The 57,671-nt window shown below is 61.7% G+C and carries 49 protein-coding genes and 1 pseudogene (2 of these 50 running past the window's edge); 20 read left to right on the forward strand and 30 right to left on the reverse strand.

The genetic code is table 11. From position 1 onward, the window contains the following. The 3 genes from ilvD to E3374_RS07950 all read right to left on the reverse strand — a co-directional run. A protein-coding gene (gene ilvD, locus E3374_RS07940; RefSeq protein ID WP_136688540.1) for a dihydroxy-acid dehydratase crosses the window boundary here: on the reverse strand, positions 1 to 1,520 show its 5' portion. The gene continues 220 nt to the left of window position 1, outside the view; only the first 1,520 of its 1,740 coding nucleotides appear in the window; the start codon lies at positions 1,518 to 1,520; its stop codon lies off the left edge, out of view. Positions 1,521 to 1,733: 213 nt separating this feature from the next. After that, the gene (locus tag E3374_RS07945) at positions 1,734 to 1,952 is read right to left on the reverse strand and encodes a hypothetical protein (protein WP_136688541.1); all 219 of its coding nucleotides are present in this window, start codon (positions 1,950 to 1,952) and stop codon (positions 1,734 to 1,736) included. A gap of 257 nt (positions 1,953 to 2,209) precedes the next feature. Continuing rightward, positions 2,210 to 2,965, reverse strand: a complete 756-nt coding sequence (locus E3374_RS07950; protein WP_136688542.1) for a DICT sensory domain-containing protein — start codon at positions 2,963 to 2,965, stop codon at positions 2,210 to 2,212. 104 nt (positions 2,966 to 3,069) lie between these two features. Between E3374_RS07950 and E3374_RS07955 the strand changes: the two genes are divergently transcribed. Next, entirely contained in the window at positions 3,070 to 4,035 is a 966-nt protein-coding gene (locus E3374_RS07955) for a beta-ribofuranosylaminobenzene 5'-phosphate synthase family protein (protein WP_136688543.1), read from the forward strand. Positions 4,036 to 4,062: 27 nt separating this feature from the next. Here the strand turns inward: E3374_RS07955 and E3374_RS07960 are convergent, their stop codons facing one another. The 4 genes from E3374_RS07960 to E3374_RS07975 form a co-directional block, all read right to left on the reverse strand. Further along, positions 4,063 to 4,266 carry a dodecin gene (locus E3374_RS07960; RefSeq protein WP_136688544.1) on the reverse strand — a complete coding sequence of 68 codons (204 nt, stop codon included), beginning with the start codon at positions 4,264 to 4,266 and terminating at the stop codon, positions 4,063 to 4,065. A gap of 104 nt (positions 4,267 to 4,370) precedes the next feature. Further along, positions 4,371 to 6,437 carry an excinuclease ABC subunit UvrB gene (uvrB, locus tag E3374_RS07965; RefSeq protein ID WP_136688545.1) on the reverse strand — a complete coding sequence of 689 codons (2,067 nt, stop codon included), beginning with the start codon at positions 6,435 to 6,437 and terminating at the stop codon, positions 4,371 to 4,373. Positions 6,438 to 6,503: 66 nt separating this feature from the next. After that, entirely contained in the window at positions 6,504 to 8,183 is a 1,680-nt protein-coding gene (locus E3374_RS07970; protein ID WP_136688546.1) for a DUF3604 domain-containing protein, read from the reverse strand. 40 nt (positions 8,184 to 8,223) lie between these two features. Next, positions 8,224 to 8,853, reverse strand: a complete 630-nt coding sequence (locus E3374_RS07975) for a rubrerythrin family protein (RefSeq protein ID WP_136688547.1) — start codon at positions 8,851 to 8,853, stop codon at positions 8,224 to 8,226. Between the two features lie 105 nt (positions 8,854 to 8,958). Between E3374_RS07975 and E3374_RS07980 the strand changes: the two genes are divergently transcribed. The 3 genes from E3374_RS07980 (at position 8,959) to E3374_RS07990 (ending at position 11,480) form a co-directional block, all read left to right on the forward strand. After that, positions 8,959 to 9,795: an RAD55 family ATPase gene (locus E3374_RS07980; protein WP_136688548.1), complete on the forward strand. Its 837-nt coding sequence runs from the start codon at positions 8,959 to 8,961 to the stop codon at positions 9,793 to 9,795. Positions 9,796 to 9,882: 87 nt separating this feature from the next. Then, on the forward strand, positions 9,883 to 10,803 hold the full coding sequence (locus E3374_RS07985) for an Asp23/Gls24 family envelope stress response protein (protein WP_136688549.1): 921 nt from the start codon (positions 9,883 to 9,885) through the stop codon (positions 10,801 to 10,803). Next, positions 10,800 to 11,480 carry a hypothetical protein gene (locus E3374_RS07990; RefSeq protein WP_136688550.1) on the forward strand — a complete coding sequence of 227 codons (681 nt, stop codon included), beginning with the start codon at positions 10,800 to 10,802 and terminating at the stop codon, positions 11,478 to 11,480. The genes E3374_RS07985 and E3374_RS07990 overlap by 4 nt, the downstream gene beginning before the upstream one ends. 33 nt (positions 11,481 to 11,513) lie before the next feature. Here E3374_RS07990 and E3374_RS07995 read toward each other — a convergent pair whose 3' ends face one another. Continuing rightward, positions 11,514 to 12,536, reverse strand: coding sequence for an alcohol dehydrogenase catalytic domain-containing protein (locus E3374_RS07995; RefSeq protein WP_136688604.1), 1,023 nt, complete (start codon positions 12,534 to 12,536; stop codon positions 11,514 to 11,516). 126 nt (positions 12,537 to 12,662) lie between these two features. Between E3374_RS07995 and E3374_RS08000 the strand changes: the two genes are divergently transcribed. Continuing rightward, on the forward strand, positions 12,663 to 12,986 hold the full coding sequence (locus E3374_RS08000; protein WP_136688605.1) for a transcription factor S: 324 nt from the start codon (positions 12,663 to 12,665) through the stop codon (positions 12,984 to 12,986). Between the two features lie 90 nt (positions 12,987 to 13,076). Here the strand turns inward: E3374_RS08000 and E3374_RS08005 are convergent, their stop codons facing one another. Continuing rightward, complete coding sequence (locus E3374_RS08005; RefSeq protein ID WP_136688551.1) at positions 13,077 to 13,472, reverse strand: ArsR/SmtB family transcription factor; 396 nt, start codon at positions 13,470 to 13,472, stop codon at positions 13,077 to 13,079. Positions 13,473 to 13,681: 209 nt separating this feature from the next. Here E3374_RS08005 and E3374_RS08010 point away from each other — a divergent pair, with 209 nt between their 5' ends. Together E3374_RS08010 and E3374_RS08015 are read left to right on the forward strand one after the other, a co-directional pair. Then, positions 13,682 to 14,680 (forward strand): sensor histidine kinase, encoded by a 999-nt coding sequence (locus E3374_RS08010; RefSeq protein WP_136688552.1) that lies wholly within the window; start codon positions 13,682 to 13,684, stop codon positions 14,678 to 14,680. A gap of 132 nt (positions 14,681 to 14,812) precedes the next feature. Then, on the forward strand, positions 14,813 to 15,469 hold the full coding sequence (locus tag E3374_RS08015) for an AIM24 family protein (RefSeq protein ID WP_136688553.1): 657 nt from the start codon (positions 14,813 to 14,815) through the stop codon (positions 15,467 to 15,469). Between the two features lie 25 nt (positions 15,470 to 15,494). Here the strand turns inward: E3374_RS08015 and E3374_RS08020 are convergent, their stop codons facing one another. Both E3374_RS08020 and E3374_RS08025 read right to left on the reverse strand, forming a co-directional pair. Beyond that, positions 15,495 to 17,069 (reverse strand): bacterio-opsin activator domain-containing protein, encoded by a 1,575-nt coding sequence (locus E3374_RS08020; protein WP_136688554.1) that lies wholly within the window; start codon positions 17,067 to 17,069, stop codon positions 15,495 to 15,497. A 56-nt stretch (positions 17,070 to 17,125) separates the two neighbouring features. Further along, complete coding sequence (locus E3374_RS08025; protein WP_136688555.1) at positions 17,126 to 17,818, reverse strand: DUF5518 domain-containing protein; 693 nt, start codon at positions 17,816 to 17,818, stop codon at positions 17,126 to 17,128. Positions 17,819 to 17,923: 105 nt separating this feature from the next. Between E3374_RS08025 and E3374_RS08030 the strand changes: the two genes are divergently transcribed. Beyond that, positions 17,924 to 18,379 carry an RDD family protein gene (locus E3374_RS08030; protein WP_136688556.1) on the forward strand — a complete coding sequence of 152 codons (456 nt, stop codon included), beginning with the start codon at positions 17,924 to 17,926 and terminating at the stop codon, positions 18,377 to 18,379. Positions 18,380 to 18,403: 24 nt separating this feature from the next. On the opposite strand, the gene E3374_RS08035 is transcribed toward E3374_RS08030, so the two are convergent. The 4 genes from E3374_RS08035 to E3374_RS08050 form a co-directional block, all read right to left on the reverse strand. Next, a complete protein-coding gene (locus E3374_RS08035; protein WP_211194929.1) occupies positions 18,404 to 19,750 on the reverse strand; it encodes a hypothetical protein in 1,347 nt (448 codons plus the stop codon). Positions 19,751 to 19,832: 82 nt separating this feature from the next. Then, entirely contained in the window at positions 19,833 to 21,518 is a 1,686-nt protein-coding gene (locus E3374_RS08040) for a sensor histidine kinase (protein ID WP_136688558.1), read from the reverse strand. Beyond that, entirely contained in the window at positions 21,515 to 23,170 is a 1,656-nt protein-coding gene (locus E3374_RS08045) for a PAS domain-containing protein (RefSeq protein ID WP_136688559.1), read from the reverse strand. Before E3374_RS08045 ends, E3374_RS08040 begins: the two co-directional genes overlap by 4 nt. Positions 23,171 to 23,423: 253 nt before the next feature. After that, positions 23,424 to 23,852 (reverse strand): winged helix-turn-helix domain-containing protein, encoded by a 429-nt coding sequence (locus E3374_RS08050; protein WP_136688560.1) that lies wholly within the window; start codon positions 23,850 to 23,852, stop codon positions 23,424 to 23,426. A 206-nt stretch (positions 23,853 to 24,058) separates the two neighbouring features. Between E3374_RS08050 and E3374_RS08055 the strand changes: the two genes are divergently transcribed. Next, positions 24,059 to 24,634 (forward strand): response regulator, encoded by a 576-nt coding sequence (locus tag E3374_RS08055; protein ID WP_136688561.1) that lies wholly within the window; start codon positions 24,059 to 24,061, stop codon positions 24,632 to 24,634. A 329-nt stretch (positions 24,635 to 24,963) separates the two neighbouring features. Here the strand turns inward: E3374_RS08055 and E3374_RS08060 are convergent, their stop codons facing one another. Continuing rightward, positions 24,964 to 27,420 (reverse strand): DUF5059 domain-containing protein, encoded by a 2,457-nt coding sequence (locus E3374_RS08060; RefSeq protein WP_136688562.1) that lies wholly within the window; start codon positions 27,418 to 27,420, stop codon positions 24,964 to 24,966. 192 nt (positions 27,421 to 27,612) lie between these two features. Then, positions 27,613 to 28,482 carry a ZIP family metal transporter gene (locus E3374_RS08065; RefSeq protein ID WP_394347455.1) on the reverse strand — a complete coding sequence of 290 codons (870 nt, stop codon included), beginning with the start codon at positions 28,480 to 28,482 and terminating at the stop codon, positions 27,613 to 27,615. A 298-nt stretch (positions 28,483 to 28,780) separates the two neighbouring features. Between E3374_RS08065 and E3374_RS08070 the strand changes: the two genes are divergently transcribed. The 4 genes from E3374_RS08070 to E3374_RS08085 all read left to right on the forward strand — a co-directional run bounded on the left by E3374_RS08070 (position 28,781) and on the right by E3374_RS08085 (position 32,406). After that, positions 28,781 to 30,286: a phytoene desaturase family protein gene (locus E3374_RS08070; protein ID WP_136688563.1), complete on the forward strand. Its 1,506-nt coding sequence runs from the start codon at positions 28,781 to 28,783 to the stop codon at positions 30,284 to 30,286. Continuing rightward, positions 30,283 to 31,155, forward strand: a complete 873-nt coding sequence (locus tag E3374_RS08075) for a prenyltransferase (RefSeq protein WP_136688564.1) — start codon at positions 30,283 to 30,285, stop codon at positions 31,153 to 31,155. Before E3374_RS08070 ends, E3374_RS08075 begins: the two co-directional genes overlap by 4 nt. Next, the gene (gene cruF / locus E3374_RS08080) at positions 31,148 to 32,032 is read left to right on the forward strand and encodes a bisanhydrobacterioruberin hydratase (protein ID WP_136688565.1); all 885 of its coding nucleotides are present in this window, start codon (positions 31,148 to 31,150) and stop codon (positions 32,030 to 32,032) included. Before E3374_RS08075 ends, cruF begins: the two co-directional genes overlap by 8 nt. 107 nt (positions 32,033 to 32,139) lie before the next feature. Beyond that, positions 32,140 to 32,406: a DUF7553 family protein gene (locus E3374_RS08085; RefSeq protein ID WP_136688566.1), complete on the forward strand. Its 267-nt coding sequence runs from the start codon at positions 32,140 to 32,142 to the stop codon at positions 32,404 to 32,406. 24 nt (positions 32,407 to 32,430) lie between these two features. Here the strand turns inward: E3374_RS08085 and E3374_RS08090 are convergent, their stop codons facing one another. Further along, on the reverse strand, positions 32,431 to 32,823 hold the full coding sequence (locus tag E3374_RS08090) for a hypothetical protein (RefSeq protein ID WP_136688567.1): 393 nt from the start codon (positions 32,821 to 32,823) through the stop codon (positions 32,431 to 32,433). Positions 32,824 to 32,935: 112 nt separating this feature from the next. Here E3374_RS08090 and E3374_RS17590 point away from each other — a divergent pair, with 112 nt between their 5' ends. Then, positions 32,936 to 33,112, forward strand: a complete 177-nt coding sequence (locus tag E3374_RS17590; RefSeq protein WP_282568452.1) for an SOS response-associated peptidase family protein — start codon at positions 32,936 to 32,938, stop codon at positions 33,110 to 33,112. A 100-nt stretch (positions 33,113 to 33,212) separates the two neighbouring features. On the opposite strand, the gene dgoD is transcribed toward E3374_RS17590, so the two are convergent. The 3 genes and pseudogenes from dgoD to E3374_RS08110 all read right to left on the reverse strand — a co-directional run bounded on the left by dgoD (position 33,213) and on the right by E3374_RS08110 (position 36,224). After that, on the reverse strand, positions 33,213 to 34,364 hold the full coding sequence (dgoD, locus tag E3374_RS08100; RefSeq protein ID WP_136688569.1) for a galactonate dehydratase: 1,152 nt from the start codon (positions 34,362 to 34,364) through the stop codon (positions 33,213 to 33,215). Positions 34,365 to 34,860: 496 nt separating this feature from the next. Then, positions 34,861 to 35,310 carry a universal stress protein gene (locus E3374_RS08105; protein WP_136688570.1) on the reverse strand — a complete coding sequence of 150 codons (450 nt, stop codon included), beginning with the start codon at positions 35,308 to 35,310 and terminating at the stop codon, positions 34,861 to 34,863. A 266-nt stretch (positions 35,311 to 35,576) separates the two neighbouring features. Next, positions 35,577 to 36,224 (reverse strand): annotated as a pseudogene (locus E3374_RS08110) (IS6 family transposase). A gap of 185 nt (positions 36,225 to 36,409) precedes the next feature. Between E3374_RS08110 and E3374_RS08115 the strand changes: the two are divergent. Next, entirely contained in the window at positions 36,410 to 37,078 is a 669-nt protein-coding gene (locus E3374_RS08115; protein ID WP_136688571.1) for a hypothetical protein, read from the forward strand. 13 nt (positions 37,079 to 37,091) lie between these two features. Here E3374_RS08115 and E3374_RS08120 read toward each other — a convergent pair whose 3' ends face one another. The 6 genes from E3374_RS08120 to E3374_RS08145 form a co-directional block, all read right to left on the reverse strand. Then, positions 37,092 to 37,787, reverse strand: a complete 696-nt coding sequence (locus E3374_RS08120) for a hypothetical protein (RefSeq protein WP_136688572.1) — start codon at positions 37,785 to 37,787, stop codon at positions 37,092 to 37,094. A gap of 144 nt (positions 37,788 to 37,931) precedes the next feature. Beyond that, positions 37,932 to 38,813, reverse strand: a complete 882-nt coding sequence (locus tag E3374_RS08125) for a carbohydrate ABC transporter permease (RefSeq protein ID WP_136688573.1) — start codon at positions 38,811 to 38,813, stop codon at positions 37,932 to 37,934. A gap of 54 nt (positions 38,814 to 38,867) precedes the next feature. Continuing rightward, complete coding sequence (locus E3374_RS08130; RefSeq protein WP_136688574.1) at positions 38,868 to 39,836, reverse strand: carbohydrate ABC transporter permease; 969 nt, start codon at positions 39,834 to 39,836, stop codon at positions 38,868 to 38,870. A 70-nt stretch (positions 39,837 to 39,906) separates the two neighbouring features. After that, on the reverse strand, positions 39,907 to 41,565 hold the full coding sequence (locus tag E3374_RS08135; RefSeq protein WP_136688575.1) for an ABC transporter substrate-binding protein: 1,659 nt from the start codon (positions 41,563 to 41,565) through the stop codon (positions 39,907 to 39,909). 260 nt (positions 41,566 to 41,825) lie between these two features. After that, positions 41,826 to 42,992, reverse strand: coding sequence for an ABC transporter ATP-binding protein (locus E3374_RS08140; protein ID WP_136688576.1), 1,167 nt, complete (start codon positions 42,990 to 42,992; stop codon positions 41,826 to 41,828). 302 nt (positions 42,993 to 43,294) lie between these two features. After that, positions 43,295 to 43,942: a class II aldolase/adducin family protein gene (locus E3374_RS08145; protein ID WP_136688577.1), complete on the reverse strand. Its 648-nt coding sequence runs from the start codon at positions 43,940 to 43,942 to the stop codon at positions 43,295 to 43,297. A 284-nt stretch (positions 43,943 to 44,226) separates the two neighbouring features. On the opposite strand from E3374_RS08145, the gene aldA reads away from it, so the two are divergent. From aldA to E3374_RS08160, 3 genes are all read left to right on the forward strand, one after another. After that, positions 44,227 to 45,675 (forward strand): aldehyde dehydrogenase, encoded by a 1,449-nt coding sequence (gene aldA, locus E3374_RS08150; RefSeq protein ID WP_169051805.1) that lies wholly within the window; start codon positions 44,227 to 44,229, stop codon positions 45,673 to 45,675. 213 nt (positions 45,676 to 45,888) lie between these two features. Next, positions 45,889 to 47,031, forward strand: a complete 1,143-nt coding sequence (locus E3374_RS08155) for a TIM barrel protein (RefSeq protein ID WP_136688579.1) — start codon at positions 45,889 to 45,891, stop codon at positions 47,029 to 47,031. A gap of 3 nt (positions 47,032 to 47,034) precedes the next feature. Further along, positions 47,035 to 48,507 carry a rhamnulokinase gene (locus E3374_RS08160; protein WP_136688580.1) on the forward strand — a complete coding sequence of 491 codons (1,473 nt, stop codon included), beginning with the start codon at positions 47,035 to 47,037 and terminating at the stop codon, positions 48,505 to 48,507. A 186-nt stretch (positions 48,508 to 48,693) separates the two neighbouring features. Here E3374_RS08160 and E3374_RS08165 read toward each other — a convergent pair whose 3' ends face one another. Then, positions 48,694 to 51,918 (reverse strand): alpha-L-rhamnosidase, encoded by a 3,225-nt coding sequence (locus tag E3374_RS08165; protein WP_248299420.1) that lies wholly within the window; start codon positions 51,916 to 51,918, stop codon positions 48,694 to 48,696. 823 nt (positions 51,919 to 52,741) lie between these two features. On the opposite strand from E3374_RS08165, the gene E3374_RS08170 reads away from it, so the two are divergent. Further along, positions 52,742 to 53,506, forward strand: coding sequence for an IclR family transcriptional regulator (locus E3374_RS08170; RefSeq protein WP_136688582.1), 765 nt, complete (start codon positions 52,742 to 52,744; stop codon positions 53,504 to 53,506). A 343-nt stretch (positions 53,507 to 53,849) separates the two neighbouring features. Here E3374_RS08170 and E3374_RS08175 read toward each other — a convergent pair whose 3' ends face one another. Both E3374_RS08175 and E3374_RS08180 read right to left on the reverse strand, forming a co-directional pair. Further along, entirely contained in the window at positions 53,850 to 54,611 is a 762-nt protein-coding gene (locus E3374_RS08175; protein WP_136688583.1) for an IclR family transcriptional regulator, read from the reverse strand. Positions 54,612 to 54,861: 250 nt separating this feature from the next. Beyond that, positions 54,862 to 55,878, reverse strand: a complete 1,017-nt coding sequence (locus E3374_RS08180; RefSeq protein ID WP_136688584.1) for an alcohol dehydrogenase catalytic domain-containing protein — start codon at positions 55,876 to 55,878, stop codon at positions 54,862 to 54,864. Positions 55,879 to 56,273: 395 nt separating this feature from the next. On the opposite strand from E3374_RS08180, the gene E3374_RS08185 reads away from it, so the two are divergent. Beyond that, positions 56,274 to 57,671 carry the 5' portion of an extracellular solute-binding protein gene (locus E3374_RS08185; RefSeq protein ID WP_136688585.1) on the forward strand. Its footprint extends 63 nt past the window's final position, so the window shows 1,398 of its 1,461 coding nt (coding positions 1-1,398); the start codon lies at positions 56,274 to 56,276; the stop codon falls past the right edge of the window.

The following is a 57,671-nucleotide window of genomic DNA, read 5'->3' on the forward strand; positions in this document are numbered from 1 at the left end:
CCGACGAAGCTCTCGGGGGCGACGTGTCCGATCATGGGCCCACGGGTCCCGCCGGAGAACCGGCCGTCAGTGAGGAGCGCGACATCGTCCTCGTGGCCCTGACCGACGACGGCGGCGGTAACGCCGAGCATCTCGCGCATGCCGGGGCCACCTTTGGGCCCTTCACCCCGAATCACGATCACGTCGCCCGACTCGATGTGGTCCTCCTGGACGTACTCCATGGCGTCCTCCTCGTTCTCGAAGATCCGGGCCGGGCCCTGGTGGTGGAACTCGTCGTTGCCCGTGGCCTTCAGGACCGCGCCATCCGGCGCGAGGTTACCCGTGAGGATCTTGATCGCACCCTCGGGTTCCTTCGGTTCGTCGATGGTATAGAGGAAGTCCGCATCGATCTCGTTCTCTGGCGGGAGGCGACCCTGCTCCTCTAGGTATTCGATCTCCTCGGCCAGCGTCCGGCCGGTGATCGTCATCGCGTCGCCGTGCAGGAGGTCGGCCTCCAGCAGGCGGCGGAGGACGACCGGCACGCCGCCGATCTCGTGAAGATCGTTCATTACCTTCTCGCCGCCAGGCTGGAGGTCGGCAATTTTGGGTGTCCGCCGGCTGATCTCGTCGAAATCCTCGATCGAGAGATCGACGCCGGCCTCGGCGGCCATCGCCAACAGGTGCAGAACGGCGTTGGTCGATCCGCCGATGGCGGTCTGCAGCGCGATGGCGTTCTCGAAGGACTCCCGCGTGAGGATCTCGGAGGGTCGACGACGCTCCTCGATGACCTCGACGACCAACTCGCCGGTCTCGCGGGCGACGTCGTACCGGCTCTCCTCCTCGGCGGGCGGGGAGGCACTGCCGAGCGGTGCGAGGCCGATAACCTCCGAGATGGAGGCCATCGTGTTGGCGGTGAACATCCCGCCGCAGGCCCCCGCACCGGGACAGGCGTTGCGTTCGAGGTCGTCGAGTTCCTCGTCGTCCATGTCGCCGGTGGCGTAGGCGCCAACGCCCTCGAAGACCTGGACGATGGTGACGTCCCGGCCGTCGTGTTCGCCGGGCATGATCGACCCACCGTAGAGGAAGACGCTGGGCAGGTCCGTCCGGATCATCGCCATCATCATCCCGGGCATGTTCTTGTCGCAGCCGCCGATCGTCACGAGACCGTCGACGCGCTCGCCGAAGGCCACCAGCTCGACCGAGTCGGCGATGACCTCCCTGGAGATGAGCGAGGCTTTCATCCCTTCGGTGCCCATGGAGATGGCGTCGGAGATGGTGATCGTGCCGAACTCGACGGGCATGCCGCCGCCCTCGTCGGTGGCGTCCCAGGCTGTCTCGGCCACGTCGTCTAAATGGACGTTACAGGGGGTGATGTCGGCTGCGGGGTTGGCGATTCCCACGAGCGGGGAGTCGAAATCGGCGTCGTCGTAGCCCATCGCGCGGAACATCGCCCGATGGGGGGCCTTGTCGGGTCCCTCCGTGACGTCTGTGCTCGGAAGGTCCGCGTCCTTCTCGCGGGAGAACCTGCCATCGTCTGACATGGCTCTATAGAACCTCGCGGCGAGTAAAAAGGACCCGGTGGGGCCGATTGTCTCCGATTCGTGATCGGAAGGAGAGCCTCGGGTTGTTGACTCCACGGGCATCCAGACGAGAACTGAGCCAACAAGAGCGTGTCATGGCCCATAGGTTGAACATCTACAGGCTGGATCAAGCGGCGTAGCGGCGCGTACAGGTCGGATGACGACTGCTATAGCTTAGAAGAAGATGTCGAGGAAGCTCACGATGGCGAACAGCCCGGCAACGATACCGAGGACGAACAGCGCGACCCCCCAGATGAACGTCCCGTTGACAAGCAGTTCGGCCACCATCAGCACGACGCCGGCCACGAGCAACAGGCCCGCGACAAGCAACTGGAGGCCCCCCTCTACGAGTTCGCCCAGATCGAGTTCGAACACGTCGAGTAGTTCGTCCATACGCGAGGGCTGTACAGCCAGTAGTAAAAATCCGATGTTAGAGTGACATCCTCCGCGCCCTGCTGTTTCCTACGTGATGCTTTCGCTGACACGCTCACAACAATCGGGAGAGACGATCCAGAAGACCGTCATTCGATGGCTCAAATACGCCGGAGCGAGCGTGTGCGTCACTCTGGATCGATTCCGGGGAGTGCTGTCAGGAGGAGGGGTTACGGAGAGTCAAGGAGAAAGACTCGCCCTTCAAGACGGGGAGGATGTCACGTTCCGGACCGCTGGGGAGTCCGATCGGCCGCGAGGTACGTCCCTTCGAGGTGATCGAGAATGCTGTCGACGATGGCCGCGTCGTACGTCCAGGCCCCGTAGAAGGACCCCTCGTCGCGTTCCTCCGCGAGAAGGGCGCTCTTCTGGAGCTCTTCGCCGCCGCCGTCGAAGACGACGAACCACGTCTCGGCGATCTCGTCGTTCTCGACCGGGTGGACCGTCCCGCCGTCGATATCAGGCGGGGGCGTGTCCGGCACCCCGTAGGCGTGTACTTCGACGCCACGCATCGCGAGGTCCGCGTAGATAGCCCGTTGCTCGGCAAACAGCGAGAGTCGCTGGAAACCAGCGTGAATCGTCCCGCCGCGAACACGACGCGCGCGATCCTCGATCTCGCGGGAAGTATAGAGCATCTGTTCGGTGTCGTAGGACGTGAACGTCGTCTCCTTGAGGGGTTCGAGAATCGGTTCGTACTCCCCGTCCGCGATACCGACGGCGTCCGCCCCCGGCGGGACGCCCTCAAGAAGTTCCCTGAGCGTCGGGACGGCGACGATCGAGCGGACGCGGTCCCGATCGCTGAGGACGGCGACGTCGGCCGGGCGGCCCGAGGACGTCGATACAGTCCGGATGCGGACGTTCTGCGTGCCGAAAAACGTCGCGAGGTCGGCAGCGATCGGATCGTCGAGAGCGCAGTTGAACAGCGTCAGCTCCTTCTCGTGGTCGTGTATCGCCTCGACGATCTGGGCGAGGGTCATCGCTACGTCCATCTCCGTCGCGATCCGACATATATCCGTCCCTGCCGTTCATTGACCGATCGGGACACGAGCCTTCAAGACACTCCTCGCACAATCGACACGCAATGACGCGGGTCTCAATCGGGGCGCGGCTCCACGCCGGCTTCCAGAACCTTTCGCTGGCTCGGGATCGCCTCTATGGCGGAATCGGGTGGGCAATCGAGAATCCCCGGGTCGTTCTCGCTGTCGAGCAAGCCGACGAACTCGTCTGTCCCCACGAGACAGTCGAACCGTACGCTCGCCGGGCGATCGACGTACTCGATCTCCCGGGTGCCGAGATCACCGTCGAACGACGGTTCGAGCGCCACGCTGGACTCGGCAGCGGAACCCGCCTCGCGCTGGCCTCGCTCGTGGGGATCGCCGACGCCTACGACCGGGCAGTGGACGGACGTGAACTGGCCCCCGACCTCGGCCGTGGCGGTCGCAGCGGCGTCGGTATCGCGACCTTTCTGGAAGGGGGTTTCGTCGTCGACGGCGGCCACCCGGTCGAACGGTTCACCCACAGTCCACCGGAGAGGGGGACCTGGACGACGCCACCAGTCGTCGCCCGCCACGCTATCCCGGACTCGTGGCGATTCGTTCTCGTCATGCCGACGGTCGATGCGGGCCAAAGCGGGAGCGACGAAGACGCGAGCATGCGCTCGATCGTCGAGCGGGCTGACCCGGGGATCGCCGACGAGATCGCACCGCTTGTGACCCAACGACTCCTGCCGGCGATCGCGACCGGCGACCGGTCGGCCTTCGGCGCGGCGATCACCAGACTCGGCCGACTCAACGGCGCGTGGTACGCCGACGAACAGGGCGGCGTCTATCGCCCGCCCGCCGGCCAACTGATCGAGCGACTCTCTAAGGTCTCCGGCGTCGACGGCGTCGGACAGTCCTCCTGGGGACCGACGATCTACGCGATCACGGGCACAGATTCGACTGATCGGGTGTGTGAGGCAGCCGAGGACGCCCTCTCCGAGGTCGGTGTCGACGGGGAAGTGAGTGCCGTCGCGCCCGATAATCGCGGGTTCGCTCTCGAAGCGTGAACGCGACAGCGGACGGTCGAGTGGGAGCTACTCTGTCGAGTCGAGTTCGAAAGCGACCTCCAGTTCGACCTGGTATTCCCGTCGATCGCCGGCGAGTTCGACGCCCTGCTCGGTGACTTCCGCCCACTTCACGTTCTCGAGGGTTTCCTCTGCGCGATCGATCGCATTATCAGCCGCGCTGTCGAAGCTGTCAGTGGACGCTCCACGGAGAAGGACCTTCTTGAATACCATGTGAACAGTCCGGCCCGCGGACGGATAAGCCTGCTTGCAGCAATTATTTTCCCCCACCTCGGCGCTGTGTGTGATTGACGACCGACGTGGGGTCCGAAACGCTCTCAGAACTCCTCGGGGCCGGGCGCAGGAACGCCGTCCCCGCCCGGCCCGTCGGGGCCGCCCAGGTCGTACTCCTCGCGCAACTCCCGGATGCGATCGCGGATGTCCGCCGCGAGTTCGAACTCCAGGTTGTCCGCCGCTTCCTGCATGCGCTCTTGTAAGTCTTCGATCAACCGGGCTGCGGCCTCCTCGTCCTCGGGATCGGCCGTCGCCGACCCGCCGGTGTCGGTCTTGCTCCCGGGAAGATTCGTCTCGCCAATGGCCTTCTCGATGGTGGTCGGTTCGTGACCGTGTTCCTCGTTGTATTCCCGCTGAATGCGCCGCCGCCGACGCGTCTCCTCGATGGCCGCCTCCATGGCATCGCTGGGGTCGTCGGCGTACAGGACCACCGTACCGTTGACGTTGCGGGCGGCCCGTCCCATCGTCTGGACCAGCGTCGTCTCACTCCGAAGGAACCCCTCCTGATCGGCATCCAGTATCGCCACGAGACTCACCTCGGGGATGTCCAGGCCCTCCCGCAGGAGGTTGATCCCCACCAGGACGTCGAACTCGCCCGCCCGGAGTCCGCGGACGAGTTCGTGCCGTTCCAGCGTGTCGGTCTCGTCGTGCATATACTCGACGGCGACGCCCGCCTCCTGGAGATACTCCGTGAGGTCCTCGGCCATGCGCTTGGTCAGGGTCGTCACCAGCGCCCGCTCGTCGTCGGGCAGGGCGTCCAATCTGTCCATCAGATCGTCGACCTGCGATTCGGCGGGGCTGACCTCGATCTCCGGGTCGACCAGGTAGGTCGGGCGGACGATCTGTTCGACCACCTGATCGCTCACCTCCCGTTCGTAGTCACCGGGCGTCGCCGAGACGTACAGCGTCTGATCCGTCTTTGCCTCGAACTCCTCGAAGGTCAGCGGGCGGTTGTCGTAGGCCGTCGGGAGCCGGAAGCCGTTCTCGACGAGGGAGTCCTTGCGGGACTTATCGCCCTCGTACTGGCCGCGGATCTGGGGGATCGTCTGGTGGGACTCGTCGACGACCGTCAGGAAGTCATCGGGGAAGTAATCGAGAAGGGTGTAGGGGGCCTCTCCCGACTCCCGGTCCGAGAGGTGCACGGAGTAGTTCTCGATACCCGAGCAGTAACCGGTCTCTTCGAGCATTTCGAGGTCAAATGTCGTCCGCTCTTCGATGCGCTGAGCGGCCACGAGGTCGCCCTGGCGCTCGAAATAGCTGACCCGCTGTTCCATCAGTTCCTCGATCTCCTCGATTGCCGCCTCGATCTGCTGGCCGGGGATCGAGTAGTGCTCTGCGGGGTGGATCAAGGCGGCAGGTTCCTCACTCACCAGGTCGCCCTCCAGTGGGTCGAGTTTCGAGATTCGGTCGATCTCTTCACCCCAGAACTCCACGCGAAGGGCGTAGCGGCCGTACATCGGGTAGATCTCGACAGTGTCGCCCCGCACGCGGAACGTGCCGTGTGTGAAGTCGACGTCGTTGCGTTCGTAGTTCAGATCGACGAGCCGCCCCAGCAACTCGTCACGGTCAATCTCCTGGCCCACCTCCAGCCGCAGGGACATGTCGACGTAGTTCGCGGGATCACCCAGGCCATAGATGGCCGAGACGCTGGCGATGACGATCACATCCTCGCGGGTCAGCAGCGAGCGTGTCGCGGAGTGACGCAGGCGATCGATCTCGTCGTTGATCGAGGCGTCCTTTTCGATGTACTTGTCGGTCTGTTCGACGTAGGCCTCGGGCTGGTAGTAGTCGTAATAGGAGACAAAATATTCGACGGCGTTGTCCGGAAAGAGTTCCCGGAACTCCTCGTACAGTTGGGCGGCGAGGGTCTTGTTGTGGGCGATCACGAGGGTAGGTTGCTGGATCTCCTCGATGACCCACGAGACGGTATTCGTTTTGCCCGAGCCAGTGACGCCCAGCAGGGTCTGTTTGTCCATCCCCGAGCGATAGCCCTCGGCGAGTTGCTCGATGGCGTCGGGCTGATCGCCTGCTGGATCAAAAGGCGCGTCAACGCGGAACGCGCTCTCGGCGTCGGGACGGTCTGGCGAGAGGGGGCCGCCGGTGTCGCTCACGGTTGTGACCTGCTACGTGCTGGAGTAGTTTTACCCGTTCGCTTGCGACAGGACGTCGCCAGCCCGTCACGCCACCTCGACCCACAGCGGCCCGGCCCAGGCGAGTCCGCCGTCGGCCTGCGCGAGGCGGACGTAGTAGGTGTCGGCGTCGATCCCGCGCTCGTCGTCGAAGGCCATGCCCGTGATCGGCTCGTCGTCCGTCCAGGATTCCTCGACGGTGTAGGCGTCGAGGTCCGCGTCGGAGTCGTCAGTCCCCTCGAAACGCCGCCAGTCTTCGTTGTTTTTGACGACCGTGAGCCGTTCGACGGGACCGGTCCCCGCCACGGCCACCGACACCTCGCGCTCGGCCGTCGGCGAGTCGACGGTGACAGTGCTGTCGGGATCAGCCACACGGGTGCCGTTCACGGCGAACTCGACCCGGATCCGGTGTGGCTGGCTCGTCCCGTAGACCTGCCGGTTCCGCAGGCTCTCGAAGATTGTCTCGCGGGAGAGTTCGGTGGCGTGGATGCCCGCGAGCCCGCCGGGATAGCTCGGCTCGTTCCAGATGCGCCAGATCAACCCCCAGCCGATCCCCTTCTCGCGCCACTCCGAGAGGGATGGCAAGTGAGCGTCGGCATGCAACAGCGAGTGGCCAGGACGCGCGTCGTGATAGTCGGCCGAGGCCATCAGTCCGACGCGGTTCCCCAACGCGAGGGCGTCCTGGACGTGGTGGCCCGGGCGCTCGGCCTCGCCGTGACCCATCTCGATCGGATGGTCGTTTCCCTCCCAGGCTGGGCGTTCGCTGTTTCCCCACTGGGAGTAGACTTCCGCGAGGGGCGCCACCTCGTCGTCGTACTCCGTCGCCGCGAAGTCGAACGGGTAGGAGGACTCGGCGCTGTGATGGGGCGCAGCCACCGCTCGTCCCTCGCCGCGTTCGTTGAACTCCCGCAGGCGAGCGAACAGTTTCTCGTAAGTGTCGCTCTCCGGGCTGATCGAGTCGAACAGATCCGCTTCCTCGACGCAGTCGAAGTAGACGTTTATGTGCCCGCCGACTGTCGGTTGCTGGGTCCACTCGTAGCCCAGCAGCGGGAGGAACTCGCCTTCGTCGGTGAACTCCCGAACGATCTCTTTCATCCGGGGGAAATAGCGGCGTTCCATCCGGCGGCGCTGGAGTCGCGGCGGGATGAAAAACCCCATCGTGTCGTGATCTGCGTAGGCGACTACGTCTAAGTCCATCACGTCCCGACCGAAGCGCAGTCCCTGCTCGGGCGTCCCACACCCGTCCGAGAACTGCGAGTGCAGGTGCAGATCACCCCAGAACAGTCGCCGGTCGGGTTCGTCCTCCGTGACCCGCACGGGATTGGAGACGAAGCGTTCCCCGGTCCCTTCGTGAGTGAACGTGAGGTACTGGATACCCGGCGTTTCGAAGACGATCGCGTCGATCGTCGTGAGGCCGCCGTTGCGGGCCGGAAAGGTGACGTGGTCGGGATAGATCGCATCACCGTCGGTCGAGTCGACCCGAAACGTTCCCCGGAAGTCGTCGATCAGGCGCTCACACTGGTCCCACACCTGGAGCGTCAACGCCACTGGATCGCCGGCGACGGCATCCGAGGGCACGATCGCGTGGGCCTCGGTGAACCGCTGATTGCGGTTTTCCAGCAGCCGACCCAGCGAGGGTCGCTGGCGGGCCATCGACCCCAGCGCCATCTTCGCCTTGTAGGCTATCCCCTCGGCCGAGGAGACGTCGTCCCCGTCGTTCGTCGCCATACGTGCGTGAAGTGGGGAAGGCGGATAAATCGGGGGGCGGTCAACAGACCGGTTTCGGGTTGACACCCATCGACTCCAGCGAGTCGGTGTAGGCGTCGTAAGCGGCCTGGATCGCGCCCGTCGCCGCCTCGGCAGCCCGGTCCCAGTCTTCGTCGTCCGCACAGACGGATTCCAGTAACTCGCCCGCCCGCTCCAGTTGCGGGTCTAGATCACCACCCACGTCGCGGAACAACTGTGCGGTCTGGGGATCGGCCTCGCCGACGAAGTAGCCGGTGAACTGTTCCTTTGACTTCTCGGCGGCGATCGTCCGCCCGACGAACCCGCCCAGGCGTTTGACAGTCCCGTCCAGATCGCGAAGGTACTGCTGGATGGCCGGGACCGCCTCGCCCGGTTCGTGATCGTCAAGTTCCCCCGCGACGCGTTCGTAGTGGTCGCGCTCCTCGGCGGCGGTCTCGGTGAAGGCCCCGGCGACGGCGTCGTCGGTCTCGTCCTCGGCCCACCGCTCGTAGGTAACGGCGGCGTGGTGTTCGGCGTCGGCGGCGGCCGAGAGGACCGTCTTGTCGTCCATCTCCCCCGCCGTGTCTGCGTACAGCGCCTTCGATGAGCCCAGTCGCGAGAGCGCCGTGTCGTTGTCCGATCGGATCCGATCGAGGAATTGCTCGGCGTTCATGTTCCCGGATTAGCCCGCCGACGGTTAGAAGTCACCGATGGCTGCAACCCTCGCGTCGGTTCGGGATGGCACAACACACAAGCACGCACGCCGTGAGATGGGAGTATGGAACGCATCCCCTTCGGCATCCAGCGGATGGACTCGCTCGTCAACGGGGGAGCCCCCCGGGGGACCGTCGTCCTGCTGTCGGGGGAGTCCGGCGCAGGGGCGCGAGAGTTCATGTACACCAGCGCGACAATCAACGGGCTCGCGTCCGTCGATCCCGAACGCCACGACCTCTACTACGGCGACCTCGCGTCGGACGCGTCGCTCCCCGAGGAGATCCACTACGTCTCCTTCACTGCCGACAAATCCCAGTTCGAGTGGGAACTCGCCCAGACCCTGGAGGAAGACATCGTCGAGGCCGGACTGAAAGCGATCACGTTCCAGGACCTCTCGACGGATTTCTTCCACGTTAGTCCCCTCCCACGGGACTGGTACGCTGACCGGACCCCAAGCGTGAAGGACTTGCGTTCACGGACCGACCGGGAGGGACTGCTCTCGGCGTTCGGCGATCTCATGTCCGAACACGCCGCCGACAACCTCGTCGTCATCGACTCGCTTTCGGATCTCATCAGCGCGGCCGAAGAAGAGGTCTCCTGGTCGGACGTGACGTACATTCTGAAGGGGCTGCAGAAAGCTGCCCATCGCTGGAACGGCCTCGTTCTCGCACACGTCAACCACGAGACGCTGTCGCCGGAGCGACATGGCCAGCTGGTCGACGCCGTCAACGGGACGATGCGATTCGAGTGGGAGACCGGCGGCAGCACGCGCGCCCGGACGCTCGTCGTCAAGCAGTTCCGCGGCGTGCTTTCGGCGCTCGAAGACGAAAACATCGTCCGCTTCGAGACCGAGATCGACGACGACGGCTTCGACATCTCCGACGTGCGCAAGATCCGGTGAACGCCGCGAAACGCGTCTCCGGACGCCAGTATCGAAGATGGGAACGGGTGGCAAACCCTTAACTGTGCGGTCGATGAAATCCCGGTGATGGCGAGCGAGTCGACGGATCCGGGGGACGTGACGGTGACGCTCCCCGCGGAGCTGCGCGAGTGGCTCGATACGCACGCCGCGGAACGTGACGTCGACCGCGACGAACTCCTCAGACAGCTACTGGAAACCTATCGTCGAACCGCCGATGGCGACACCCCAGATCCCGCCGAGGCAGCCGTCGATCGAGAGACGATCGAGCACGTCGTCAGGGAAGTACTCGCCGAGCGTCGCGAGGAGATCGTCGCTGCCGTCACGGCGGAAATCGAACCCGACGAGGAGACTGACGGACTCGCCGAACGCGTCGACAAACTCGAAGCCAATTTCCAGGAGAAGCTCGGAGACGTCCGAAAGCGGGTGATCCAGGTCAAACGGGAGGCGGACGCCAAAGCACCCGTCGACCACCATCACGACGCCTTCGATCGACTGGATGGGATCGACGAACGTCTGGACGAGCTGGCCGGCGACGTGGCCGCCCTCGAGGCCGAAATCGAGACGCTCGCCGCCGAGTCGGCGCTCGAGGAACTCGAAGCAAACATCGACGAGTACGCGGAGACGCTGGCGGAACGCGAGGAGCGCCTCGCCGATCTCGAGAACAAACTGCGGACGGTCGGCTGGGCCGTCAGCGACCTCCGGGAGGAGCAGGCCGGCCGCGGGACGGACACGCTCGACCGGATCAAGGCCGCCGCCGCCGGTCACGACGTCAGCCGGGCGGTCTGTGAGAACTGCGGCGACGCCGTCGAGCTCGCCCTCATGACTCGGCCCGCCTGCCCGCACTGCGAGGCGGCGGTGACCAACGTCGAGCCGGCGAGCGGCTTCTTCGGCAAGCCAACCCTGGTTACCGCCTCTCAAATCGAGAGCGGGACCGACGAGACGGATCCCGATCGGGACGTCTCGGTGTCCAGGAGTGAGCGACAATGAGCGGTGACGACCCGAACCGCGAGGAGGAGTCGGACGGAGAGAACGATTCCCGGATCGACGAGAAAGCGGAGGCTTTCGAAGTGATCGAGGAACCGGAGACAGGGGACCCCTTCGACGGGATCGACGTCGAGGACCGAGACGCCGATCCCTTCGAGCGGTTGGGCGACCGCGACACGCCGCCGGAAGCCGACCCTAGCGACACCAGTCCGGAACCGTTCGAGGCCGGCGGTTCCGATGCAGAACCGGGACCGGAATCGAGTCCGGAAAAAGGGGAAAGTGAGACGGGGATCCAGGGGACACCGACCGTTGACGACCCGGCGGACGACCCCTTCTCGGAGATGGGTCGCAACGAGCGGGCGGGCGATCCGTTCGAGGGACTGACGGGAGGGAGCGTCCGGGATGGGGAGGCGGCCCGGCCCGATTCAGATCTGTGGGAAGAACTGTCCCGCAGTGAGGTCGAACCCGAGACTGAACGCCACGGACAGCGTCGCTTTGCGGAGGTGTCGAAACACACCTACTGCGAGCGCTGCGAGCACTTCTCGGAGCCGCCGGAGATCGCCTGCGCCCACGAGGGGACCGACATCATCGAGTTCGTCGACTTCGAGACGGTCCGGGTCGCGGACTGCCCGATCGTCGCCGAACGCGAACAGCTGGCCGATATGGACCGCGAGCGATGATCGAAGGTGTTGCGGGCGGAGAGCGGGACAGTCTTACGGTCGCACGAGATTCTTCAGTCCCTCTCGGCGGTCCATTCGATCGAACGCTTGGGTGAGTCCCGCCAGGTCGAACTCCGCGGTAACGAGCGGGTCCACGTCGATTCGCTCCGTGGACAAGAGTGTGACTGCCCGCTCGAAGTCGGCCTGAGTCAGCGAGTAGCTCCCGTGGACGTCCCGTTCAGTGAAGAAGATATCGTAGGGACTGATCTCTAGAGTGACGTCTGTGTCGGGAACGCCGAAGATCAGGGTCGTGCCGCCGGAAGCAGTCACGTCGAAGGCCTGCTGGATCAGATCGACAGTGCCGACGGCCTCGATCGCGGCCTCGACCGGTCCGGCGACGTCGGTGATCGCCTCGCGTACGTCCTCGACAGCGTCCGGGTCGACGGTCACGTCAGCGCCGAGATCTGCGGCGAGTTGACGTCGCTGGTCGTCAGGCTCGGAAACGACGATCGGGGCCGCTCCGCGGTTCCTGAGAACCTGCAGGAGGAGCAGACCGATCGGTCCCGCGCCGAGCAGCGCAACCGAGTCACCTTGTCCGACACCGGCACGACCGACGCCATGGAGACTACAGGCGAGTGGTTCGGCGAAGGCAGCCGTCCGGAAATCGAGGTCGCCGATCGGTTCGATGTTCGTCGCCGGGACGCGTACGTACTCGGCGAAGGCACCGTCGAGAACGCGTTCGCCGGCACCACCCAGGGACGTGTTGTTCTCACAGAGGTGGGTCTGACCGCGTTTGCAATACGAACAGTGATTGCAGGGGATCGTCGGGTTAATCGCGACCCGATCGCCGACCGCAACCCCCCCGACGTCCGCCCCCGTCTGGGCGACTGTGCCTGCGCTCTCGTGGCCGAGAATGCGCGGCGGGTCGACAGCGAAGGTTCCGTGGTACATGTGGTAATCCGTCGTACAGACGCCACACGCGCCGACTTCGACGAGGACTTCCTTCGCCCGTGGCTCGGGCCGATCCCGCTTTTGTACTTCGATCGCTCCGACATCCGTCAGTACGGCGGCGTTCATCGAGGCAGTCATCGTTCGTTTCCCGGTGGGCGGGAAACGTGTTGACGTTTTGGGTCAGCTGACGCGGCGTCCCAGAGTCTGGGAAACTAATCATTCAAGCCGATAGAGGGCATTCGACATCGTATGGTGCAATTCTGCGACGAGTGTGGCTCGATGATGCATGCGGACGGCGAGGAGATGGTCTGTCAGAGCTGTGGGTATCGTGAACGCAAGGATCAGGGTCTGGCCGACGACTTCGTCTCGACGGAGGCCCAGAGCGACGACGACGTCATCGAGACCGAAGAGAATGCCAACTTCGAGGGGAAGCCGACCGCTGACGACGTTATCTGTGACGAGTGTGGCCACGGCGAAGCCTGGTACACGATCAAGCAGACTGCCTCGGCGGACGAACCGCCGACGCGTTTTTTCAAATGCAAAGAATGTGGCCATCGCTGGCGGGGATACAGTTGAAATCAGCGATCGAAACCGGCAACGAAGCGATCAGATTATAGAAGAGATCAATCAGCGTATTTGGCTGAATGGGGGGGGACGAGGAGAGTCTCAGGATCGTTCGTCGCCCGGGTTTTGGGCACTCGCCTCGATTCCGTCGGGGCCGACCTCGAAATCGAACCCGCTGACGATGGTGTGGAATCGCTTTCGGTGGTGACCGTCCGGATCGAACTGCATTTCCGTGCGGATGAGTCCGTTCTCGTCTAACCGTTCGAGCCGCCGGTAGATCGTTGGTCGGGACATCTCGGTCGCCGCAGCCAGTTCCCGACCCGTTCGTGGGCGTTCGACCAACAGCGTCAGGAGCTTTCGGGCGTACTCGTCCCCGAGCAACGCGAGTAGCGTCTCGCTCGATACGGTGTCCGGCTGGCATTCGTCCCCGTTCTGGCAGTCGGCGGTCGCGTCGGGGAGCGAGGGCTTCGCGACGGTTCGTGATCGTCGTCCGTTCATGCCTGGATGGTTGTACGCCGTTCCCCTGAGTGGCCAGGCTAGGTATCCTGACGTCACCGAGGCGTCCGTTCCCGCTGGTGGTGTCTGTATTACTAGCCTTCAGGACTTTAGGCGGACGGGACTAACTGAGACTATCATCACCAGATGACGACCCCAGGACCGTTTCCGAGCGGCGTGCCACGGGATCCGAAACCAGGAACGCGCGAGTCATGACCGACGACGACACGACGACGGAGCCGTTCACCGTCGAAGAGTGGCCCGACCCGGTCTGTCGCTTCAGGGACGACGACGGAACCTCGGTTGTCGAGGGGGTGAACGAGGCCTTCGAGACGACTTTCGGGCCTGTCACGCCGGGCGAACGGGTGAGGAGGGTGTTCGAGACGTTCGAGTTGTCGATCGTGCTGGGTCCGGACGATCCGACTGTCGTCGGCACGGAAGCCGATCGGCTCATCGTCGAAGCCCGAACGGGAGCGTCCGGGGCGAGGTCAGGAGACCGGTTTCTCCTGCGGGTCGTCCCGGCAGACGGGGGGTCCGGCGGAGTGTTCCTGTTCAATCCCCTTCCGGCCGGAGTCGCCCGTGAGACGGATGAGATCGGGCTCGATCACGTGGCAAGCGTGATCAGTCACGACCTCCGGAACCCCCTAGACGTTGCCAAAGCTCGCTTGCGGGCGGCTCGGGACACCGGCGAGACCGAACATTTCGAGCACGTCGCCGATGCCCACGACCGGATGGAACGGATCGTCGAGGACGTGTTGACGCTGGCCAGGGGACCCAACGTCGTCCAGCCCGACGAACGAGTGCAGCTGTCGGCTGCCACAGAGAGGGCGTGGGCGACCGTCGAGACCGACGATGCCGACATCGTCGTCGAAGAACCGTTGCCCACGGTCCTCGCCGACCCCGACCGCCTGGGACGGCTCTTCGAGAACCTCTTTCGAAATGCAATCGAGCACGGCGGGACCGCCGTGACCGTCACCGTCGGTCCGCTCGAAGAAGCTACAGGTTTCTACGTCGCCGACGACGGCCAGGGAATCCAGCCGGAGCGACGCGAACGCGTCTTCGATCCCGGGTTCAGTACCGACGATCACGGGACCGGGATCGGACTGTCGATCGTCGCCCGGATCGTCGATCTTCACGGCTGGTCGATCGTGGTCACTGATTCGACGAGCAGGGGCGCTCGCTTCGAGATCACTGGTCTCGAAACGGTTTGAGACGATCGTAGTCGATCAGTACCACGCGACGTTCCCGTGGCTGGATTTCCCGCTCGGAAACGCTGTCTTGCGGTTCTTTTACCCGGCCCACGGAGCCGAAAACGGAGTCAGTTCCCACGACTCTGTGATAGGATGAACGTAGAAGAGTTCACAGCCGAACACGCACCGACAGAAACAGACGAGACGTTCAGCCTGGAGAACCGATACACGCTCGACGTGGCGGTCGACGGGTCGATGTTGGCGAAAGCTGGTTCGATGATCGCCTACACGGGCGATCTCTCTTTCACCGGCCAGGCAACCCCGGAAGGCGGGATCACCGGCTTCATCAAGGAGGCCGCGACCGGCGAGGGCACGCCGATCATGCGCGTCGAAGGATCCGGCCACCTCTATCTCGCCGATCAGGAGAAAGAAGTCCAGATCCTCCGACTCGACGCCGGCGAATCACTCACCGTTAACGGCGAGGACATCCTCGCCTTCGAGTCGGGACTGTCCTACGAGATCACCGAGATTGACAGTCTTGCCGGGGCGTTCGCAGGCGGTTTCACCAACGTCGCACTCGAAGGGCCGGGTCACGTCGCCCTCACCACCCACGGTGATCCGGTCGTGATGGAACCACCCGTCACGACCGACCCGGGGGCGACAGTTGCCTGGAGTGCGACGACACCGGATGTCGACGTTAATACCAACCTCTCGGACATGATCGGCCAGGAGTCCGGCGAACGCTTCCAGATGCAGTTCGGCGATCCCGGCGGCTTCGTCGTCGTCCAGCCCTACGAGGAACACGCCTGATTCCCCTCCCGACTGGCGCAGGACTTCACCCCTCAGTCGATGACCGGTCCGGATCGGCCACTCGATCAGTCGCCTCGAACACTTCCGCCAGGAGCTTTCGCTGTCCGGCCCGGAGGTGGTGAAGGAGCGTCGGTCCGGTGATCCCGAGAGCGTCAGCGACTTCCTCGGCGGAACTCCCCCGTGGTGATTCGAAGTAATCGGCGAACAAGGCCGTTCGAAGGACCTCCTCCTGGCGGTCCGTCAACCGACCGCTCAGGCCGTCCCGGATTTCCTCGGTCGTCCGTTCGTCCCGCCGGCGCTCGCGCTTGGCGAGCACTTCGGCGTCGTACCGGTGAGTGATCGCGTCGGCGATCCGGCGGACGTCTTCCGACGGCGGGAGTTCGACGACGGCCCGATCGATGTCCGTGCCGAACGTGGCTGATCGGACCGTGCCACCCTGACTGAGGAGTTGCCCGAGGGGTGTCTCGGCGCGCTGGCGGACTTCGATCGACCCGCCACCGTCGTGCTCGGCGACGGTTCGCGTCCCGATCACCGACTCGTGCTCCGTCAGCACGGCCACGATCCCGTCCAGGGGCCGGCCGTCAGTCTCGGCGTCAACGTAACAGAGCAGCTCCTCTCCGTGAAAGATCACACCTATCACGTCGATCCGGGCATTCGTTTCGGCGGCCGCGGCGACGAACGGCGCGGCGGAATCCGACAGCCGAAACGTGAGTTCGACGACGCGATCGCCGGCGAGCAACGACCGGTTGCGAGTCGCGTTGACGGCGAAGCCGGCCATCTCCCCGACAGTTCCGAAGCTCTCGCGCTCGCGCTCGGAGAAGGCATCCCGTTCGGCCGCATAAACACCGACAACGCCGTAGACGCTCGATCCGTACGAAAACGGGACGGCGAGCAACGACCCCAGTCCGTCGGCGAAGGCCGCCCGACGGATCTCCTCGGGAACAGACGTGTCCTCACCGAGCGACTCGACGACCGTCGGTTCGCCCTGCTCGATCGCACGCAGTTCGGGCAGGGCTGGGTCGGCGTCGAGCGCGTCTTCGATCCGGTCGAGCGTGCGCCCGGTCGTCCCAGCGCAAGCCCGAAGAGTGATCTCGTCGGAGCCGACCGCACGCTCGCCGACCCAGGCGAATTCGTAGATATCGGTCTCGCCCAGTTGTCGGCAGATGGTTTCCGCGATCTCCTTTCGCGTCGAGGCCTCGACGAGGTCGCCGAGCACGTCCGCGATAAGTTCGTTCCCGATTGTCAGACGGTGAAGATCAGACCGTAGCGACGCGAGTCGCTGCTCGCGCCGATGGCCCTCGGTCTCGTCCTGGAGGTAGACATAGACGGTCTCCTCACCAGGAACGATATCGACCGCGAGCCACCGATCCAGCTCCGGGTAGTACTCCTCGAAGGACAGCTCCGCGTCCGGCGGGGTCTCGAACGCCCGAGTGACGCGACCCTCGACAGATGTCGGGAAGACAGCGTCGATCGACTCACCGGCGACGGCGTCAGGATCCACGTCGAGAACGTTCCCGGCGGCGTCGTTGCCGTCGCGAACGACGCCAGCCGGGCTCACCTCGAGGATCCCGATCGGTGCGTACTCGAGCCCGGTGTCCATCGTATTGAATTACCGTGCGGCGGCCTGTTAAGGGTATTCCTGTCGTGGTCCAGCTCTCAGGACGAGATCCGACGGCCGACGTACCCGCCGAGAGCACTGAATCCGACGACGTAGACGATCGCCAACAGTCCTCCGACTACGAGCGCCGCGACGGCGGCCGCCGCGCTTGCTCCGGGAAGGCCCGTGAACAGCCCGACGCTTACGAACACGAGCGCAACGAGTGCCGGGAGGATCGTGAACAGGCCGGCGAACGTCCCGGCTGCGACGCCGCTCGTCTCGCGCTCGGTCGAGAGATAACTCGCGGCCGCGCCCCCGAGGAGCGGCGACAGAGGGACGAAGCTCAACAGGGTGTTGACGATCGCGCCGACCACGCCGAGGATCCAGTGCGGCGTCCCCCGGCCGTCGCGCCGGGCGTGCCCGTGGGCCACGACGACGGCGATGGCGACCGAGACGATCGTGATCCCAGCAGCAGCGACGCCGATGCCACCCCACGTCCCGAACGCGACGAGCGCGTCGATCGCCTCCACCTCGGTGAGGACCTCCGACTGGAACTCCCCTTCTCGAATGAACGTCGCGATCTCCGGACGATCGACGGCAAAATACAACGCCGCGCCCCCAAGGGCGATCAGGAGTCCCAAAACGCCCAGAATTACGCCGATCGCCCAGTCGAGCGGTCGGTCGAAGGCGGCAGTCGGTGTGATCTCGGTATCCGTTTGGACGTCTCGTGTGGACGATGTAGTCGGTTCCATGGGGGCTCCAACGTGGTCGATGGACAAAACTCGGGTCGACGTGTTTCGCCGACGGAAACGTACGGCGTCTATCTTTACGTCCCGGCGGTTTATTCCCGAGTAGTAATGACGACAAGCACGCACGATCGGTGTGGCGTCGGCATCCGCGGCGTCGCGATGGCGATCGACTCGATCGTCTGGATCGCCCTATTTATGGTTGCGGTCTCTGCGGTCGGAGTCGTGAGCGGCGACTTACAGACCACGAGCGAAGGGATCGAAACGAATCTCGAAGGCGGGCCAGCGGCCGCGGGACTTGCCCTGTGGCTCGCCGTCTCGATCTTCTATCACACGCTGTTGGAGTGGCGATGGGGAAAGACACTCGGGAAGTATCTCGTCAGTATCAAGGTGACACGACCGGACGGCTCGACACCGTCGTTTCTGGGTTCGCTCGTCCGGAACCTCCTCCGGCTCGTCGACTGGTTGCCGTTGTTCTATCTGGTCGGGATCGTCACGATCGCAGTCTCGAAGACCGACAGACGACTCGGTGACCGGGTGGGCAACACGATCGTCGTGCGGCCTTAAGCGACGACTGGATTCCCGATACCGTCAGGGGAATTCCTTCCGAGCGACGACGCCCGAGGTCCCGTCGACGGTGGCGCTCACGACCACGGTGTCACCGTCCGAGTCGACGTAAAGGTACATGTACATATCGGCCCGTGGCGTCGTTGTCGAGGCCTCGTAGTCAGATTCGACAGCTGAAAACGTTACTTTCTCGACGTCGAGGTCCTCGGCGATCCCGACTTTAACGCGGTCTTGTTCGGCCTCGTAGGTAAACTCGAAGGCGTCGTCGGGGACTGCCTCCGCGACCGCCTCGGGCGGATCGACGGGCTTGCTCGCGTCCGGGGGCTCAGTCGTCGTCCGATCCGGCTGGCTGAATTCGAAGTCGAGAACGTCCTCACTGTAGGTCCCGCTGGCGATCACCCGCTCGTCTTCGACCGTGATCGAGGGGTTCTCACTCGCCGACCCGAACTGCGATTCGAACCGGGTGGCCGTTGCGTCATCGAGAGGACGCTGGACTGCGAGATCGGCCGTGACCTCGCCGTCCTCGGCGTCGAAGGTCACCGACGCGAAGATATCGTCGTCTGGCCTCAGAAGGGCGTCCACGGGGCGCTCGGATGGATCACCGAAATACACGTCCTCGAGGTCGATCGGTCCGATCCACCCGCCCCCGATGTGTCCGTCGCCGGCCGTCTCGATGAGCCACTCGAACGTTTCCGTCTCCTCGATTTCCCTGGCGTGGTCACCTTGTGTGGCCTCGACGACACGCCGGATTTCCTCTGCGGTGTCGGCGACGAGGACGGCAGTCTCGCTGATTGCCGTGACGCCGTCCAGCGTCTCGTCGTCGATGGGTTCATAGAGTGTGAATTCCCCGACTGATCCAGTTGCTTCGAGTCGAACGCCACCAATCGGCCCGTCAGATCCAGAACGTAACCGCTCTGTGGCTTCTTCGAGGTCGATCTCGCCCCGTCCGACCGCGACGGTATCCGCCATGAACAACTCCTGGATACCGCGGTCGGGCTGTTTGGGATCGACGAGATAGTCGAGTCCGGACACGGCGACGGCTATGGCAGCCCCAGCGACTAGCCGGCCGCCGACCTCGAGGGGCCAGGAGAGCAAGGGGTCATCGACACTGTCCGAGCCCGAGATCTCGGTGAGGACTTCGCGGGGGCCGCCGGTCGCATCTGTGGGAAGGATCAACGGCAACAGTTGCGCTCCCTCCGTCGTCTCTCTCGCGATGCTGAAGTCCAGATACCCGACGTGGACGCCCCCGTCGGTTGCCGGGATCCACTCTGCGTAGGATGGTTCACCGTCGCCGGAGCCGAGACAGCCACAGAGCGCGACGGTGGTCGCTGCCGCGCCGAGTTCCAGGAACCGTCGTCGATGGAGGGTCATCATAGATGGGAAGCGAGGAACGATCGGGTTATCGGCCGTTTGTGTCCGGCGGGTTGGACGACCAGCGGTAAAAACGATGTCATCACACTCCCTCGGCGTCAGTCGACTCGGGACCGCTCGACACATCGAAGTCAGGCAGGTCGACAGTAACGACGCTTCCGCGCGGCTCGCGTTCTGCGAACGATAGATCGCCGCCCAGTCGCGTCACGGTCCAGGAGACCAGCCAGAGGCCGACCCCGCTGCCGTGTCTGACCGGCGTCTCTTCACCTTCGAGGAGGACGGCCCGCTCCTCGGGCGGGATCCCCGGACCGTCGTCTGCGACCTCGATTCGTCCGCCGTCGCCCATCGAGCGGACACGGATCGTCACAGACGGCGTTTCCCGATCCGAATGCGTCACGGCGTTCTCGACCAATTCACTGATCACTGACTCGATCGCATCGCGATCGGATCGGATCGCGACGTCATCGAAGGCATCGAGCGTAACGTCGGCGTCCGTCGCTCTCTCGGCGACCCTCAGCCCGATAGCGACGAGGTCACAGCGCTCCCGGTCGAGGCTTACCTCTGTCAGAACCCGTTCGGACCGCTCGACAGCGTCGGCAAGATCGACCAGTCCGTTCGCGAGCGTCCCGATCCGATCGAAGTACTGGGTCGTCTCCGCTCCCGGGAGTTGCCCGTCACGGATCGGTTCCGCGAACCCCCGGATCGCGTCCAGATCGTTCCGGAGGTTGTGTCGGAGTACCCTGTTGAGTACCTGGATCCGCTGTTCTCTGGTTTGGCGCTCCGTCACGTCCTCGAACCGGTAGGCACGACCGAGCACGTCACCGTCCGTGTCGTCGATCCTGGTCCGGTCGACGACGAACTCCCGACTCCCGGCGGTTGTCTGGAGCGTGATGGGCTGTTCGACAGAGAGATCCGCAGGCATATCCGCCACGTCGGCGATCGACTGGTCCCGGAGTCCGGCCGTCTCGACGCCGAAGGTTTCCCCAGCGGCCCGGTTCACGTCCAGTAGTCGCCCGGTCCGATCGACGACGATCACGGGGACGGACATCGCATCGAGAGCGGTCTCCCGTGCGAGATGTCCCGCCACAGCCCCCCGTTCGAACGCGTCGGTACCGAACCCGATCCAGGCGAGGATCCCAACGACGATTGTGATCTGGAGGAAGACGACGCGATAGATCGATACGCCGCCCAGTTGCCCGCCGTACCCGATCGCGAGTGGGAGAAACGTGATGCCGACACCCCCGAGGACGAATGCTGCCGCCGAGCCCAACGGCAGGTCGTCGTAGGTCACCGCCGATCGCACGAGCAACACCACGCCGAGCAGGCCCAGCGAGAACACCGCCACCTGCAGGACGAACGTCGTGAGATACGAAAGCTGGCCGAGTACCCCCAGCCGAACTCGGCCCGTCTGCTGGCCCCAGGTGAGCCCCGTGCTCACGACTGTCAAGGCGCCGAGGAGCACGATCCCGACCCAACGCCGCGGCGTGATCGTCGGCCCGCGACCGGTGTACTCGAAGACGAACGCGATCCATAGCAGCGACGCGAAGGCGTATCCGCCAATGAGTAGTAACTCGCTGACCGCGTCGAGTTCGATCGGCACCACGCCGGACCGGCTGAACGCGATCGCCGCGCCCAGGCCGGCGAGCAGAACAGCCAGCAGCGCGAAAGGGACGACCCCCGGATGGTCGTGTCGCGCGGTTCGCCCCGCGATCAGGACGCCGGTCCCCAGCAGGACAACGCCCAGCGCAAGCCAGACGAGCCAAATCACCGTTCACCCCCTCCAGCGACCGCTCGTCCGGTTCCGGGCGTGGTATCCGTAGGGAGGGAAACGACGACGACCCGTCGCCCGTTTGTCGTCCACTCGACGGAGAGGTGGCCGCCGAGTTGCTCCAACGCCAGGCGCGTGACGGCCAGCGGGAGATCGGCGTCGAGTTCGTGCCCCGTACTGTCAGTCACGTTCGGTCGGTCGTCGGCGACTCGGATCGCCGGCCCGTCACTGTCGACGGTGACGTCGATCCGCGTCGACGCGTGGGCAGACGCGGCCGCAAGCACTGGTTCGAGTAGTGACGCCAGCAAGGCCGGACTGACCGTCGTCTCGATGGATTCGCCGGAGGCGTCGATCGCGATCTCCGGACCCGATCCGGTGGCGATCGAATCGCGGAGTTCCCGAAGGACGGGGCGAGGATCGAGTCGCTGGTCTGTACGGGTTCCGTTCTCGGCGAGAGCCCGTTCGATCGACCGCGTCTCCGCGACGAGCGTCGTCAGTTCGGTCGTCCGCCCCCAGATTCGGTCAGCGACAGCCGTGACGTCGGCGGATCCCGATTCGGTCGCCCCCGTCGTCGCCTCGTCGGCCACCGCGGCCATGCGCTCGCGGATCACTTCGACGACGAAGCGGCTGAGTAGCGTCAGCTGTTCCTCCCGCTGCCGTCGATCGGTCACGTCCGTACAGCGTACGAGAGAGCCAAATGAACGGCCCTGTCCGTCCGTGACTGGGTCAGCGGTCACGGAAACCGTCGTCCCGTCCGCCAGTTCGACTCGGTGTCGTTCCCCGTCGCTCGCCAGCTCACCGGGATCGAAGGTGGTGGGGAATATCGACTCGATCGGCTGCTCCATGGCCGACGCTCGCGAGACGTCGAACAACCGTTCCGCGGCAGGATTGAGGTCCTGGAGTCGCCCGCGCCGGTCGAAGATGAGGATCCCGTCGGCTAACTCCTCGACGACGCGATCCCGACCCAGAACTCGTGCGGCCGGCGGCGTCTCGAAGACCGGATAACGGACGATGGCGACCACCAAGAGTCCACTTGCGACCGACGAACACGCCGGGAGAAGGACCGGCCGCTCGAAGATCTGCGCGACGAAACTCCCAAACAGCAATGTGATCGCACCGACAGACAGTAATACCGGCTCCCGAAATCGGACTGCCTGCTGGCCGATCGCCGTCCACACGAGCAGGAACACGCCGATCGTCACCAGAAAGCCAACCAGGAGGAACGTCACCGTCAACATCTGAAAGGCGAGTGTCGATGGGGCCCTGAGCGCGACCACCGCGATCGAGACGGCACCGAGTGAGACCCCTGCCACGATTACGGTGGTCGCCCGGATCACGCGCCGGGATCGACCGGTGTATCGAAAGGCGAACAGTACCCACAGCCCGCCGGCGATCACCGCGGTGGTCGTCCCGATCACGACCCAGGCCGTCGCTTCGAGATCCCACCCGGTCACTGCGAGCACCGCGTTCGGCGGCGTGAGATCGGCGACGAACAGATGCAGAACGGTCCCCACCGCTGAGACCACCCCGACACCCAGTAGTGCTCGGGCGCTTGCACGCTCGCGATGCCACAGAAGGGTCAAAGCGAGCCCGACGGCTGTCAGTGCCGCGAACGCGGTGATCCCGAGGCGGAGTGCACTGAGAGGTTCCATGTGTCGTTCTCGAATGGGATGTCGCGTGTGGTCGGTGGCATCAGTGATGAGTCCCCGATGGGAATCGGAAAGATGCCCGCCACCGCATTCGAACGCCCGACTGTGCCTCCCGTTGGAGGGGCGCGACACTTGGACACCGGGGTTCGGAGAGCGGGGCCAAACGCGAGCACTCAAACTGACTGCTGTAAGTCATTTCGGTATCGACCGCCCGAATGCGGGCGATCGTACCGGTGAACAGTTACAGCAGTTCGTATCAGTCGTTCGCTGGGACGGGCGTCGGCTGTTCGAAACGGGATCCTGTCCGGTGATCAGTTTCGATGACAGCGCCGATTTCGCCGTCGATCGTCACCGAGAACGAGTCGACGACGGAACGGTATTCTTTGTGGTGGTGACCCTCCTCGGTGTCGATTCGGTGGTCGGTCTCGACCAATCCAAGGTCGACGAGGGTATTGAGTCGTCGGAACGCCGTCGGCTGGGACATGTCGGTTACTGTCGCGACGGCTTGCCCGCTCCGGGGTCGGTCGAGGACGGCCTCGAAGGCCGCCCGCGTGTACTCGTCGCCGAGTGCTTCGAGCAGCGCCGTCGGGTCCTCGTGAAGCCGCTTGTCGTCTCGATTCGCCGCTGGCGGAGCCGCTCGGGGAGAGTCGGGATCAACTCGGGACCGGACTGGTTCGCTCGACATCAGTATCTCCAGAGAGCTGTCCCGGCATGGTAGCGGTGACAGCTAGCTATCGAGGGGCAGGCCGTCGGGGCACTCTAGCTATACAGACCCTGTCGATCGACACCGGCCGTCGCTCGATCGGCTTCGGTGTTGCTGGCGGAGTGAACGGTGTTCGACGTCGCTCGAAGGACCGACATTTATAGGCGGTCGCCGTAGAACTGTGATCGATGGGTGCCCACGAGGAACTCCCGCGAGCACTAGTGGTGGACGACGAACGGGAGGTCGCGGACGCGTACGCACTCCGCCTGCGGGGGCTCTGTGACGTCGAGACTGACTACGACGGCGAGGCGGCACTGGAGACGGTCCGGGATCGCGAGATCGACGTGATTCTCCTCGATCGTCACATGCCCGGCATGTCCGGCGACGACATCCTCGCAGAACTCGCGGCGATGGAGTTCACCGGACGGGTCATCATGGTCACGGCGATCGATCCCGACTTCGACATCCTCGATATGCCGTTCGACGACTACCTCTGTAAGCCGGTCGATCGCGAGGACGTCCGGGCGGCCGTGACCCAGCAGTGTACCATTCTCGGGTACGCGACACTGGGGGAGTACTTCAGTGTCGAGGCGAAGCGACGGGTCATCGCAGCCGAACTCCCAGCCGAGCAGCGGGATTCCCACGAGGCCTATCAGCGCAAGCAGGACCGGTCACGGCAGCTGGAACAACGCGCGCGCCGACTTCTCGACGAGACGACGAACCTCCTCGACACCTTCGACGAGATCGCGCGGGAAAGTGGATGAATCCACCGTCAACACACCGAGGGAGTCCGCAGGGTCGGGTGGGGATTGAAAACCGGTAGACGCGTGGGAGGGTCCAATATGCGCATGCCCGCCTCCGAGCCCGGCGGGCAAGGACAGCTACGAGGCGATGGGTCATCAAACAGTGAAAGTATTTCCGAACGAGAAACGTCGTGTTCAGGGATTCCCACCACGCTGCGTGACTTTGGGATAATGTTCGGCTGTGCCCAGTCTGGACGAAATACCGCCGATGCCCGCGGCTGACGGACCACTCGCGACCGCTGGGCGAAGAATGACGTGGCGAACGCGTGAGTTCGGGGCCGGCGGGACGATCACTCGACGACGACGATTCCGGTCATCCCGACGAGTTCGTGGGGGATACAGACGTATTCGTGCTCGCCCGTAGTTTCGAAGGTGTGGACGTAGGACTCGCCGGACTGGACGGCACCCACCCCGTTCTCCCAGCCCTCGCGGGCGGCCGCTTCGTTCTCGAAGGCCCCGGAAGCCCAGTACTCGGCGTTCTCAGGAATGCCTTCGTCGAGTGCCGTGACCGTGTGGGGTTCCCCACCGACGAACTCCCAGGCGACGGTATCGCCGGTCTCGACAGTCAACTCCGCCGGCTCGAAGGCGGCGGCCGTCATGTCGACGACGTGATCGACGTCTCCGGGAACGCCTTCGGCGACGTTCGGCCCGCCCTGGTATTGCGTTTCACTGCCGCCGGATTCGCCGCCACCACCGCCACCGGCGCTGCCGACACTCGAACCGGCCAGGTCCAGGTTCAGCGGGACATCCTCGACAGCGTCGACCAGCGCGAACTGGGCGTACAGCGCCGCGTCCGCGAACGACGCGGCGGTCCCCTGAACGTCACCACCCTCGTCCAGCGCGGTGATGAACGCTTCCAGGTGGCCCTCGAACGTCTCGTAGGCGTTGTGGTCGGACTCCTCGAGCAGTTCGTGGACGCGGGCCTCCTCGAAACTCCCAAAGGCGTCCTCGGCGACGGCTACGGCCACCTCGCGCTGTGGTCCGCCCGCGCTCTCGACGACAGCGTAGGCCGAGGCGATCACCTCGGCATTGAAGTTCTTCGCGGGCGCGTAAACGTCTTCGCCCCCGTCGGCCGCTTCGATCACTGCGCCGATGCTCTCCTCGAAAGCCTCGTAGGTCTCCGCGTCGGCGTGCTCCAGAGCCTCGTGGTAGCCGCCGGGATTACCCTCGAAGTGCTCGAAGACCCCCTGTGCGATGGTCGCCGCGCGGTCGGCCTCACCGAGCGTAGCCAGGACCGCAGCGTCGAACGCGCGAGCGCTGACGAAGGCGGACTCGGCTGCACTCACCGCGGCCGTCCCGCCGGCAGTCGTCGCGAACGCAAGCAGCGTCGCCTGGACGCCCTCGTAATGAGTCCTGACGGCCTCGTCGTCCTCGGCCTCGAAGGCCTCGATCACGCCCGCGAGATGTTCCTCCTCGAAGCGGTGGTAGAGATCCTCGCTGACGGACTCGACGGTCTCGTGAAAGTCGAGTTCGTTCCCCTCGAAGCGCTCGAACAGCCCCTGGGCGATCGAGGCGGCCTCGGCGGGCTCGCCCAGGCGGTACCGTTCGCGCGCATCGGCGAGCCGAGCACGGAAGAACGCAGCCTCGACCAGTGGGGCGTTCGAACCGGCCAGGGCCCCGATCCCGGCGACGAGATTCGAGTCGACCGTGGCAGCGGCGTCCTCGATCGCGCCTGCATTGCCCTCCTCGATCGCAGACTGTAGCTCCTCCAATCCGGACTCGAAACCCTCGTAGGCCTCGCCGTCGGCCGATTCGAGCGCGTCGTGGGCCCGCGCACCCTCGAAGTGTGCGAAGACGTCCTCGACGACCGTCGCCGCGCGGTCGGTCTCGCCGCGCGCGCCAAGCCAGGTCGCATCCGTGATCCGGGCGCGAGAGCCCGTGAGGGTCGCGGCGTGAGCGATGCCGGTCGAGGGACCACCCATCGCGGCCAACGTCGCGCCATCCCAGCCACGGGCCTGCGCGACCGCGATTTCCCCCACCCCGGCGGCGACATCGCTCTCGGCGACCGCGTAACTCCCCTCGATGGCCGCCTGGATCGCCAGATCGGCGTTCGTCGTCGATTGCTCGGCGTTCCCGGAGCTGGCGGCCGTCACGACGCCGTCGAGACCGCTCTCGACGGTGTCGAGAATCGCCCCATCGGCGTCCTCAAGCGCACTCTGTGCTGAACTCCCCTCGAACCGCTCGCGGGCGTTCTCGGCGACAGTCCGCGCGGCCTCGAAGGCCTCGATGTCCACGAGATAGGACGCGTCGTCGATCGAGAGGGCGAGTCGCTGGAGGGCAAAGGCGTTGGCCGCCGCGTCGTCGACGAGGGACTGCTGGACCGTCTCCAGATGCGACGTGGCGGTGTCAGCCGCTTCGTGGGCACGCCCAACGTCCCCGGCGTCGAGTCCCGCCGTCCGAAGGGTCCCCAGTGCCGCCTCGAACTCCTCGTAGGCCGTCTCGTCCGTCTCCTCTAGCATCTCGTGGGCACCGTACTCGCCTGTCGCACCCTCGAAGCGCGCGAAGACGTTCTGGGCCACGTCTGCCCCCTTCCCGGCCGCTCCAGCCCGCCCCAGCGTCACGGCGTCCCGGATGCGTGCGCGCATGACGTTCCACTCCGCCGCGACGGCAAACGATGCATCGTGTTCGGGGGCCGAACCGCCATCCGTCCCGTCGGTCGTCCCGCCGATCTCGGCACAGCCGGCCAGCCCGGCGGTGGCAAACAACGCCGCTCCCTTCGTCAAGACCGCTCGTCTACTCGGTGCCATGGATTTTAGGCTAGCCTAAACAGTGATAAGTGCGTCGGTTTTTAGGCAAGCCAAAACGAGGAGTCGATAAGCCCGCCAGTCGCCCCGCACAGGCAAGACCCATCGAATCGAGGTCAACCCGGACACGTGCCGGAATTGTGAGAATTACGGAAGTACGAGGAGAAAGCTCCGTCGTTCAGGGCGGGGAGGATGTCAAGCGACGAGTACCCAGGCAATCACCACGGCAATCCCGCCGAGCGTCGTCGAAAGTACCGACTGGACGCGCAGCCGATCCAGCAGTTCGTGTGACGTCTCGGTGACGCCCGCAGCCTGATCGATCTCGCCGCCGACCTCACACGAGGGGAGAAAGTCCATCGCGACGTGGAGGAACACGCCAGCCGCGAACCCGAAGACGACGGCGTTTATCGTCGGTGTGTTGGGCAGTGCTACCAGCGCGACCGGGAGTGCAGTCAGTCCAACGCCGGCAGCGGGCAACAACAGTGGCACAGTGGACTTCCCGTCGAGTGTGAGTCGACGAGCGGCGGCGTAGCCGGCCGGACCCTTATGGGAGACGATCGCCACACCGAGTAACAAGCCGAGTTCCGGCATCTGCCCGTAAATGACTCCGATGATCAATCCCGCAGATAGCGCGTGGGCGGCCAGTTCTGTCGCCGTCGTGTCCATCGGAAGATCGAGATGGGAGAGTCGATGGCCGATCGTGTGGGCGTTGTAACCGGCGAGGATCCCGGCGGCGATGCCGAACCCACCCAGTCGCGGGTCCTGACCGATCGCCTGGGGCACGAGAAACGCCGCGGCGCTCGCCACCATCGCGCCGCTGGCGAGTCCATAACCCCACACCAGTCCGCGGGGATGTCGATCACTCGAGAGGGTTCCGACGATCGCTCCGCCGGCCATCGCGGCGAAGGCGACCCAGGAGATCACGACGAGTTTCCCGAGTCCGTCCCCCGAATCGGGCCAGACAATCGCCAGGACCGTCAGTCCGACCAACAATGCCGTCGAAATCGTGCCGAGAAGCGTCTCTATCCGGGAATTATTAAGGTACATCCCGAGGTTAATACCCATCGGGCGAGCATTCCGGATCGACAGATATCAACGTGTCGGTGTGGGGGGACAGTCGACAGGTCAAGCCCCCGGGCATCGCCTCGACAACCCATCTCCTCGCGCCCCTGGCTCACCGGTTCGCCAGCAGCGATTGCGGTCCCACCGATCAGGAGAGCGAGGACCACCAGACCGACGGCCAGTGGCCGGAACCGGTCTGTCGTACCCATTGTCGGCAGTGCGACCCTGTCGGGGAAAGGTGTTATCGCCGATCATTCCCCGTGCCGACATTTAAGCGGCTGCCGGTCGTTGGTTGGATCCGATGACTGATTCGACGAACGCGGACGTAACGATCGTCGGCGGGGGATTCGGCGGACTCTCGGCCGCCTGCCACCTCGCCGAGGCCGGCGCGGACGTCACGATCCTCGAGAAGAACGAACAGGTCGGCGGCCGGGCCAGTCGCCGCGAACGCGACGGGTTCGTCTTCGACATGGGGCCGTCGTGGTATCTGATGCCCGAGGTGTTCGAACGCTTCTTCTCTCACTTCGACCGGGAACCCGAGGAGTACTACGAACTCGAACGGTTGGCTCCCCACTACAAGATCTACTTCAAGGATGGGGACGAGGTGGATATCAGCGCGAATCGCAACGAGAACCGCGAACTCTTCGAGTCCTACGAGGAGGGCGCAGGCGAGGCTTTCGAGGAGTACCTCGCGACGAGCCAGCGCCACTACGAAACCGCGATGGAGGATTTCGTCTACGAGTATCGCCCCACCTGGCGCGACTGGATCGACCCCGCACTCCTCCGGGCCACACCCGTCGGCCTGAAACTCCTGGGATCGATGCAGGGCCACGTCGAGGACTACTTCGAACACCCGAAACTCCAGCAGATCGTCCAGTATACCCTCGTGTTCCTCGGCGGCTCGCCGAAGAACACGCCCGCAATCTACAACATGATGAGCCACGTCGACTTCAATCTCGGCGTCTACTATCCCCAGCCAGTCGATGGCGGCCCCGGTGGGATCGGGGCGGTCGTGAACGCGATCGTCGATCTCGCCGGGGAACTGGGCGTGACGATCGAGACCGACACAGAGGTCACAGAGATCACGCGTCGCAAGGACGGGTTCCTCGTCGAGAGGGTCGACGGCGAACAACGCCGCCCCGATGTCGTGGTCGCAAACACCGACTATGCCCACGCGGAGCAGGATCTCATGCCCGGACACGAACGCCAGTACGACGAAGCGTACTGGGAGAGCCGGACTGACGCACCCTCGGCGTTCCTGTTATACCTGGGTGTCGAAGGTGACCTTCCGGAACTGGCTCACCACACGCTCGTCCTCCCGACCGACTGGGACGATCACTTCGAGGCGATCTTCGACGATCCGGCATGGCCCGACGATCCCTCCTATTACCTCTGTGTCCCCTCGAAGACCGACGACGACGTCGCGCCCGAGGGCCACAGTAACCTCTTTGCGCTGGTGCCGATCGCACCCGGTCTACCCGACGACGAGTCGATCCGCGAACGCTACCGTGACGACGTGATCGGCGACATCGCCGAGCAGACGGGTATCGACCTCGAAGACCGGATCGTCGTCGAGGAGAGCTTTTGCGTCTCGGACTTCGCCGAACGGTACAACGCCCGCAACGGCACGGCGATGGGCCTGGCACACACCCTCCGCCAGACGGCGATGTTCCGGCCGCCAATCGAGTCCGCTGCGGTCGAGGATCTGTACTTCACTGGCGGCGACACCACGCCCGGCGTCGGCGTCCCGATGACGCTGATCAGCGGCGAACACGCGGCGAAAGCGGTACTCGAAAACGCTCGATGACGGCGGCTGAATCCTCGGGAACGGGGCCGATCGACCGCCTCACGCACTTGCTGGTCCTCTCTCGCCCACGCTTCTGGCTGTACCTTGCCGGGCCTGTCGTCGTGGGCGTCGTCTACGCTGCCGACTCGACGTCCGAGTTGCTCACCCCGCTATCAGTCGCGCTGTTTGCGTACTTCCTGGTCCCCGCGAACGTCTTCCTCTACGGTGTCAACGACGTCTTCGACGCCGACGTCGACGCCGAGAATCCGAAGAAAGACGAGGGACCGGAGGTCCGTTTCACCGGCGACCGCTGGATCGTCTTCGCAGTGATTCTCTCTGGACTACTCGCGCTCCCGTTCGCCCTCGTCGTCGGATCCGCGGGCAAGTTCACGCTCGCGGCATTCCTCGTCCTCGCCGTCGAGTACAGCGCCCCGCCGCTTCGATTCAAAACCACGCCCGCCCTCGACTCGCTGTCGAACGGACTGTACGTCCTGCCGGGCGTCCTCGCGTTCACCGCGGTCGCGGGTGACCTCCCGCCGACACCGGCGATCGTCGGCGGGTGGCTCTGGACGATGGCGATGCACACTTTCTCGGCGATCCCCGACATCGAACCCGACCGCCGGGCCGGCATCAGGACCACTGCGACCGTCCTCGGTCGGCGTCGGACCTACGTCTACTGCGGGAGTCTCTGGGCGCTGGCCGCCGGGGCCTTCGCCCTGGTCCACCCGCTTTTGGGCGCAGTCCTCGCAGTGTACCCGCTCGTGCAGGCCGGAATCGGTCTCTCGGGCGTCGCGGTCGAGCGCGCTTACTGGTGGTTTCCAGCGATCAATACAGTCGTCGGGATGGCACTCACGATGGGCTATCTCTGGAGGCTGATGTACGGTGGTTGAGTTCGACCGCCGCGCACTGGAGAGACGACTCGACGCTCTCGTGGCCGAGAACCGCTTCACCATCGCAGTGGTCTTCCCCGCGATAGGTGCCGTCATGCTCGTCGCCAGCGCCGAGGGCTGGTTCCCACCGTTTCTCGAATTCAACCCCTATCTGGTACTCTTTGGAACGGCCGTGATGCGCCTGCCGCTGATCGCCGGGGTCGCGCCGCTGATCGATCGTCGGGCCGCCATCGCGATCGCCGGGCTGACACTCTACACCTACGGGATCGAATTCGTGGGCGTGCTGACTGGGCTTCCGTACGGCAACTTCGAGTACGTGATCGACCTCGGACCGATGTTGCTGGATACTGTGCCCGTGGCGCTGCCGATCTTCTTCTTCCCCTTAGTCCTGAACGCGTATCTGCTCTGTCTGCTCTCACTCGGCGACCGTGCCGCGCTGACCCGAATTCGACTGCCGGCAGTCATTGCGACGGTCCTCGCGATGGACCTCGTACTGGATCCGGGCGCTGTGGCACTGGGATTCTGGGAGTACGCACCCCCGCTCGCGGGTGACAGCCCTTGGGCAAGTGCGACCGCAATCCACTTCTACGGCGTTCCACTGTCGAACTACCTCGGGTGGGTGCTGAGCGCGAGCGTCGCAGTCCTCGCTTTCGACCTGGGCTTTCGCCGGGTCGGATTGCTCGACCGACTGGAGCGGACGGCGTTCATGCTCGATGACCTGGTGAGCTTCGTGATCCTCTGGGGAGCGATCAACGCCTGGTTCGGCAACTGGCTGGCAGTTGCCATCGCCGGCCTGTTGGGCGCCGGCCTGCTGGCGACCGACCGCTTCGACTTCGCGGTCCGGGAGACGGTTCCACTGGTCGGTTCCTGGCGGTGAGTCCGAATCTGCTCGCGTTCGGACACGGGTACGTCTATCGTCGGAGATACCGTGCCGTCTTTGCCACTGGCGTTACACCTTTCCAGACTCCCCTGCCACCTCGAACCATGACACGAACGGAGCTTGCGTCGGCAAGTGACTCGCTCACGACGGCAGCCGACAGCACCGACACCAACGCCGATCGACTCGCGGATCTTGCGGGACAGCTCGACCAGCTGGCCGAGGCGGACCGCGGCCCGGACCACGGCCGACTCGCGCGCATCCAGACCGCCCTCGACGAAATCCAGGAGGAAGTCGACGACGAGACGGCGGCGACCATCCAGGACGCCCGGACGGAGATCAGCGAGTACCGGGCGACTGTCGACGGCGTGTAGGACCAAGCGGATAGCAGGTATCACTCACGCCGAATCGCCGGCCCCATCGATCCACCGTTCGACGTGCAATTCACGGTCGCTGACGTCGGTGAGTCGTTCGAAGAACCGACGTAAACCGGCGGATTCCGTCGCCGGGAGAACGTGTAACTGGAGTGCCCCGTCCCGAATCGACACCCGGAAAACGTCGCTCGTTTCCTCGTCACGGACCAGATAGACGACCATCGGAAGATCGTGGAAATCACCGTGCCGATAGGGACCGCCCTCCAGAACGTCATCGAGGAGTTCCCGAAGATCCAGCCCGTCCGTTTCCGTGGGTTCGAGCCGGAAGAGAACGGTACCCTCATAGGAGAGACGACCCGCCCGATCGTAGGTTCGGCTGGGGCGGGCCGGGATCTCGAACGAGGGAGGATGTGTCATGCAGACAGGGATTGCTTGGACGGCCCGGGATTTGAACCCACGGACTGTTTTTGGTCGGCCAAGCCGTATGCGGCCGCATGTGCAGTCGTTATGGGGGAGTTCACACGACCGGATGCCTGTGACCCTCCCACCGGATCGAGAGCGGGAATGGCCGTCCGTCGATCGAGAGACTGCAGTTTCGCTACTCGAACCCACACCGCCCGAAGCACTCCGGGTCGATCCTGTCTCGCAGGCCGTCAACAACCCGACGAACGACGGCCCCGGACTCCTCACGCCGATCGACGAGTGAGCGGATCGCTATCGAAATTGTCCTGACAGATAACTTCGTCCCGACGGACATCCCAGAAGGTCAAAATGGGAGGTCGAAACCCCTCGATGACAGGGATCGACTACCACTCAGCGAGACTTCCGTCGTCGTGGTACCACAGCGGCATTTGCCAGTTTACATCCTCTTCGGCCCGTTCCTGTACGTATTCTTCGTCGATCGAGATTCCCAATCCCGGCTTTTCAGGCGCAGTCACGAACCCATCATCGAACTCGAAACATCCGGGATCATCCAGGTACGCCAGGCGATCGTTGTTTGTCGGAGCATGAATATCGAGGTGTTGGGATAGCATGTGAACGTTCTGTGTGGCTGTCGCGACCTGAAGACCACTCGCAAAGGAAATAGGACCGAGTGGACAATGAAGAAAGATGCCGATATCGTAAGCTTCCGCCATCGTGGAGATGCGATGTGTTTCAGTCAGTCCACCCGAATGTGACGGGTTCGGCTGAATGAGATCCACCGATCGATCCGAGAGGACCGTTCGATATTGCCATCGCGTGTACAGTTGTTCGCCCGAGGCAAACGGTGTCCTGGTGTATTGTTTCAATCTATATAGATGATCGACATACTCCGGTCGAAGGGGATCCTCGTAGAACATCGGATCATACCGATCCAGTCTCTCCATGATCGGTTTCAACATCGACTGAGACACGCGACCCCTGAGATCGACGGCAATGTCGATCTCATCGCCGACGTGCTCTCTCGTGATCTTCAGCGCCTCGGAAGCGTCATCGAGAACTGAAGGATCCTCTATATATTTCATCCGAGATATCGGGACGATTTTTATCGTATTGTAGCCGTTTTCCTTGGCTCGGGCTGCTGCAGCCGCGATCTCAGACGCTTCGTCACCCCCAATCCATTGATACGTTTCGACTTGATCTTTGACGGCGCCACCCATCAATTCGTATACAGGTGTCCCGTAGTGCTTCCCTTTGATGTCCCAGAGGGCTTGATCGATACCGGAGATCGCACTCATCAATATCGCACCCCCTCGGAAGTGCTTTCCACGGTACATCGCCTGCCAGTGACGATTGATCTCCAACGGATCCTTCCCCATCAAGTACATCTCGACAATGTCTGCTACTGCGGCCGAAGACGCACGGCTATTTCCCTCCGTGACTGGTTCCCCCCACCCAACGATCCCTTCATCGGTGATCAACTTGAGAAAAACCCACCGTGGCGGAACGTTGTATAGTTCGTAATCGACAATCTTCATACGAATTAACCGAAAGCCAAGCACTTGGATTTATGGAATATGATCAACTAACGAATATACTCATGAATATTGAATATGTGCGTATGTGCCAATGAATGTGGAAGACCCAATCGTAGTTGATCAAAGACAGCGGCAAATGGTTGTATGAACCGGGTACGATGAGCGCGTTTCTCGTCGAAAGCGACCTCAACTAATTCGTCGACCAGATCGGATCCTGTCAGTCCCCTATCACACCGTGAACTGTCGTTGAAAACCATCACCGTCCCTTAACACTCAGGCATCTATATTATATTGAGAATTTATATAACGAGTGAGCTCGGTCGAACACCCGGGTCAATGATCGATTCAGATACCGTTTAGATCGTTCCACGTTTGTGATGCTACCGAGGACCGATAGTCAAACTGATGGGTTCCAAGACTCGATAGTGGTTGATCCCAGCCGCTCGAAAATCAGTTGCGGTCGAACAGGAACAAATATAAATGAAACCGAAGGTGTCTATTCGCCCTTGACGAACGTCACTGGACAGTGTGCTTCAAGCATGATGTCCTGAGCGACGCTTCCGAAGACTGCTTTGCCACTCGGTGACCGCTTGCGTCCGCCAACGACAATCCGGTCGGCATCGACCTCGGTCGAGAGATCGACGATCTCTGTGGCGTGATCCCCTACTCGGCCGCGGATCCCGTATTTAACGTCGGCTTCGTCGAATGCATTGGTGAGTGTCCGAACCGCACCGTGTCGCTGAGCGACGTCGTCCGGGTCTGCTTCCGATATATTCTCGAAATCTAGCCGATCAACCGTGTTTTCGAATTCTTCCGGAGTAAACACGTGTGCGATGACGACTTCTGCATTCGACGGTGTGGCTATCTCCAGGACTGCTTCTGCGAGTTCGTCGATACGATCGCTATCTTTCGGCCCGATAGCCAAAAGGATGGTTTCCAGTGTCATGATGAAATCTACGTTTGTATTACTATACAGGAAACTATTTAAATATTTTCATCATATTTCAGATCACGTTATACCACAGAAATTTACGATGGCTTGACCCTTCGATTGATATTATCGAATTCTTATCTATCCAATCGACATCAACATTTGTCTACTAGTCGTCAGGAAGTTAGAACTAGTTGTGAGGGGCCTTCCTATATGATTCAATGAAGATATTTGGGTCGTGTTCAAATACGCTGGTTGCACGCGAACACGACCGATCTGAGTCAGTCGTCGGCTGTTTCTGCCGTGGTACGACTCGAATAGTTTGAGAGCGAATACGTTCTACGTTTTATCTCACAAAATATACGTTCGACACTGTTCCGATTTCCGTGGCGTTCGACGCTGAAATCGATGCCGTGTCGATTGCAGGCGCCTTTCATTGACTGCGATCCATCGATGAGAAACACGGGGTAACGAGACGCGAAGCGTCTGGTTTGCACACCAGAAATCAGAGATTTCTGGGACGTCCTCGACGTCGTGTTTCTCACGCAATCCCTGGAAAACGTATGAGCGATAGCGGGGCTGATCGTCGGTTCAATCCTCATGTGAAGCAATTCAGTTGTTTCGGGATCGTCGGCAGCGGACAACCAGTATTTTTCTCGTCGAGTCGGATCACGGTTTACTCGACCACAACGTGATCCGGACGGTGTCCAATGTCGAGCTAGACCGGCTTTCTGAACCCAGTTGTGAACAGTCGAACGAGCGCGTTAGACACCAAATATTTCAAAAATTATAACATTATCTGAGATAGATAATACAGCCGGATATAGTCGAATATTGAACGTCATCAGAGATCGCGGTGTCACCTCGCGCTTCAGAAACGCGACATGGATCTGGTCGGCACTACCGCCGAGGGGTGTGTTTTCGGGTATAAACACAGCGAAAACGTCACGCCTCACTCTTCAATCCGCAACTGGACACCATCCTGATTCGTAAAAGAAATTTATCAATTCTCTCGATGCGACCAGGATAGGACTGTTCTTCGACGGTCACCCAGGGTTGACCAGTCGGGTCCGCCGATCGGAAAAACCTTGGCCCTTTACACAGAAGACGGAATATGGAATACGCCGATACGGTAGTGCGAGCGGTTCGACTCTCCGTCCGAAACCCGTTCGCCATTTTACTAGTCAGCGTCGGCGTGAGTGTATCGCTGCTCCCGTTCGTAACTGGTATACTCGTCGCCGGAACGCTCGGAGCGATCGTCGGGCTCTGGACAACCTCTTTGCTCCTCGGATTCGTCAGCGTCGGTGGCGCGCGCATAACCGCCACCGTGTATGAACGCAGGGTCTCGATCGGGACGAGCTACTTCTGGGAGGGTGTCCGAGAGGGATGGGTAATGGGGTTGGCCATCGGAATTGGGACATTCTTCGTTTCGCTGTTCGCCCTCCTGCTTTCGATGAATACTCTCGGGGGTGCCCTCGGAATGAGTATCATCATGTTCGGGGTGTACGCTCTCTTGGCCTGGTATGTGTTGGCGTTGTTCGTCCTCACAGTATGGGGCGCTTCCGACGGTCCCGATGGGATCGAGGCGTCATTCCGGCAGGGTGGCATCGTCCTCGTCGAGCACCCGATCGCTGGCCTGTGGGTCCTCGTCCAGACGATCGGATGGACGCTCCTCAGCATTCCACTAATCATCGCGCCAATCTTGCTCCTCCCGGGGTTTGTCCAGCTCGTCGCCACTGCGATAATCCGACGAGCTATCGAGAACGGGGAAGACGAGTCCTGAGAGATGGGACGGATCAGACGTCCTCGTCGACGATAGTTCCGACGGTCAAGTCACCGGCCTGCGCGATATCGGTCGCAATCCGGGCCGCAATGAGGCCCAGCGCACCGGGGAGGAACACGAAAACCGTGACGACCGTCAGGCCGGTTGCAAGAGCCACGAGGAGCGACACGAGCGCGAAGGCCGTCCCGCGAAGAGGAGCAGTGACGAACCGGAGAAACCCGGCTCGAAGGGCCGGTCGAAGCGCGCTCCCGTTCCCCAGTTCGGGAGATGCCAGCCCGACGACGAGGTACCATAACACGAGCGGGAACCTCGCGAAACCGGCCACAAACGGCCGATACGTGCTCGGCGCCAGATTGGGCAAGACGACGGCAGCGACGATCGCTCCGAACGTCACTACGCCGAGCCCCATCCCGACGCGGGGAGACCTGATCGCTGCCTCGAGACTGGGACGGACCTCGATCTGGGTGCCCCTGTCGATGACTGTGGTAGAATATCGAAAGAGTCCGACGAGTGCGATACCCACCAAGAGACAGGTTGCCCACAGACCGCCGAGGATCCCCGATACAGATCCCACCGCGAGCGACACAACAAGAGGAATAACGGTGAACCAGACGATGAGAGAGAACATCACGATCCCGACGAAGTTGCGGGCGACCACACGGACCATCCGATTGATCGCCTGTCGATATCTTTCCGTTTTTTCGGACATCGTTGTTCGTTTCGTTCTCTCGATCCCCCTCAGTTTGAGAGTGTCGATACAGTGGAATCGTCACTCGATCTCTACGGGGTTCTCCGGTCAATGACCGAGCTTCCGGACCGGTTCGCCCCGAGAGGGTGCGTCAGAAGAGTACAGTTATCCTTTGAGGCCACCGACAGTAAACCCGCGCACGTAGTAGTCCTGCAATGCGTAGAATATGATGACCATCGGGACCAACGCGATAGCAGCTCCGGCCATCAATGGTGCCCAGAGGGTCCCCGTCCGACCGGTGAAGAAGCCCAACGCGACCGGCATGTTGTACAGTGCCTGGTCACGGGTCAACACGAGCGGCCAGAGGAACGTCCGCCACGAAACGATGAACGTCACGACCCCGAGAGTCATGAGGGCCGGCTTCATCATCGGGACGACGATCCGCCAGAACACGCCAAAGCGCGAACAGCCGTCGATGAGCGCGGCGTCCTCAAGGTCGGACGGAAGGGTTTTGATGAACTGGCGCATCAGGAAGACACCGAATCCGTTGAACACGAGAGGCAGGATCACACCAACCCTGGTGTTCGTCAGGCCGAACTGGTTCAGCCAGGTGTAGAGAGGAACGAACAGGATGACTGGAGAAACCATCAGGGTTCCCACTACGATGAGGAATGTGGCGTCGCGTCCCCGGAATTTCAGGCGAGCGAACGCGTAGCCGGCCAGCGTGTCGATGACCAGGACAGTCAGGGTCGCCCCGCCAGCGTAGATGAGCGAGTTCATGAAGAAAATAGCGAAGGGGGTATCGAGTAGGGCAGTGTTACCCGTCCAGACATTGATGTAATTCTGGAAACTCCAGGCCTCGGGGATGAGTTTCACCGGGAAAATCGGAGCCCATCCATTGCCCATGAGTGAGAGTAGCATCATCACCACGTATGGGCCTGCGGTAAAAGCCGCTAAGACGAATAAATAGCCGTGTGCGGCGAAACGCTCCATGCGCCCCCGGAGGGTTCCTGGTGGTTCGAAGAGCAGTTCGTGATCATCGCTCATCGTCGATCACCTCTTGGTTTATCGTGTTTATATGCATGAATTCTTGTATCCAGGTCATTGGTAGTACTCCGCGTTACTCTGGAGCGGCTTGTAGAGGAGCAATGCGATGACCACCGTGACGACGAGCATGGCCATCGCCGTCGCCGACGCGCGGCCGAACTCGTTGAACGAGAAGGCCAGTTCGTACACGAGATAAGAAGGAACCATCGTCGCGTCAAGAGGGCCTCCGCCAGTCATGACGAATACCTGCGCAAAGCCAAGTCGGGTCACCATGATCAGCTGGATCACCACAAGGAACAGTGTCGTGGGCTTCATCAACGGCCAGATAACGTACCGGATCTTCTGCCATTTATTGGCGCCGTCAATCGCAGCCGACTCCATTACCGAGGGTGGAAGCCCAGAGAGGGCTGCTAAGTAGATAAGCGTCGAGAGACCGTATGCCCAGATAAGAGACATGATGACCGATGGGAGCGCGAAGGTCGTACTCGACAGGAAGGGGATGTATTGCTCAATGAGTCCGAGATTAAGTAAAAGCGAGTTGGCAATCCCACCTTCAGTAGGGAAGAGGAAGAGTCGCCAAACGATTCCCCAGATGATCGGGGGACCGGCGACCGGGACGATGAACGCAACCCTATAGAGTGCACTCCCTCTCAACTTCTCTCTGAGAAGGAGAGCCGTCGTGAATGCGAAAAAGAGGTTCGTCGGGATCTTTACGGCACCGATGATAAGAACGTTCTTCAGCGATATCCACCACGTGCCGTAATTCATCAACCAAACATAGTTCTCAATTCCAACGAACTCCCCTGGAAGGGCTAACAGCGTGGATTCGGTGAAGCTCAGGTAGACACCGAATACCATCGGAAATCCGATCACGAACAGGATGACCAGTACCTTTGGAAGGGCGAACAACCATCCCTCGATGGTCTCCTGCTGGTGAAGGGAAAGTGATTCTATGCTGAGCCGACGCTTCAAAGACTGCACGGCGTCGGGTGAGACTGATCCAGACTCAGTTTTGGATGCCATGTATCGAGGTCTGTTTACCTTCAGGATGATTACTTGTTACGGTGGAAGATGAGACGAATATTCTGGACCCTTAATTCGATCCAGCCTTCGGCTCTGGCTTGTTCCAGCCGATACTGTCCTCGGCGACTGTGGTGCCTTCGACCTCTTTGACCACATTCGCCCATTCGGTCTCTGCCTGGGTGAGCGCCCGCTGTGGGTTCCGGTTGTTGCTTTGGGCGAGTTGCTGTAGCGCTCCGCCCATCGCCTGCCCGACCCGACCGCTCCCGATTCCCGTCGGAGAGTTCCGCACGGGCGCACCTGCCTCGGTCGTCTTGATGTCGGGCCATCGGCTCTTGATGGTGTCATAGAGTTCCTGGTAGTTCCGGTAGGACTCGTCGATCCGATCCATCAGTGCTTTCCCGCCTGTCTGCTCTACGAAGTCAGAGACGCCCTCCGATTCCATGAGTTCGTAAGCACCCCGGTTGGGAACCGACTGCGAGGAGACGTTGAACCACTTGTACTGGTTCCGAGCGTTGTTGCGGAACTTGATGAACTCCGCGGCGGCCTCGGGCTTCGCCCCGACTTCCTCCTTGAACGTCGTCATCGAAATGACGAGGTTCCCGAGTCCGGCCTCGTACATCAAGTAGTCGTTGCCCCCCTTGGTCGGGTACGGGATGATCTCCCAGTCGATCTCTGCATCTTGGCCGAACTGTACCCTCGAATACGTGGTGTGCGATAAGATCCCAATCTGTCCGGCCGCGAACGGTTCCTGGGTCTCCAGGAAGTCGTACGCCATCGGATTGATCGTCCAGCCTTCCTCGATGGGCGTCCCCCAGAAGGTGTTCCAGGCTTCGAGATCAGGGGTAGACGCTGCCGTGAGGACGTAACTGTCGTCCTGACGCTGGAAGGCGTTCCCGACGAGTTCCCCGGCGGTTCGATCCGGCCCCCCGAGATAGTTCACCCACTCGGTCGTATGGGCGTCTTTGAGGCCGAGCCCGGTCCCGTTGACGGTCGTCCCATTGACAGTCGTCCCATCGATCGCTTCGACAGCATCGAGATACTCCTGCCAGCTCCAGGTGTCAGATGGGAGCTCACCCAGCCCGGCGGCCTCCCACGCGTCGACGTTCACGTAAAGCAACCCCGGTTCGAGCCCGGAGATGAAGGGCGCGCCGACGACACCGCCATATTTCGCTCGTTGGGTAGCCAGGTCCTTCTCGTAGAAGTCGCCGAGCCACTCGTCACTGACATAATCCTCGATGTACACGTACGGGGCTTCTTCTTCGATCGTGCTTCGGTCTTTGCCTGCCGTATCGTAGTATTGGTTGGTGAACGTCCAGGCGACATCTGGGGCATTGTTGCTCCCGATGGCCGTCTTTACCTTTGTCCGGTGGTCGCCGAAGGGATTTGTCACCTGCTGTACCTCGATCCCCATGTCTGCACCCGGACCACTGTTGAACTCTTCTACGATCCTGTCTTCGCCCTCGTTCGATGGATCGGTCGAGTGTGGCCACCGCCAGTACTCGATGGTGGTGACGTCCTGAACCGCTCCCGTCGTCGTGCCGGTAGAAGTCATGCCATCGGAGTCACCCCCACTGTCTCCCTCGGTCGTAGTGTCGTCACCGCCACAGCCAGCGAGTGCGGAAATACTGGTCGCGCCCGCGAGCCGTAACCAGTTTCGGCGGGTGACTCGCCGTCCCGATCCCGTGGATATGTCTTTCGACGTATTCTCAGCACTCTCGTTTTGTGCCATATTGGCGAATGTCTTTAGCAATGTATATAAATGTTTCTATGAATGTCTCAGATAGGACTCAGATTAGTCGCAGAACCATCATTATATTTCAAACGCTGAGGAAGGGAATGCCGAGTCAGAGCGCGATCGAACGTCGTGACCGATGACAACCACAGTCGGAACGGCGGAAAGAAGTCACCATGAGTACTGTTGACGTGGATACAAACCCCGTTTATCTCGAACGAATTACTGACAGTTGTATCCAAACACTACCCGAAGAGTTACGCTTCGGTCTTCTCGGTAGTCGATTCGTCTTCCGTCACGAACGCATCGGCTGCTGGCGCGCCTCGGTTGATGATCGCGTCGCCGGTCTGTGAGTCGAACAGATGAATCTCGTCGACGGGAAACGCGACGGAGATGCGATCGCCGGGTTCGAGGTCGGTAGAGCGATCGACCGCGATGGTCGCCTCCTTCCCGTTTATGTCGGCATACAGATACGTGACGTCCCCCAGGGGCTCGACGACTTTGACGTCGATCGTGAACCGATCCTCGCCGCCTTCGGCCGCGTCTTCGCTAAGGATCTCCTCCGGGCGGATCCCCAGGACGTACTCCGAACCGTCGCCGTCGATCTCGCGTTCGATCTCCGGTGAGATCGTCACGTCGAAGTCTTCACTCATCAGCACGCTGTCTCGGAGTTCGACGTCGAAAAAGTTCATACTCGGCGAGCCGATGAATCCGGCGACGAACTGGTTGGCCGGTTCACTATAACACTCGTCTGGCGAGCCAATCTGTTGGAGTTCCCCGTCGTTGAGAACCGCGATTCGGTCGCCCATCGTCATCGCCTCAGTCTGGTCGTGGGTGACGTAGACGGTCGTCACGCCCAGATCCTGCTGGAGGTCCTGGAGTTCGGTTCGCATCTGGGTTCGTAACTTGGCGTCGAGATTCGAGAGCGGTTCGTCCATGAGGAACACTTCTGGATCACGGACGATCGCTCGCCCGAGCGCGACGCGCTGCTGTTGGCCCCCGGACAGTTCGCTCGGTTTCTTCTCCAGGAGGTCTTCGATCCCCATGATCTCCGCCGCCTCGTTCACCCGGTCGTCAATCTCGTCGTTAGAGAGATCCGTCGTCATCCGCAGACCGAACGACATGTTCTCCCGGGCTGTCATGTGCGGGTAGAGAGCGTAATTCTGGAACACCATCGCCATGTTCCTGGCTTTCGGCTTCTTCTCGATGACGGATTCGCCGTCCAACAGGATATCGCCCCGTGTCGGCTGCTCCAGGCCAGCAACACACCGGAGAGTCGTGGTTTTCCCACAGCCAGATGGACCGACGAGAATCAAGAACTCGCCGTCCTTGATTTCGGCGTTGAACTCGTCGACCGCAACGATCTCTCCCTCGTCGGGATCGCTGAAGATCTTCGTGAGGTTATCTAGTTCGAGCGTCCCCATACGTACACAACTGCCACAACATGTATAAGTATTTTTCGTCTGCAGATTCGATCATGGTCATTTTGTCTAGGGCAGTGGCGTCGGTTTGTCGAAGACGATCGGAAGGAAAGAGACGGCTACGTCCGCTCCCCCGGGTTATCACTCGTCGAGATCCCGCAACGCTTCCCGAATCAACGAGTGCGTCGTAGAACGGTTACCACACCCAAAAGCAGGATCAAGACTGCGGTGTAACCAGTTCAATGATCTTCCTGTTTCCACGGAAATCCCTCCTTGTAAAACCGCCAGACTGTCGGCCGACGAGCTCAGAGTTCGGCGTCGGGGTCCTGTAACCGCTGGATATCGGCGTCGTCCATCGGAGGAACGTCGCCGAGAGTGGCAGTCCGGTGATAGATGCTCGCGTTGCTCTCGATGGCGAGAGTCCGTTCGAGTGCTTCTGGCAGGTCGCCACCGATCGTGATAAGTCCGTGATGTCGGATGAGCACGGCCCCGGCCTCTTGGACCGCGTCGCTCACGGCCTGGCCCATCTCCTGACTTCCGGATGGCACGTAATCGATGACTGGAACGTGATCGCCGACAAAATACGCCTGATCGACGTGGACGGTCGGGATACTGTCTTCGAGAGCCCCCAACGCTATCGCGTTCTTCGGATGGGAGTGGACAACGGCGCGAGAGCCTTCGACGACATCGTGGACGTTCAGGTGCATCGGCGTTTCGGAGGACGGTTCGTATCCCGAGGGCGACTCGACGACCGAACCCGACCCGTCGATGACCAGCATGTCTTCCGGAGTCATCGTATCGTAGTTGATCTTCGACGGCGTGATCACGATCCGATCGTTCTCTCCCGCCGGTCGGATGCTGACGTTCCCTGCGCTTCCGGTATTTCGTACGACACCGTTCGTGACTAAATCAGTACACGTACGGAGTACCGTCTCCCGTTCCTCCTCGAACATACTCCGAGATCACAATGCGACCATATGAATTTTTTGAAAGCCGGATCTTCGATCCGAGCTTTCCGGGCCGTTTTCCATGACTGACGGGACCTATCAGTGGCGACCCCTGCCTCGGAACGGATCTGCCTTCTTCTCTCCCCTGGGATGAAACGGGGGCATGACACTAGCAGTCCTGTCACGATCGGCCCCGATCGAACGGCGTTTGGCAGTCGACGGATTCATCATGATCTACAAAAGTAAATATTAAATATGAGGGACGGGTTGAGACTATCTGGATTCACATGATGCCGGAGAACAGCCACTTCATCGACGGACAGTGGCACGAGGGCGAGGGAGACAGTATCGCGGTAGAGAACCCGACGACAGCGGAAGAAATCACGACAGTCAACAACGCGACCGAAGGGGAAATCGAGGAGGCCCTCACGGCGGCCAGGTCGGCTCAAGTAGCGTGGGGACGCCGGCCGCCCGTCGAGCGGGGAGCTTTGCTCAGGGAGACCGCCTCTGTGATCGCCGAGAACGTCGAGGAGTTGTCGGACCTGTTGATCGAAGAGCAAGGGAAAACGCGAAGCGTCGCCGAGTTCGAGGTCAGCGCCACGGCCGAATACGTCCGCTATATGGCTGATTGGGACCGCCGGATCGAGGGGGAAATCCTTCCGAGCGATGATCAGGGCGAATCGATCCATCTCGTTCGCAAGCCCTACGGGGTCGTCGGCGCGATCATCCCCTGGAACTTCCCGTTGTTCGTCCTGTTCCGGAAACTGGCTCCCGCGCTGGTAGCCGGGAACACGGTCATCGCCAAACCGAGCGAGGAGACGCCGCTGTCGACGCTTCGGATGTGGGAACTTGTCGAGGAGGAGGTCGACTTCCCCGACGGTGTCGTGAACTTCTTGACCGGAGACGGCAGCGTCGGCGAAGGGATCACCAGTTCGGACGTCCTCGATCTGATCTCCTTTACGGGTCACCGTGACACGGGGATCGCCATCGCACGCGAAGCGGCCAAGGACCTGACCGAGACGCAACTCGAACTCGGCGGGAAGGCCCCGGCGATCGTCTGGAAGGACGCCGATATCGAAAAGGCGGTCGAGCGCATCCTCAAGGCGAACACCTCCTTCGCCGGCCAGCTCTGTACCAGCGTCGAGCGGATCTACGTTCACTCGGACGTACAGGAGGAGTTCGAACGGACGTACACGGACGCTGCCGAGGACCTCTCGGTCGGGGACCCGGCCGAGGATCCCGACATGGGGCCCCACGTCAACGAGGCCGAACTCGAAAAGACCCGGGACGCGGTCGAACGCGCCCGCGAGGAAGGCGCGAAGATCCTCACCGGCGGGGGACCGCCCGCGGACCGGACGAAGGGGTACTGGTACGAGCCGACAGTCGTGACCGACATCGATCAGGACTCCGTGCTGATGGACGAGGAGATCTTCGGCCCCGTCAGCCCGATCGTGTCAGTCTCGTCGTTCGACGAGGTGATCGAGTACTCCAACGAGACCGAGTACGGCCTCTCGGCGTACGTCTACACGGACAGTTACAGTACTGCGATGCGTGGGGCACACGAGATCGAGTTCGGCGAAGTGTACGTCAACCGGACGCTCGGCGAGGCTCTGCAGGGATTCCACACCGGCTGGAACCAGTCAGGCAACTCCGGCGAAGACGGCAAACACGGCGCGCTGAAGTACACTCGACTCAAGACCGTCTACCACAACTACGGCGACGGCGAACCCGGCTGGTGATCGGCCGACCCTGCCACCGTCGGATGCGGTCCAATCCCGCTTCGACTCGTCTCTTTGCGCGCGGACGCTTTCGTTCACGCCGAGATTGCCAGTATACCCCCAAATCTCCTGAGACAGCCAGTGTACCCCGAATCCCCTGAGACTGCTATTGCACCCCAAATCCCGAAGATATATTATACAGGATACGGAATCTGGAAACTACGGAGGAACACCATGCAAGACCTACCCACGAGTGCGTTCGGCGACGATCTTGACGACTTCGAGATCGAGATTCCCAGCTGGGGACTCGGTCGTGCGGGCACACGATTCGAAACGTATACGTCCGATTCCGAGCCCGACACGATCGAGGAACGGATCGAAGCTGCGCGCGAAGTGTACGAGTACACCGGCCACGGGAAAACCGTCTCGCTGCACTTCCCCTGGGACGGCTCGACGCGTGAAGACGTCGAAGCCGTCCGCGGCCTCCTCGAAACCGAGGGGCTACGGGCGGGCGCGGTGAACGCGAACCTCTTCACGATGCGCGAGAACGCGACCCTGGACGACCGTCTCCGATACGGCAGTCTCATCTCGCCATATCCGGACGTCAGGGACGCAGTACGGGAACACATCTACGAGTGCATCGACTGGATGCGCCTCTTAGACAGCGACACGTTGATCCTCTGGCTGCCGGACGGGACGAACTCGTTCGGTCAACTGTCGTTTTTCGACATGTACGATCGGGTCGCCGACCAGCTCGACGAGATCGAGGACGAACTCCGGGACGAGGAGGAAGTGCTCGTCGAATACAAACCGTTCGAGCCGGCGTTCTACGCGACTGCCATCTTCGATTGGGGATCGGCACTGTCGTTCTCCGAGGCGGTCGGGGAGTCGGCGTCCGTCCTCGTCGACACCGGCCACCACCTCCAGGGAGCGAACGTCGAACAGATCGTGGGCTACCTCTCGAAGCTGGATGAACTGGGCGGGTTCCACTTCAACGACAGCAAATATGCTGACGACGACCTCGTGACGGGCAGTCTCGATCCAGCCGAGGTGTTCCGCATCTTCACGACGCTACGGGAGGCCGACTCGCGTGGATTGCTCGACATGCACGACGTCTCGTACATGATCGATCAGGCCCACTACGTCCGAGATCCGACGGATGCGATGATCGAGTCGGTCGAGAACGTGCAACTCGCATACCTGCGGTCGGGCCTCGTCGACTTCGAGGAGCTACACTCCTACCAGCAAGACGCCGACATCAAAGGGGCGGAGGCCGAGATCTACTCGGCGATGCGGACGGACGCCCGTCCCGCCCTCAAGGAGTGGCGCGAGGAGAACGACATTCCGACTGACTGGCGGGACGCCCGGTCGGAGTGATCCATGAATCACGTCGCAGTCGATCTGGGCGCCAGCGGCGGGAAGATACTGCGGGGAACGATCGCGAACGGGACGTTGGATCTGGAGACCGTCCACCGTTTCGAGAACCGACCGATCGAACGGGACGAACGGTACGTCTGGGACGTCGATTCGCTGATCCGCTCCATCGTCGAGGGACTGGAGAACGTCGAATCGGCGGGCGAGACGATCGACACACTCGGGGTCGATACCTGGGGTGTGGATTTCGGACTGTACGCCGACGGTGAGCTGCTCTGTGACCCGTACGCCTACAGGGATCCCACGCTCGAATCGACGCTCGACGACGTTCTCGAAACAGTGTCCAAACGGGAAATATTCGAGGCGACAGGTATCAACCACTGGAACGTCACGAACACGCTCTGGCAGTATCATTACCTGTGGCAAGAGGAGCCGGAAATCGTCGAGGAGGCGGATTCGATGGTCATGATGCCCCAGGTGATCGCCGAGCGACTGGGAGCCGACCCCAGTTCCGAACTCACGATCGCCTCGACCACGCAGATGCTTGACCCGGAAACCGGGGAGTGGGCGTCAGACCTGCTAGACCGACTCGACCTGCCGAGGGAGTTGTTGCCCGAGATATCCGACATCGGATCGTCAATCGGGACTCTCAGGACGGACGCGCTCTCGGACGTCGACAGCGAAGCCGAGATCCTGTTGCCGGTGAGTCACGATACCGGGGCCGCCGTGACGGGATTGCCGCTGTCGGGGACTGACCGGACGTTCCTGAGTACCGGGACCTGGTTCGTCTCCGGGATCGAAGTCGACGAGCCGATCCTGACAGACGATGCCTTCGAGTTCGGCGCGTCGAACGAACTCGGCATCGACGGGTCGGTCCGGTTTCTGAAGAACGTCACCGGGTTCTTTCTCTTCGAGGAGTGTCGCAAGATCTGGGCAGACAGCGACGTCGACCACAGCTACGACACGTTGATCCGAGAGGCTCGCTCGCCAGAGCGCGACGGCCCGCTGATCGATCCGGACGACGACCGGTTCTCGATCGAAGGCGACATGGTCGAAGACGTCGGGGCGTATTGCCGAGAGACGGACCAGTCTGTGCCAGGAAGCGCGGGAGAGGTCACCCGGAGCATCTTCGAGAGCCTCGCGGTGAAGACCGCCCTGACGATCGAACGGCTCGAATCCATCGCCGGTACGGACAGCGACGTCGTCTACCTGGGCGGAGGCGGTGTCCGGAACGAACTGTTCTGTCAAATGCTCGCCTCGGCGCTGGGACGGCCAGTCCGGACCGGTCCCGTCGAATCGACCGCCGTCGGCAACGTCCTCTCGCAGGCCGAGGCGACCGGACGGATCGTCTCGATCGAAGCCGGCCGGGAGGTCGTCGAGTCGAGCATCGACGGGTCCGAATTTACGCCACAGGACGAGACGTACTGGGATTCCAGACGGAAGGATCTCAGGAGCCTTCTTGAGGACGACTGGGCGTGAACGCGGGGCTGGCGGCCGAATGTCGGGTCCCTGAAACCCGTTATGTCGCCGATCAGATGGCTGGCCGAACCGTTTGGATGGTGTGTTTCGTCTCTTCGCCGCTCTCCGTGCCGTCTTTCATGCCGTAGCCGGACCAGAACTTCGAAACCGTTCCCAGCGACGTGGCGTACAAAGACAGTCACCGACTCATGCGACCGAGAACTCGTATTCCCCGGCTCCGACCGAGAGGACAAGATCGTCCCCGTCCCGTTCCACTGATCGGACGCCGTCCGGCGCGCCATCCGACAATGACTTCGCCGATTCGATCACAGACGCGTCCGCCCCATCGGGCAGCCGGATCGTCGCGTTCACGTTCCACGGAACCGTCGCCGTCAGCTGGTAGCTGTCATCCTCGCGCTCCCAGTCGACGGCGAGCGTTCCGGTCGGTGTCTCGACGCTGGCCGAGACCCACTCGAGGTCCTCGACGAGCGACGGTGCGATCGTAACCGATTCTGTCACGGGATCGTCTTCGAGCTTGATCCCGGCCAGAACCTCGTAGAAGAACTCCGAAACGTGAGTAAACGGCGAGTGATTCAATGAGTTCATCCCTGAACCGACTTCCTCGTCGGAGTTCCAGCGCTCCCACATCGTCGTCGCCCCCTGGCGCACCATGTACACCCAGCCCGGTTGCTCGGGTTGGCTGACGACCTGGTAGGCAAGGTCGGCGTAGCCGTGCTCGGCGAGCGTATGGATCAACGGCCGCGTCCCCAGGAAGCCACTCTGGAGTTTCCCGCCGTCCGAACGGACCTTTTCTGCGAGGTTCTCGGCCACGAGATCGACGTTCGCCTCGGGGACGAGACCGAGGAACAGCGGGACCGAGTACGACGACTGAGTCCCCGGCCCGTAGACGCCCGCTTCGGGGTCGAAGAACTCCTCGTTGAACGCGTCGGCGATCTCTATCGCGCGTTCGCGGTAGTTTTCCCGATCGGTTTCGTTGCCGAGCGTGTCGGCTACCTTCGCGAACGTATCGACTATTTGGTAGACGAACGCGGTGTTGAAGAGGTCGTGTGGGAGACCGCGCCGACCATCCGCGTTCTCGAAGGTGAGCCAGTCGCCATACTTGCCGTACTGGTCCGGAACGAGGCCGTCCTCGGTACTCGAAGACCAATACTCGACGTACTCACGCATCCCTTCGTAGTGTTCGCGGAGTACTGCTTGGTCCCCGTCGTGGAGGTACAGGTACCAGGGGAGCATGACGCGCGTGACCGTCCACGTCGGATCGCCCACATCCTCGTTTGACTTGTTGGGGATGACGTCCGGGACGTACCCCATCTCGGTGGCTGCGTCCTCGTGGTCGCGGGCCCACTTCTCGTGGAAACGGGCGCCATCGAAGTTGAACAGGAGGGACCGCGTCGCTATCTGGGCGTCGCCCGTCCACCCGAAGCGTTCGTCCCGCTGTGGACAGTCCTCGGGGATCGAATGGGCGTTCCCGCGGAGTCCCCAGACGGCGTTGTGCTGGACCTGATTGAGATCGTCGTTCGAACAGGTAAACTCGCCACGCCGGTCCATCGCGGTGTGGACGACCTTCGCCGTGACGTTCTCCGGATCGAACTCTCCCGGGTAGCCACTGATCTGGGCGTACCGGAAGCCGTGGTAGGTGAACCGTGGTTCGTACGTCTCGATCCCGTCACCCCTGGATATGTAGGTGTCAGTGGCGTCGGCTTTGCGGAGGTCGATGAGCGACAGATCCCCGTCCTCGGTGAGGGTCTCGGCGTGCCGGAGCGTGATCTCCTCACCCTCAGCGGACCCCTCGATGTCGATCGACAACCATCCCGTGATGTTCTGTCCGAAGTCGAGTATCGGCCCGTCCGGGTGTTCGATCACCGTCTCGACGTCCAGCGTTTCAACGACACGCATCGGCTCGATCCGTTCCGGGCGAAGCGTCCCGTCCGGGCCGTCGACGACTGTCGCGGTATCCCAGTCAGCGTCCAGCCCCGGGCGGCTCCAGCTGTCGACCTCCCGACGCGCATCGTACGTTTCACCCTCGTAGAGATCGTTCGAAACGATCGGACTGGACGAAGCCTGCCAGCCGCCGTGCGTCGAGAGGGTTCGGGTCGAACCGTCTTCGAACTCGATCGTCAGCGTTGCGCGCGCACGCGGAGACCCATCACTGCTCCAGTACGCACTGCTCTTCGAAAACCGACCCCGGCCGAGCCACAGTCCCAGTGCGTTCTTCCCTTCGGACAGCTCGTCGGTGAGGTCGAAACTCGAATAGAGAACGCGCTGTTCGTAATCCGTCCACGCCGGGTCAAGTCGACGATCGCCAATTCGTTCCCCATTAACGAACAGTTCGCCGTAGCCGAGTGCGGCGACGTGGATCCGTGCCGATGCCACCGATCGGTCGAGGTCGAACTCGGTCCGGAGTTGGGGGGACGACGATGCCATCCGCGACCCGTCGTGTCCGTTCACGAGATGATCCCGGCCCCAGGTACGCGTCTCGACCGACGAAGACGCCTCGACGTCGCATCCCTCTGCGATATCGGTCCCGGACCCATCCTCGACCGTCAGGCCGCCGAGCGCGAAACACTCCCAGGCAGAAACGCGTTCGACCCGTCGGTCGACATCGCGATCCTCGTGGAACGGGGACTCGATAACCGGAGTAAATTCGTGTAGTTCGGTCGCGGTGATCCGAATATAGCGACCTCGAACGTCGAGACTCTCGTGGGTCTGTGTCGGAACGCTATCATCCGGTTGTCCGTCACCTTCGAACCCACGCTGGACGTCGGGTTCGTGTTCGACGACGAGCGTCGGATCCTCGAAGTTCGGTTCGTCCGCGACCTCGATGCGATAGGCGTCCGGGAAGCCGAACCCGTCGAGCGGATCAGCCGTCCAGGAGATGGCAACCGTAACGTCGTCCGGCGTCGTGACGAGATCGATCGGTTCGGTAGGGTGTAACGTTACGCTGGAGAGATCGTAACGGTCGCCGAGATCGACCTGGACCCATTCCGTGGTGGACTCGTCCGGATCCAGCCACTGGCTGCGCCAGCCGTTCGAATCTCCGACGCCCGGTTGGTGAGAGATCCACTCGCCGTGCCAGTCCTCCGGAGCCAGCGCCGTCGAGAACGCCGCCGGTTTCGCCCACGCTGTTTCCCCGTCGTCTGTCCAGAGCTTCACCGACCAGTAATACGTTTCGTCGGAACCGAGTCGAGGTCCGTCGTACCGAACACCTGTCGCCCGGGAAGTATCGACCCGCCCCGTGTCCCAGAGGTCGCCCTCGCCAGCGGCGACAGGCTCGGACTCCCTGCCAACGACGAGCCGATACGCTGTTTGATGCGCACCGCGACGGTCCGTTTCGGCGGTCCAGGAGAAACGCGGCGCTGCAGTCGGATCTACGTTCTCAGGGGTAGCCTCGAACTCGACACGAAGTTCCACAGGACGTGTCTGACTATCCGTCTGGCCAGATGAAGGCATAGATCGGTGTTCTCTCACCTCCCGGATCAATCTTGCGGTCACGAACCGTTGTTACACCGCATTCTCCGTCACTTCCGACTGTGATAGAGAGTGAAAATAACCCAAGTCGAAACGGTATCTGTGGGAGGACAGCACCCGCGGAATCAGGTGACGGCTCCACCGGACGCGAGCACGACGAACGAACCAGATCTATCGACAGGCGAACGGTCGAGCTCGGCTACGTGCGAGGAACGATCCCCGACAGGGCGACTCATACCTGGGGCATCCTGACGCCCTCATGCGTTCGGTATTACCGAACGTATTGGGACCATCCCGCGATCCGACCGACGGTTCTGAAATCCGGTCGAGGGTACTGATGAACTCCCCGGAGATCAATACAAGAAGACAGAGCTGAGTTCGATCAGTACGGAACCGGGAGTGAGAAAGGTTCTCTCCCACGTATTCAACAATAAACGATTATCTGGAAAAGTGGGATCCGTTGCTGGATATGTCCCGGTTGGAACGAACGGTCACGGACGAGGACAGGCGTACCATTCGAGAAGGACAGAACGACAGGAGGATAACATGCCGTTCGACAGGATGTTCGCCAATACCGAACGAACGTTGAAACGTGCGATATCAGCCGGTAGCCCGGATATACGTCCGAGAACACTGTGATTACGGACAACGATCATTGAGGCTCTATCCAAATATTGCGTATAATCATTATAAATTTTTGACGAGGTTTAGAGTGACGTTCGGTAATCCGGAACACATATGTTGAGCACGGTCCAACCATGGCGTAATGACTGAACCAAACGACACTGAAGTGCCGGTGAAATCAGTCGGAACAGCGTTCCGGATCATCGAACTCCTCTCGGAGGGGGGAGCCACAGGAGTGACCGAACTATCACACGAGCTCGATCGCGCGAAAAGTACAGTACACGATCACTTACGGACCCTGGAGAACCTCAATTACCTCCGACACAGCGACGATGGGACATATCAACTCTCATTAAAGTATCTATATATCGGGGGGAAGGCGCTCGAACTGTCGGACGAGTTTCAAGAAGTGGAATCGAAAATAGCGAAACTGGCAGAACTGACTGGGTCCACCGCGAGCGCTTCTGTCTTGATGGACCAGACTGTGTTCTGTGCCTCCGTCCATCAGTCGAAGGATTCACAGAACACGTATTTGAGACGTGGGCTATCGCTGCCGCTTCACTGTACGGCACCCGGGAAAGCGTTGTTAGCAACTACCGACCAGGATGATCTCCTAGATCGAGTCAGTTTTACGGAATATACAGAGAAGACAATCACGTCATACGAAGGGATGGAAAAAAAGCTACATGCTATTCGACAGCGCAATCTCGCGCTGGAGAAAGGAGAATACGTTGAAGACATCGTCGGCGTGTCCAGCGCGATTCACGAGAGAAACGAGGAGAACGGGATAGCAATCAGCGTTCACGACTCACAGGAACGTCTCACTGGCAAACGATTACAACAGGATGTGCAAGGCCAGGTACAACAGACCGCACGACAGATCGAATCGGATATTTTGGACTTCTAGCGCGGGGGGAACGCTGTTCGGACGGACCAGAAACAGCAGAACAGTAGAATGGGACTTGACTAACAGAAGTACAATCGTTATGAGGATGGCGGGAAGATCATACATTGGATCGTTGAAGTCGCGTTTCGCCCGGGACTACAGGCGATCCAGTTTTGTTGATACGATCAGGACGACAGTCTTTGTTCCCACCACCTCACACCAATCGTTTTGACCAGTTAATTTCATTGATACTTATGCAGTTGTATAACAGATGTACTCCTGTTATATTTAGAGTGCAATCGAAATCTACCACACATAGCGACGACGATCGCTATTATCTAATACCACATACGTACGCGTGAAACTACGTGAGGTCAGCTCTGATGGAGTTCGCGATACTGAGGACCTGCCCTGCGATGTCTTCGGAGAGATGCCGCCCATTGAGTCGGTCGGAGCGTCCGTGAACTGCGATGGCCGCGGCCCGATTACGTTCCGAGGGGGCGATCGCTGCAGCGACGCCGACGATCCCGTTGTAGTGTTCTCCTTTGCTGAACACGATCTCTTCGTCACGGATGTTTTCGATGTAGAGGTCGAGTTCCTCCCTGTCGGTAATGGTCGCTTCGGTGATCTCTGTCAACGAGATATTATCGAGCAGCGCCGTGACTTCCTCCGGAGGGAGCGACGCCATGATTGCCTTTCCCGGCGCATTCGTATAGAGGGGCAACGGTTCTCCTTCGAAGAACTCGGGCGACCAACCGTCGGTCGGTTCAGCGATGTACACCGGAACGATATTCGTTTCCTCGAGAACGAACAGAGTCGCGGCCCTGTCGGTAGCAGCCGCGAGAGTATCGATCTGCTTTCGGCCGTTACGATAGACCGGCAATCGAGCGCGTGTGCGGCTTCCGAGGGTGAGAGTCTCCAAGGCCGGTTCGTACTGGTCGTCGCGATGCACTACGTATCCCTGGTTGCACAACGTCGAAAGATGATTGTGAACGACGCTTTTCGATACCTCGACGCTCTCAGCGATAGCGGTGACCCCCACAGGGTCGTTGGATTCGATCAGCGTCTCCAGAATAGTTAGCGACGTCTCGGTCGAGTCCACCGTGTACGATGATTCTGTCCCCATTCTATTCACTATTATTGATACTGTTGGATATAAACCTGTTCATTCGTGCAGAACAACGACGGCGGAAAATCTCGGCCCTATACGACATATGCCCTACTATAAATCATTATATATATCAGATGCGGGCTGACACTGCCAATCGTGCACGTTTTTCTCTGCAGAACGCCGGGAGCGATAGACGACAATACCAGTCATCAGTACCCATGGTCGGTATCGACGATCGCAAAAACAACAAATATCGGTAGGGCCGTCAGGGGACAACGAGGTTCTTCAGCCCCTCGTTTCGCTCCATGCTCTCGAATGCGTCGGGAATCTCGTCCAATCCGAGTTCTGCCGAGATCAGGGATGCAACCTCGATACGTTCCTGGCGAAGGAGCGAGACGGCACGTTCGAAGTCCTCCTGAGTGAGTGAATACGTTCCGTGGAGGTCGACTTCCGTGAAGTAGACGTCGAACGGACTCAGTTCCATCGTCGCCTCCTGATCGGGGACGCCGAATATCAGCGTCGTCCCGCCGTCTCTGGTGACGTCGAAGGCCTGCTGAATCGTCTCGACCGCACCGACCGCCTCGATACCGACCGCCACCTTACCAGCGACACGGGTGATCGCTTCGACCGTATCTTCCACCGCAGTCGGATCGATAGTCTTGTCCGCGCCGAGTTTTTCGGCCAGTTCCCGGCGACGGTCGTCCGGTTCGGAGACGATGACCGGTCCGGCACCCCGGTTGCGAGCGACCTGGACCAGCAGCAACCCGACCGGGCCGGCGCCGATCAGCGCCACCGGCTCTCCCTGTTCGATTCCTGCACGGCCGACTCCATGGACGGCACAGGCGAGCGGCTCGGCGAACGCTGCGTTCCGGATCGGCAAGTCGCCAATAAGTTCCACATTCGTCGCGGGGACCCGTACGTACTCCGCGAAGGCCCCGTCCAGAATGGTCTCGCCTGCGCCGCCGATTACGGTGTTGTTTTCACAGAGATGGGTCTCGCCCCGCTTGCAGTACGAACATCGATTGCAGGGGATCGTCGGGTTGATCGCGACGCGATCGCCCGGTTCGAACCCGTTTGCCCGGGATTCGACGATGGTTCCGGCGCTCTCATGACCCAAGACCAGCGGTGTCTCTACCCGGAACGAGCCGTGATACATGTGAAAGTCCGTCGTGCAGACGCCACACGCGCCGACTTCGACGAGCACCTCGTCGTCTGCCGGCTCCGGACGGTCCCGTTCGACGACCTCGATCGATCCGATATCCGTCAGGGCACTTGCCCGCATTACCACTCACCTCGCTGAAAGCGGCCGGCTACTATCGATCCGAGGCACACTTGACGCTGCGTTCGTACTGCTGTCTTCATTGATCCACGTTGCGTAAGAAGTTCCAAACACTTAAATATAACGAGTGTATTCATCCGGAAAACAAAGTCGAAGCTCCGACGCGACCGTTGTTTCGGGGAATCCCTCGAACCGATCACCCATCTCGTCCGAGAGACCTGTAGACGAATTAGCTGTCATTTCTCCGGGTGAATGGTAAGTTGTTTGATTGTTTGTGGATCGAGACTGCTACGGAGGAAATAAAGTATTTAATTATTTTGTCTATCTCCATATACCGATAACGATTAACAGCAATCTTTATGCACAATGATTGCATTGATGCAGATGGGTGAAACCACATGGCAAGAGAATCGAGCAGGCGGAGATTTATCAGTGCGACAGGACTCGGTCTCGTGACTGGCCTCGCCGGTTGTCTCGGTGGTGGAGACGGAGACACCACGCAAGACACCGGCAGTGGGAGCGAAGACAATACGCAAGACACCGGCAGTGGAAGCGAAGACGGCACGGAAGATGCCGGAGAGGGGGGCGGGGATCTCGCGATCCCGCTCAGCGAGTACGAGGGAGCCGACATCGACTGGCGACAGTTCGAGGGCTCGGAGATCAACATCCTCGCACCCCAGCACCCGTGGATGGACACGATCGAGCCGGCGATCCCGGTTTTCGAGGAATTGACCGGCATGACGGTCATCACGAATACATTCCCGGAACAACAGTTCCGGACCAAACGACTCACTGACCTCACGACCGGGGCTGGCGAGTACGACGCCTTCTGGAACGTTCGGACGGTCAACCAGTACCGCAAATCCGGATGGCTCCAGCCCCTGGACGAGTTCTTCCAAGATGATAGCCTCTTCGACGAGAAATGGTACGATCGAGACGACCTCTTCGACGTCGTCAAGTGGCGGTGTCACGCCGACGGAAAGTGGGATAAGTGGAGCGGACTCCCGCTGAACACCGAAGTTCAGGTCCAGTTCTACCGGACCGACCTCTACGAGAAGCACGGTCTGGAGGTCGCCGAGACGACAGAGGAGTTCATCGAGAACGCGAGGACGATCCACGAGAACGAGTCAGACGTCATCGGGACACTCGGTCGTGGACAGAAGGGTTACGGGATGGCCCCCTACATCCTCAACACGTTCGTCCAGGAGTTCGGCGCGAACATCTGGGATAGCTTCCCGGACGACTCCGGTCTCGACTCCGAGAAAGCGATCGGGGCGGCCGACTTCTATGTCAATCTGTTACAAGACTACGGCCCGGAGGGTCCCGGTTCGTTCACCTGGAGCGACGTCCTCTCGGCGATGCAGTCGGGAACGGCCGGACACATCGTTTCTGACGCGAACCTGTTTTGGCCCGGTCTGACCGATCCGGAAGCCTCGGATGTCGCCGACCGTATCGGCGTCGCACCGGTGCCGTATCCCGAAAGCGGATCGTTCGGTCCCAATCAGTCGACTTGGCAGATGAACACCTCGCAGTTCGCCGATAATTCCGCCGGGGCGTTCCTGTTCATGATCTGGGCGACCTCGAAACCGACAAACAACTGGATGCATATCGATCAGGGCGCCGGATTCTCGGTCCGGCGTGGCGTCTGGGAGAACGACGAGTTCCGGTCGCGTGTCGGCGAGACGTACGCCGACGTCACGATCGAATCTCAAGAGGCTGCCAACCCCATCTCCTTCGACGAAAACTACCCCGAGTGGGGACAGAAGTACTCCGAGGAACTGCAACGGGCGATCAAT

Source organism: Halorhabdus amylolytica (genome assembly GCF_004944975.1).
Taxonomy (GTDB): Archaea; Halobacteriota; Halobacteria; order Halobacteriales; family Haloarculaceae; genus Halorhabdus; species Halorhabdus amylolytica.

Excerpts from the sequence above, each read along its gene's own strand:
- E3374_RS07945 (WP_136688541.1), bottom strand. The coding sequence starts at position 1,952 with ATGGACGAACTACTCGACGTGTTCGAACTCGATCTGGGCGAACTCGTA.
- E3374_RS07950 (WP_136688542.1), bottom strand. The coding sequence starts at position 2,965 with ATGACCCTCGCCCAGATCGTCGAGGCGATACACGACCACGAGAAGGAG.
- E3374_RS07955 (WP_136688543.1), top strand. The coding sequence starts at position 3,070 with ATGACGCGGGTCTCAATCGGGGCGCGGCTCCACGCCGGCTTCCAGAAC.
- E3374_RS07960 (WP_136688544.1), bottom strand. The coding sequence starts at position 4,266 with ATGGTATTCAAGAAGGTCCTTCTCCGTGGAGCGTCCACTGACAGCTTC.
- E3374_RS07970 (WP_136688546.1), bottom strand. The coding sequence starts at position 8,183 with ATGGCGACGAACGACGGGGACGACGTCTCCTCGGCCGAGGGGATAGCC.
- E3374_RS07975 (WP_136688547.1), bottom strand. The coding sequence starts at position 8,853 with ATGAACGCCGAGCAATTCCTCGATCGGATCCGATCGGACAACGACACG.
- E3374_RS07980 (WP_136688548.1), top strand. The coding sequence starts at position 8,959 with ATGGAACGCATCCCCTTCGGCATCCAGCGGATGGACTCGCTCGTCAAC.
- E3374_RS07985 (WP_136688549.1), top strand. The coding sequence starts at position 9,883 with ATGGCGAGCGAGTCGACGGATCCGGGGGACGTGACGGTGACGCTCCCC.
- E3374_RS07990 (WP_136688550.1), top strand. The coding sequence starts at position 10,800 with ATGAGCGGTGACGACCCGAACCGCGAGGAGGAGTCGGACGGAGAGAAC.
- E3374_RS07995 (WP_136688604.1), bottom strand. The coding sequence starts at position 12,536 with ATGAACGCCGCCGTACTGACGGATGTCGGAGCGATCGAAGTACAAAAG.
- E3374_RS08005 (WP_136688551.1), bottom strand. The coding sequence starts at position 13,472 with ATGAACGGACGACGATCACGAACCGTCGCGAAGCCCTCGCTCCCCGAC.
- E3374_RS08010 (WP_136688552.1), top strand. The coding sequence starts at position 13,682 with ATGACCGACGACGACACGACGACGGAGCCGTTCACCGTCGAAGAGTGG.
- E3374_RS08015 (WP_136688553.1), top strand. The coding sequence starts at position 14,813 with ATGAACGTAGAAGAGTTCACAGCCGAACACGCACCGACAGAAACAGAC.
- E3374_RS08020 (WP_136688554.1), bottom strand. The coding sequence starts at position 17,069 with ATGGACACCGGGCTCGAGTACGCACCGATCGGGATCCTCGAGGTGAGC.
- E3374_RS08025 (WP_136688555.1), bottom strand. The coding sequence starts at position 17,818 with ATGGAACCGACTACATCGTCCACACGAGACGTCCAAACGGATACCGAG.
- E3374_RS08030 (WP_136688556.1), top strand. The coding sequence starts at position 17,924 with ATGACGACAAGCACGCACGATCGGTGTGGCGTCGGCATCCGCGGCGTC.
- E3374_RS08035 (WP_211194929.1), bottom strand. The coding sequence starts at position 19,750 with ATGACCCTCCATCGACGACGGTTCCTGGAACTCGGCGCGGCAGCGACC.
- E3374_RS08045 (WP_136688559.1), bottom strand. The coding sequence starts at position 23,170 with ATGGAACCTCTCAGTGCACTCCGCCTCGGGATCACCGCGTTCGCGGCA.
- E3374_RS08050 (WP_136688560.1), bottom strand. The coding sequence starts at position 23,852 with ATGTCGAGCGAACCAGTCCGGTCCCGAGTTGATCCCGACTCTCCCCGA.
- E3374_RS08055 (WP_136688561.1), top strand. The coding sequence starts at position 24,059 with ATGGGTGCCCACGAGGAACTCCCGCGAGCACTAGTGGTGGACGACGAA.
- E3374_RS08060 (WP_136688562.1), bottom strand. The coding sequence starts at position 27,420 with ATGGCACCGAGTAGACGAGCGGTCTTGACGAAGGGAGCGGCGTTGTTT.
- E3374_RS08065 (WP_394347455.1), bottom strand. The coding sequence starts at position 28,482 with ATGGGTATTAACCTCGGGATGTACCTTAATAATTCCCGGATAGAGACG.
- E3374_RS08070 (WP_136688563.1), top strand. The coding sequence starts at position 28,781 with ATGACTGATTCGACGAACGCGGACGTAACGATCGTCGGCGGGGGATTC.
- E3374_RS08075 (WP_136688564.1), top strand. The coding sequence starts at position 30,283 with ATGACGGCGGCTGAATCCTCGGGAACGGGGCCGATCGACCGCCTCACG.
- E3374_RS08085 (WP_136688566.1), top strand. The coding sequence starts at position 32,140 with ATGACACGAACGGAGCTTGCGTCGGCAAGTGACTCGCTCACGACGGCA.
- E3374_RS08090 (WP_136688567.1), bottom strand. The coding sequence starts at position 32,823 with ATGACACATCCTCCCTCGTTCGAGATCCCGGCCCGCCCCAGCCGAACC.
- E3374_RS17590 (WP_282568452.1), top strand. The coding sequence starts at position 32,936 with ATGCCTGTGACCCTCCCACCGGATCGAGAGCGGGAATGGCCGTCCGTC.
- dgoD (WP_136688569.1), bottom strand. The coding sequence starts at position 34,364 with ATGAAGATTGTCGATTACGAACTATACAACGTTCCGCCACGGTGGGTT.
- E3374_RS08105 (WP_136688570.1), bottom strand. The coding sequence starts at position 35,310 with ATGACACTGGAAACCATCCTTTTGGCTATCGGGCCGAAAGATAGCGAT.
- E3374_RS08115 (WP_136688571.1), top strand. The coding sequence starts at position 36,410 with ATGGAATACGCCGATACGGTAGTGCGAGCGGTTCGACTCTCCGTCCGA.
- E3374_RS08120 (WP_136688572.1), bottom strand. The coding sequence starts at position 37,787 with ATGTCCGAAAAAACGGAAAGATATCGACAGGCGATCAATCGGATGGTC.
- E3374_RS08125 (WP_136688573.1), bottom strand. The coding sequence starts at position 38,813 with ATGAGCGATGATCACGAACTGCTCTTCGAACCACCAGGAACCCTCCGG.
- E3374_RS08130 (WP_136688574.1), bottom strand. The coding sequence starts at position 39,836 with ATGGCATCCAAAACTGAGTCTGGATCAGTCTCACCCGACGCCGTGCAG.
- E3374_RS08135 (WP_136688575.1), bottom strand. The coding sequence starts at position 41,565 with ATGGCACAAAACGAGAGTGCTGAGAATACGTCGAAAGACATATCCACG.
- E3374_RS08140 (WP_136688576.1), bottom strand. The coding sequence starts at position 42,992 with ATGGGGACGCTCGAACTAGATAACCTCACGAAGATCTTCAGCGATCCC.
- E3374_RS08145 (WP_136688577.1), bottom strand. The coding sequence starts at position 43,942 with ATGTTCGAGGAGGAACGGGAGACGGTACTCCGTACGTGTACTGATTTA.
- aldA (WP_169051805.1), top strand. The coding sequence starts at position 44,227 with ATGCCGGAGAACAGCCACTTCATCGACGGACAGTGGCACGAGGGCGAG.
- E3374_RS08155 (WP_136688579.1), top strand. The coding sequence starts at position 45,889 with ATGCAAGACCTACCCACGAGTGCGTTCGGCGACGATCTTGACGACTTC.
- E3374_RS08160 (WP_136688580.1), top strand. The coding sequence starts at position 47,035 with ATGAATCACGTCGCAGTCGATCTGGGCGCCAGCGGCGGGAAGATACTG.
- E3374_RS08170 (WP_136688582.1), top strand. The coding sequence starts at position 52,742 with ATGACTGAACCAAACGACACTGAAGTGCCGGTGAAATCAGTCGGAACA.
- E3374_RS08175 (WP_136688583.1), bottom strand. The coding sequence starts at position 54,611 with ATGGGGACAGAATCATCGTACACGGTGGACTCGACCGAGACGTCGCTA.
- E3374_RS08180 (WP_136688584.1), bottom strand. The coding sequence starts at position 55,878 with ATGCGGGCAAGTGCCCTGACGGATATCGGATCGATCGAGGTCGTCGAA.